At 71.1% G+C, this 56,339-nt stretch carries 53 protein-coding genes (2 of these 53 cut by a window edge); 31 read left to right on the top strand and 22 right to left on the bottom strand.

All coding sequences use genetic code 11. The features are described from left to right. The 6 genes from ACTWPT_RS05040 to ACTWPT_RS05015 form a co-directional block, all read left to right on the top strand. A protein-coding gene (locus ACTWPT_RS05040) for a hypothetical protein (protein WP_443176050.1) crosses the window boundary here: on the top strand, positions 1–1,221 show its 3' portion. It extends 273 nt beyond the left edge of the window; only the last 1,221 of its 1,494 coding nucleotides appear in the window; the start codon falls outside the window, past its left edge; it ends in the stop codon at positions 1,219–1,221. Positions 1,222–1,345: 124 nt separating this feature from the next. After that, entirely contained in the window at positions 1,346–1,477 is a 132-nt protein-coding gene (locus ACTWPT_RS05035; RefSeq protein WP_260477562.1) for a hypothetical protein, read from the top strand. Positions 1,478–1,563: 86 nt separating this feature from the next. Continuing rightward, entirely contained in the window at positions 1,564–2,778 is a 1,215-nt protein-coding gene (locus ACTWPT_RS05030; RefSeq protein ID WP_443176049.1) for a glycosyltransferase family 4 protein, read from the top strand. Continuing rightward, positions 2,775–6,926, top strand: a complete 4,152-nt coding sequence (locus ACTWPT_RS05025; RefSeq protein ID WP_443176048.1) for an alpha-(1->3)-arabinofuranosyltransferase domain-containing protein — start codon at positions 2,775–2,777, stop codon at positions 6,924–6,926. The genes ACTWPT_RS05030 and ACTWPT_RS05025 overlap by 4 nt, the downstream gene beginning before the upstream one ends. Beyond that, complete coding sequence (locus tag ACTWPT_RS05020; protein ID WP_443176047.1) at positions 6,923–8,776, top strand: hypothetical protein; 1,854 nt, start codon at positions 6,923–6,925, stop codon at positions 8,774–8,776. Before ACTWPT_RS05025 ends, ACTWPT_RS05020 begins: the two co-directional genes overlap by 4 nt. Before the next feature lie 5 nt (positions 8,777–8,781). Continuing rightward, on the top strand, positions 8,782–9,750 hold the full coding sequence (locus tag ACTWPT_RS05015; protein WP_443176046.1) for a DUF3068 domain-containing protein: 969 nt from the start codon (positions 8,782–8,784) through the stop codon (positions 9,748–9,750). Here the strand turns inward: ACTWPT_RS05015 and ACTWPT_RS05010 are convergent. From ACTWPT_RS05010 to ACTWPT_RS05000, 3 genes are all read right to left on the bottom strand, one after another. Then, on the bottom strand, positions 9,691–10,431 hold the full coding sequence (locus tag ACTWPT_RS05010) for a class I SAM-dependent methyltransferase (RefSeq protein WP_443176045.1): 741 nt from the start codon (positions 10,429–10,431) through the stop codon (positions 9,691–9,693). The two genes, ACTWPT_RS05015 and ACTWPT_RS05010, sit on opposite strands and share 60 nt — an antisense overlap. 510 nt (positions 10,432–10,941) lie before the next feature. Further along, positions 10,942–11,133 carry a hypothetical protein gene (locus ACTWPT_RS05005; RefSeq protein WP_443176044.1) on the bottom strand — a complete coding sequence of 64 codons (192 nt, stop codon included), beginning with the start codon at positions 11,131–11,133 and terminating at the stop codon, positions 10,942–10,944. Between the two features lie 30 nt (positions 11,134–11,163). Then, positions 11,164–11,487: a hypothetical protein gene (locus ACTWPT_RS05000; RefSeq protein WP_443176043.1), complete on the bottom strand. Its 324-nt coding sequence runs from the start codon at positions 11,485–11,487 to the stop codon at positions 11,164–11,166. A gap of 266 nt (positions 11,488–11,753) precedes the next feature. On the opposite strand from ACTWPT_RS05000, the gene ACTWPT_RS04995 reads away from it, so the two are divergent. Next, positions 11,754–12,374, top strand: coding sequence for a hypothetical protein (locus tag ACTWPT_RS04995; protein WP_443176042.1), 621 nt, complete (start codon positions 11,754–11,756; stop codon positions 12,372–12,374). Here the strand turns inward: ACTWPT_RS04995 and ACTWPT_RS04990 are convergent. Next, the gene (locus ACTWPT_RS04990) at positions 12,311–13,564 is read right to left on the bottom strand and encodes an acyltransferase family protein (RefSeq protein WP_443176041.1); all 1,254 of its coding nucleotides are present in this window, start codon (positions 13,562–13,564) and stop codon (positions 12,311–12,313) included. The genes ACTWPT_RS04995 and ACTWPT_RS04990 overlap by 64 nt on opposite strands. A 118-nt stretch (positions 13,565–13,682) precedes the next feature. On the opposite strand from ACTWPT_RS04990, the gene ACTWPT_RS04985 reads away from it, so the two are divergent. Genes ACTWPT_RS04985 through ACTWPT_RS04975 form a run of 3 tightly spaced genes read left to right on the top strand, consistent with a single transcriptional unit; the run spans position 13,683 to position 16,803 of the window. Beyond that, positions 13,683–14,603 (top strand): DUF3068 domain-containing protein, encoded by a 921-nt coding sequence (locus tag ACTWPT_RS04985; protein WP_443176040.1) that lies wholly within the window; start codon positions 13,683–13,685, stop codon positions 14,601–14,603. Next, entirely contained in the window at positions 14,600–15,487 is an 888-nt protein-coding gene (locus ACTWPT_RS04980; protein WP_443176039.1) for a decaprenyl-phosphate phosphoribosyltransferase, read from the top strand. The genes ACTWPT_RS04985 and ACTWPT_RS04980 overlap by 4 nt, the downstream gene beginning before the upstream one ends. Then, the gene (locus ACTWPT_RS04975) at positions 15,484–16,803 is read left to right on the top strand and encodes an FAD-binding protein (RefSeq protein WP_443176038.1); all 1,320 of its coding nucleotides are present in this window, start codon (positions 15,484–15,486) and stop codon (positions 16,801–16,803) included. The genes ACTWPT_RS04980 and ACTWPT_RS04975 overlap by 4 nt, the downstream gene beginning before the upstream one ends. Positions 16,804–16,837: 34 nt before the next feature. Here the strand turns inward: ACTWPT_RS04975 and ACTWPT_RS04970 are convergent, their stop codons facing one another. Both ACTWPT_RS04970 and ACTWPT_RS04965 read right to left on the bottom strand, forming a co-directional pair. Further along, a complete protein-coding gene (locus ACTWPT_RS04970) occupies positions 16,838–17,620 on the bottom strand; it encodes an RNA-guided endonuclease InsQ/TnpB family protein (protein ID WP_443176037.1) in 783 nt (260 codons plus the stop codon). A gap of 38 nt (positions 17,621–17,658) precedes the next feature. Further along, entirely contained in the window at positions 17,659–18,063 is a 405-nt protein-coding gene (locus tag ACTWPT_RS04965) for a hypothetical protein (RefSeq protein WP_443176036.1), read from the bottom strand. Positions 18,064–18,227: 164 nt separating this feature from the next. Here ACTWPT_RS04965 and ACTWPT_RS04960 point away from each other — a divergent pair, with 164 nt between their 5' ends. After that, entirely contained in the window at positions 18,228–18,965 is a 738-nt protein-coding gene (locus tag ACTWPT_RS04960) for an SDR family NAD(P)-dependent oxidoreductase (RefSeq protein WP_443176035.1), read from the top strand. A gap of 84 nt (positions 18,966–19,049) precedes the next feature. Continuing rightward, positions 19,050–20,156 (top strand): NAD(P)H-dependent flavin oxidoreductase, encoded by a 1,107-nt coding sequence (locus ACTWPT_RS04955; RefSeq protein ID WP_327585302.1) that lies wholly within the window; start codon positions 19,050–19,052, stop codon positions 20,154–20,156. A 41-nt stretch (positions 20,157–20,197) separates the two neighbouring features. Here ACTWPT_RS04955 and ACTWPT_RS04950 read toward each other — a convergent pair whose 3' ends face one another. Further along, positions 20,198–21,007, bottom strand: a complete 810-nt coding sequence (locus tag ACTWPT_RS04950; protein ID WP_443176034.1) for a crotonase/enoyl-CoA hydratase family protein — start codon at positions 21,005–21,007, stop codon at positions 20,198–20,200. A gap of 223 nt (positions 21,008–21,230) precedes the next feature. Here ACTWPT_RS04950 and ACTWPT_RS04945 point away from each other — a divergent pair, with 223 nt between their 5' ends. Genes ACTWPT_RS04945 through ACTWPT_RS04925 form a run of 5 tightly spaced genes read left to right on the top strand, consistent with a single transcriptional unit; the run spans position 21,231 to position 27,414 of the window. Beyond that, positions 21,231–22,775, top strand: coding sequence for an acyl-CoA synthetase (locus ACTWPT_RS04945; protein WP_443176033.1), 1,545 nt, complete (start codon positions 21,231–21,233; stop codon positions 22,773–22,775). After that, positions 22,765–23,664, top strand: a complete 900-nt coding sequence (locus ACTWPT_RS04940; RefSeq protein ID WP_443176032.1) for a Zn-ribbon domain-containing OB-fold protein — start codon at positions 22,765–22,767, stop codon at positions 23,662–23,664. Before ACTWPT_RS04945 ends, ACTWPT_RS04940 begins: the two co-directional genes overlap by 11 nt. Continuing rightward, the gene (locus ACTWPT_RS04935; protein WP_443176031.1) at positions 23,661–24,680 is read left to right on the top strand and encodes a thiolase domain-containing protein; all 1,020 of its coding nucleotides are present in this window, start codon (positions 23,661–23,663) and stop codon (positions 24,678–24,680) included. Before ACTWPT_RS04940 ends, ACTWPT_RS04935 begins: the two co-directional genes overlap by 4 nt. Then, positions 24,680–25,828: a thiolase domain-containing protein gene (locus tag ACTWPT_RS04930; protein ID WP_443176030.1), complete on the top strand. Its 1,149-nt coding sequence runs from the start codon at positions 24,680–24,682 to the stop codon at positions 25,826–25,828. Before ACTWPT_RS04935 ends, ACTWPT_RS04930 begins: the two co-directional genes overlap by 1 nt. After that, positions 25,828–27,414, top strand: a complete 1,587-nt coding sequence (locus ACTWPT_RS04925) for an acyl-CoA synthetase (protein ID WP_443176029.1) — start codon at positions 25,828–25,830, stop codon at positions 27,412–27,414. Before ACTWPT_RS04930 ends, ACTWPT_RS04925 begins: the two co-directional genes overlap by 1 nt. Here the strand turns inward: ACTWPT_RS04925 and ACTWPT_RS04920 are convergent. From ACTWPT_RS04920 to ACTWPT_RS04910, 3 genes are all read right to left on the bottom strand, one after another. Next, a complete protein-coding gene (locus tag ACTWPT_RS04920; protein WP_443176028.1) occupies positions 27,404–33,190 on the bottom strand; it encodes a tetratricopeptide repeat protein in 5,787 nt (1,928 codons plus the stop codon). The two genes, ACTWPT_RS04925 and ACTWPT_RS04920, sit on opposite strands and share 11 nt — an antisense overlap. 101 nt (positions 33,191–33,291) lie before the next feature. Continuing rightward, positions 33,292–33,918, bottom strand: coding sequence for a LysE family translocator (locus ACTWPT_RS04915; protein ID WP_443176027.1), 627 nt, complete (start codon positions 33,916–33,918; stop codon positions 33,292–33,294). A gap of 22 nt (positions 33,919–33,940) precedes the next feature. Continuing rightward, positions 33,941–34,816, bottom strand: coding sequence for a LysR family transcriptional regulator (locus ACTWPT_RS04910; protein WP_443176026.1), 876 nt, complete (start codon positions 34,814–34,816; stop codon positions 33,941–33,943). Positions 34,817–34,932: 116 nt separating this feature from the next. Between ACTWPT_RS04910 and ACTWPT_RS04905 the strand changes: the two genes are divergently transcribed. Continuing rightward, positions 34,933–35,457 (top strand): cysteine dioxygenase, encoded by a 525-nt coding sequence (locus ACTWPT_RS04905; protein ID WP_443176025.1) that lies wholly within the window; start codon positions 34,933–34,935, stop codon positions 35,455–35,457. On the opposite strand, the gene ACTWPT_RS04900 is transcribed toward ACTWPT_RS04905, so the two are convergent. Further along, on the bottom strand, positions 35,436–35,870 hold the full coding sequence (locus ACTWPT_RS04900) for an alpha/beta fold hydrolase (RefSeq protein WP_443176024.1): 435 nt from the start codon (positions 35,868–35,870) through the stop codon (positions 35,436–35,438). The genes ACTWPT_RS04905 and ACTWPT_RS04900 overlap by 22 nt on opposite strands. A 101-nt stretch (positions 35,871–35,971) precedes the next feature. Between ACTWPT_RS04900 and ACTWPT_RS04895 the strand changes: the two genes are divergently transcribed. Genes ACTWPT_RS04895 through ACTWPT_RS04885 form a run of 3 tightly spaced genes read left to right on the top strand, consistent with a single transcriptional unit; the run spans position 35,972 to position 37,323 of the window. Then, a complete protein-coding gene (locus ACTWPT_RS04895) occupies positions 35,972–36,478 on the top strand; it encodes a pyridoxamine 5'-phosphate oxidase family protein (RefSeq protein ID WP_443176023.1) in 507 nt (168 codons plus the stop codon). A 45-nt stretch (positions 36,479–36,523) separates the two neighbouring features. Next, on the top strand, positions 36,524–37,138 hold the full coding sequence (locus ACTWPT_RS04890; RefSeq protein WP_443176022.1) for a helix-turn-helix domain-containing protein: 615 nt from the start codon (positions 36,524–36,526) through the stop codon (positions 37,136–37,138). Beyond that, positions 37,138–37,323: a hypothetical protein gene (locus ACTWPT_RS04885; protein WP_443176021.1), complete on the top strand. Its 186-nt coding sequence runs from the start codon at positions 37,138–37,140 to the stop codon at positions 37,321–37,323. The genes ACTWPT_RS04890 and ACTWPT_RS04885 overlap by 1 nt, the downstream gene beginning before the upstream one ends. Here ACTWPT_RS04885 and ACTWPT_RS04880 read toward each other — a convergent pair. After that, positions 37,317–37,721 (bottom strand): ester cyclase, encoded by a 405-nt coding sequence (locus ACTWPT_RS04880; protein WP_443176020.1) that lies wholly within the window; start codon positions 37,719–37,721, stop codon positions 37,317–37,319. The genes ACTWPT_RS04885 and ACTWPT_RS04880 overlap by 7 nt on opposite strands. A 90-nt stretch (positions 37,722–37,811) precedes the next feature. Between ACTWPT_RS04880 and ACTWPT_RS04875 the strand changes: the two genes are divergently transcribed. Continuing rightward, complete coding sequence (locus ACTWPT_RS04875; RefSeq protein WP_443176019.1) at positions 37,812–38,390, top strand: TetR/AcrR family transcriptional regulator; 579 nt, start codon at positions 37,812–37,814, stop codon at positions 38,388–38,390. Between the two features lie 548 nt (positions 38,391–38,938). Here ACTWPT_RS04875 and ACTWPT_RS04870 read toward each other — a convergent pair. Beyond that, complete coding sequence (locus ACTWPT_RS04870; RefSeq protein ID WP_443176018.1) at positions 38,939–40,294, bottom strand: dipeptidase; 1,356 nt, start codon at positions 40,292–40,294, stop codon at positions 38,939–38,941. A gap of 235 nt (positions 40,295–40,529) precedes the next feature. Here ACTWPT_RS04870 and ACTWPT_RS04865 point away from each other — a divergent pair, with 235 nt between their 5' ends. Together ACTWPT_RS04865 and ald are read left to right on the top strand one after the other, a co-directional pair. Beyond that, on the top strand, positions 40,530–41,912 hold the full coding sequence (locus tag ACTWPT_RS04865) for an aspartate aminotransferase family protein (RefSeq protein WP_443176017.1): 1,383 nt from the start codon (positions 40,530–40,532) through the stop codon (positions 41,910–41,912). A 52-nt stretch (positions 41,913–41,964) separates the two neighbouring features. Continuing rightward, positions 41,965–43,074 carry an alanine dehydrogenase gene (ald, locus tag ACTWPT_RS04860; protein WP_443176016.1) on the top strand — a complete coding sequence of 370 codons (1,110 nt, stop codon included), beginning with the start codon at positions 41,965–41,967 and terminating at the stop codon, positions 43,072–43,074. 6 nt (positions 43,075–43,080) lie between these two features. On the opposite strand, the gene ACTWPT_RS04855 is transcribed toward ald, so the two are convergent. Further along, complete coding sequence (locus ACTWPT_RS04855) at positions 43,081–43,530, bottom strand: VOC family protein (RefSeq protein ID WP_443176015.1); 450 nt, start codon at positions 43,528–43,530, stop codon at positions 43,081–43,083. Further along, positions 43,527–43,844: a PadR family transcriptional regulator gene (locus ACTWPT_RS04850; RefSeq protein ID WP_443176014.1), complete on the bottom strand. Its 318-nt coding sequence runs from the start codon at positions 43,842–43,844 to the stop codon at positions 43,527–43,529. The genes ACTWPT_RS04855 and ACTWPT_RS04850 overlap by 4 nt, the downstream gene beginning before the upstream one ends. A 60-nt stretch (positions 43,845–43,904) precedes the next feature. Between ACTWPT_RS04850 and ACTWPT_RS04845 the strand changes: the two genes are divergently transcribed. Continuing rightward, positions 43,905–44,273: a VOC family protein gene (locus ACTWPT_RS04845; protein WP_443176013.1), complete on the top strand. Its 369-nt coding sequence runs from the start codon at positions 43,905–43,907 to the stop codon at positions 44,271–44,273. Here the strand turns inward: ACTWPT_RS04845 and ACTWPT_RS04840 are convergent. Then, on the bottom strand, positions 44,270–45,655 hold the full coding sequence (locus ACTWPT_RS04840) for a tetratricopeptide repeat protein (RefSeq protein ID WP_443176012.1): 1,386 nt from the start codon (positions 45,653–45,655) through the stop codon (positions 44,270–44,272). The two genes, ACTWPT_RS04845 and ACTWPT_RS04840, sit on opposite strands and share 4 nt — an antisense overlap. Before the next feature lie 76 nt (positions 45,656–45,731). Continuing rightward, positions 45,732–47,459: a gamma-glutamyltransferase gene (gene ggt, locus ACTWPT_RS04835; RefSeq protein WP_443176011.1), complete on the bottom strand. Its 1,728-nt coding sequence runs from the start codon at positions 47,457–47,459 to the stop codon at positions 45,732–45,734. A gap of 94 nt (positions 47,460–47,553) precedes the next feature. On the opposite strand from ggt, the gene ACTWPT_RS04830 reads away from it, so the two are divergent. After that, positions 47,554–48,663 (top strand): histidine kinase, encoded by a 1,110-nt coding sequence (locus ACTWPT_RS04830; protein WP_443176010.1) that lies wholly within the window; start codon positions 47,554–47,556, stop codon positions 48,661–48,663. Continuing rightward, on the top strand, positions 48,660–49,307 hold the full coding sequence (locus tag ACTWPT_RS04825) for a response regulator (RefSeq protein ID WP_443176009.1): 648 nt from the start codon (positions 48,660–48,662) through the stop codon (positions 49,305–49,307). Before ACTWPT_RS04830 ends, ACTWPT_RS04825 begins: the two co-directional genes overlap by 4 nt. On the opposite strand, the gene ACTWPT_RS04820 is transcribed toward ACTWPT_RS04825, so the two are convergent. Then, a complete protein-coding gene (locus tag ACTWPT_RS04820; protein ID WP_443176008.1) occupies positions 49,288–50,808 on the bottom strand; it encodes an FAD-dependent oxidoreductase in 1,521 nt (506 codons plus the stop codon). The genes ACTWPT_RS04825 and ACTWPT_RS04820 overlap by 20 nt on opposite strands. 51 nt (positions 50,809–50,859) lie before the next feature. Between ACTWPT_RS04820 and ACTWPT_RS04815 the strand changes: the two genes are divergently transcribed. From ACTWPT_RS04815 to ACTWPT_RS04800, 4 genes are read left to right on the top strand one after another with little or no spacing between them, the layout of a single operon-like run. Beyond that, on the top strand, positions 50,860–51,063 hold the full coding sequence (locus ACTWPT_RS04815) for a hypothetical protein (protein ID WP_443176007.1): 204 nt from the start codon (positions 50,860–50,862) through the stop codon (positions 51,061–51,063). A 9-nt stretch (positions 51,064–51,072) separates the two neighbouring features. Further along, positions 51,073–51,528: a Clp protease N-terminal domain-containing protein gene (locus ACTWPT_RS04810; protein ID WP_443176006.1), complete on the top strand. Its 456-nt coding sequence runs from the start codon at positions 51,073–51,075 to the stop codon at positions 51,526–51,528. A 46-nt stretch (positions 51,529–51,574) separates the two neighbouring features. After that, on the top strand, positions 51,575–52,339 hold the full coding sequence (locus tag ACTWPT_RS04805; protein WP_443176005.1) for a class I SAM-dependent methyltransferase: 765 nt from the start codon (positions 51,575–51,577) through the stop codon (positions 52,337–52,339). Further along, on the top strand, positions 52,323–52,703 hold the full coding sequence (locus ACTWPT_RS04800) for a VOC family protein (protein ID WP_443176004.1): 381 nt from the start codon (positions 52,323–52,325) through the stop codon (positions 52,701–52,703). Before ACTWPT_RS04805 ends, ACTWPT_RS04800 begins: the two co-directional genes overlap by 17 nt. Here ACTWPT_RS04800 and ACTWPT_RS04795 read toward each other — a convergent pair whose 3' ends face one another. The 4 genes in view from ACTWPT_RS04795 to ACTWPT_RS04780 are tightly spaced (at most 51 nt apart) and all read right to left on the bottom strand, a layout consistent with a single transcriptional unit that may run on beyond the window. Further along, positions 52,704–53,900, bottom strand: coding sequence for a hypothetical protein (locus ACTWPT_RS04795; protein ID WP_443176003.1), 1,197 nt, complete (start codon positions 53,898–53,900; stop codon positions 52,704–52,706). Positions 53,901–53,916: 16 nt separating this feature from the next. Then, a complete protein-coding gene (locus tag ACTWPT_RS04790; protein WP_443176002.1) occupies positions 53,917–54,297 on the bottom strand; it encodes a RidA family protein in 381 nt (126 codons plus the stop codon). Positions 54,298–54,306: 9 nt separating this feature from the next. Further along, complete coding sequence (locus tag ACTWPT_RS04785) at positions 54,307–55,398, bottom strand: alanine racemase (protein WP_443176001.1); 1,092 nt, start codon at positions 55,396–55,398, stop codon at positions 54,307–54,309. Positions 55,399–55,449: 51 nt separating this feature from the next. Continuing rightward, positions 55,450–56,339, bottom strand: partial view of an N-acyl-D-amino-acid deacylase family protein gene (locus ACTWPT_RS04780; RefSeq protein ID WP_443176000.1) — the 3' portion only. Its footprint extends 685 nt past the window's final position; the window shows 890 of its 1,575 coding nt (coding positions 686–1,575); its start codon lies beyond the right edge, outside the window — the gene reads right to left on this strand; its stop codon occupies positions 55,450–55,452.

Genomic DNA, 56,339 nt, shown 5'->3' with positions numbered 1-56,339 from the left:
GCGGCGGCGCTGGTGCCGCCGGAGCGCAGGCTGGCGCGGCTGGTCGCGGCCGCCTGCTACGCCTGGAACATCTATCTCGCGCAGCGGCTCATGCTCGGCCAGTGGGCGCTGCTGCTCGGCGTGGCCGGCCTGCCGTGGGCGGTGCGGGCCGTGGGCATGCGCTGGACCCGGCTCCTCCTGGCGCTGCTTCCCGCGGCGATCGGCGGGTTCCAGGCCATGCTGGTCTCGGCCCTCACCCTGATGCCGATCGCCGTCACGCGCCGCAAAGTGCCGGTGGTCGCCGTGATCCTGATCGTGTTCAGCTTGCCCTGGGCGGTTCCCGCGCTGCGCTCGGGCGCGGTGACGGACCCTGCGGGGGTCGACGCGTTCGCGGCGCGCGCCGACGGGCCCTTCGGCGTCGTGGGCAGCCTGCTCTCACTGGGCGGCATCTGGAGCGCCGACGCCGGGCTGCCCGGCCAGGAGTCGTGGTGGCTCGCCACCGCGCGCTTGCTCCTGGTCGCGGTGGGCGTCTTCGGCTACGTACGGCTCCGCACCGCCCCGGACCGGCCGGCATGGTGGGGTGGGCTGGCCGTGGCCGCAGGGGCCGGGCTCTGTGTCGCGGCGCTGGGGGCGTTCACGGCCGGCCGTGAGGCGCTCAAGTGGCTCATCGCCCTATGGCCGGGATTCGGGCCGCTCCGCGACGGACAGGTCTATCTCGCGCCGCTCGCCCTTCTGGTCGCGGTCGGCCTGGCCGCGGCCTTGCGGGAAGGGACGCCCGCGCTGGTCGGGATCGTGGCGCCGGTGCTGGTCCTGCCCACGCTCGCGTTCGGGGCGTTCGGGCGGCTGGCGGCGGTCACGTACCCGCCGGACTGGACGGCCGTGCAGCGGATCGTCAACGCCGACCCCGTCCCCGGAGCGCTGCTGTCGCTGCCCTGGGGCGCGCACCGTGCCTTCGCCTGGAACGGGGGCCGGATCGTGCTGGACCCGGCCACGAAGCTCTTCGAGCGCCGGGTCGTCTGGGACGACTCGCTGTACGTCGGGCTGCCGGACGGCGGCCGGCTGCGAGTGCGCGGCGAGGACCCGCTCAACCGGCGCGCAGGCGAGTTCCTGGCCGCCGGTGATCACGCTCGGCTGCCCGTCAGGTACGTCCTGGCGCCGGCAAGTCAGAACGGGTTCCTGCTTGAGGTGGCCGGCTTCAAGACCATTTTCCGCGGCCAAGAGCTCCACTTGCTGCGGCGTTGACCCGGCGTTTCGTGATATACCAGAGAGTAACTTGCTTTATCACGGTTTGACCAATCTTATGGATTCAAGCCGGAACACGTTCTAGTCTCGGCACACTGCGCCACCGATCGGAAGGAGTGCTCTGTTGTTGCGACTTCTCGTGGCCTTGGCCATCGGAGCTCTGCTGGCGGTCGGTGCTTCCGTTGCTGTGGTCAATGTGGCGTCACCTTCCCTGACCCCGCCGAACCAGCCGCTCTACAACTACGGCACCAGGTGATCCTCCCCGCTTGACGGGGCCATACCAGCTCAGCAGCACGGAGTGTGGCTCCGCCATGCCCGCACGCCCGCTGACGAGGAGTGACGGTGGTCTTTACCGGTGAACACCGGGCCGAGGCGGCAGGCCTGGCAGCGCTGACCTATTCATCGGGGGACGAGCAGCCGCTCGCGGGGGTTCGCGTCGCCATGCTGAATTTTCGCGAGCCCCGGCAGTCGACCGCCGGCGGCGCAGAGGAGTACGCCTGGCAGGTCAGCCGGTTCCTGCTGGCCCAAGGAGCCTCGGTCGTCTTCGTGACCGGCCGCCAGCGGGGGCAGCGCCCCGCCGAGGCCCTGGAAGGCATCCAGGTGCGGAGGATGGGCAACCCCTATCTCGTCTACCTGCTGGTGCCGCTCTGGCTGCTGTTCCACCGGCGCTCGGTCGACATCGTGATCGACACGATGAACGGCATCCCCTTCTTCTCACCGCTCGTAGTACGCCGCCGCACCCCCGTGCTCTGCCTCGTGCACCACGTCCACGACCGGCAGTTCCACGCCTTCCTCCCGCAGTGGCTGGCCAGGATCGGCTGCTTCATCGAGGGGCCCGTCGCCCGGCTGCTCTACCGCAACTGCCTGACGATCACGGTCTCGGAGTCGTCCAAGCAGGAGCTGGTCAAGAGGCTGCGCTGGCTCGCGGCGATCGCCATCGTGCCCAACGGCTGTGCCGCGCCCGAGGACGGGCCGCCAGAGTCCGGCCATGGCGACCCGGCGATCGTGTACGCCGGGCGCCTGGTCGGGCACAAGCGCATCGAGCGGGTCGTGGAGCTGGCCGCCGATTTGGACGCCGCCTGGCCGCGGCTGACCGTGCACGTCATCGGGCGCGGACCCGAGCAGGGCCCGCTGGCCAGGCAGGTCGCGGACAAGGGGCTGTGCGGGCGGGTCGTGCTGCACGGATTCCTGCCAGAGGAACGCAAGAACGCGCTGCTCGCCGCCGCGCGGCTCAATGTGACGGCCTCGGAGTTCGAGGGCTGGGGGCTGACCGTGATCGAGGCCGCCGCGCTCGGGGTGCCGACGGTGGCCTACGACGTGGCGGGGCTGCGCGACTCCGTACGCCACGGTGTCACCGGATGGCTCGTGCGTGAGGGGGAGACCCTGTCGGACGTCGTCGAACGCGCGCTCAAGGAGTTGTCGGACCCGGCCCGCCGGACGGAGGTGGCCGACGCCTGCCGCGCCTGGGCGCGGGAATTTACGTGGGCTCGAACGGGGGCTAGCATAACCGGACTTATCCTGGCAAAACTCCAAGATTGCGGCGGAGCCTATCAGTGACCCAAGCCTCGCCTGGACTCCGGGGGGAGCTCGCGGAGTCCACCGCCGAGAGCTACGAGACACGGATCAGACACAGGCTGCGACTGCTCGCGTCCTGCCTCCTGCTCGGCGCCATCGCGTTCAACACCTCGACCGAGAAGATCATCCCCGAGACCAAGCTCGACATGGCGGTCAACCCGCTGGGCTTCCTCGGCCGGGCCCTGCACCTCTGGGACGGCGCCTACTTCGGCCACCTGCAGAACCAGGCCTACGGCTACCTCTTTCCGATGGGCCCGTTCTACGCGCTCGGCCTCGAACTCGGCATGGAGGGCTGGACGGTCCAGCGGTTGTGGATGTCGCTGGTGTTGTGCACCGCGTTCCTCGGCGTGGTCCAGCTGGCCCGCGCGTTCGGCATCGGCGGCCCGCTCACCCGCGTGCTCGCCGGCTTCGTGTACGCGCTCGCGCCGCACGCCCAGGCGCTCATCGGCATCAACTCCTCGGAGTTCCTGCCCAGCGCCGTCCTGCCGTGGATCGTTCTCCCCCTGGTCAAAGGGGCCAGGCGGGAGTTGTCACCGCGCCGGGCGGCCGCGTTGTCCGCGCTCGCCTTCCTCTTCTGCGGCGGAGTCAACGCCGTGGCCGAGGCCGCCGTCCTCGTCGTCCCGCTGTTGTACCTGCTCACCAGGCGCGGCGGGCTGGAGAAGTGGCGGCTGACCGCATGGTGGCTGGCGCTCATCGCCTTGGCGTCGATGTGGTGGGCCGCCCCGCTGCTGACGCTGGGCGGCTACATCTTCTCCTTCCTGCCCTTCATCGAGACGGCCAGCGCGACGACCGGCGTCACGTCGCTGGTCAACGCGCTGCGCGGGACGTCGAGCTGGCTCAGCTTCCTGACGGTGGACGGGCAGACCTGGCTGCCCGACGCCAACCAGCAGTCCACGGTCCCGTGGCTGATCGTGGCCACCGCGGCCGTGGCGGCGCTCGGCTTCGCCGGCCTCACCCTCCGCAGGCTGCCCGAGCGGCCCTTTCTCCTGATCAGCCTGCTGTGCGGCGTCGCCGTCATCACGACGGGCCACCCGGGCACGCCCCACCACGAGCTCATGGTCGAGTTGCTGGACGGCCCGCTCGCCGTCTTCCGCAACCTGCACAAGTTCGACGCTCTGGTCAGGCTGCCCGTGGCGCTCGGCGTCGCCGGGCTGCTGTCCCTGGTCCGGCTGCGCTGGCGCACGCCGCTGACCGTCGCCGCTGCCGGGCTGATGGGGTTGTCGACCCTGCCCATCCTGTACGCGGGGCTCGCGCCGGTCGGCGGCTTCACCGCGATCCCCGACTACTGGAAGCAGACCGTCTCCTGGCTGGGGCGCAACGCCGGAGACGGGATGGTCCTGGCCGTGCCCGGCGCCAAACGTGGTGAGTACCTCTGGGGGCGGCCCCTGGACGAGCCGCTGCAGGCGCTCTCGCAGGGCCGTTGGGCCACGCACACCATCGTGCCGTGGGGGTCGGCCGGCATCTCGCGGCTCATGGCCGCCATCGACGAGCGCCTGTCCACCGGCGAGGGGTCGGCGGGGCTCACGGCCACGCTGCGCCGCATGGGAGTGACGTACCTGGTGGTGCGCAACGACCTGGACCGCGCCACGATCGGCACGGCCTGGCCGGTCCGCGTGCACCAGGCACTCGAGGACTCGCCCGGCATCTCGCTCGCCGCCCAGATGGGGCCCGGCGTCGGCATCGGCCAGTACGGGAAGGCGGCCGCCTGGGTGGACCAGCCCTACCACGCGGTCGAGATCTACAAGGTCGCGGACGCCGCACCGCTCGTCGGCACCGTCGAGGCCACCCGCCCGCTCCGCGTGGGAGGCGCCCCCGAGGCCCTGCTCGACCTGGCCGAGCAGGGCCTCCTGGACGACGACCGCCCAGTCCTGCTCAACGACGACCAGGGCCAGGTCGAGGTGCCCGCCGGCGACACGGTGCTGACCGACACCCTGCGCCGCCGCGAGCTCTCCTACCCCGACCTGCGCCGCAACGCCAGCGCCACGCTCACCGCCGACGAGCCGTTCCGCGGCGACCTGCCGTCGAACGACATCCTCGATCCCGGATGGGAGAAATACCTCGCCACGGCGACGCTCACCGGGATCGCGAAGGTCACGGCGTCCAGCTCCGAGGCCGATGTCACGGCGTCCCCACGCTCCAGGGAGCCCGGCCGTCAGCCCTTCGCCGCCCTCGACGGCGACCGGCGGACCAGTTGGCGGTCCACGGGCTGGAACGGCGCGGTCGGCGAGTGGCTTGAGGTCGCCTTCACCCAGCCTCTGACGGTCGCCACGATCAAGGTGGCCTTCGAGAACGCGCCCATCGGCCCCCCGCCCAGCGAAGTGGCGGTGGAGACCGACACCGGCTCGCTGCGCCAGCGGGTACGCGCCACCGCGGACCCGCAGGAGCTGGTGGTGCCGAGTGGCCCGACCAGCCGCTTGCGCGTGAAGGTCACCGCCACCGGCTACGAGCCGCAGAGCAGGCTCGGCAGCCGCGTCGGGATCACCGAGCTGACCATCCCCGGCGTCCAGGCCGGCCGGTCGATCACCGTGCCCGACCCGGGCGCAGCCTCGGGCGAGCCGGTCTCGGTCGCGGTCAGCAGGACCGGTGACGTCCCCGGATGCGTCAAGGGCTCCGTCGCCTGGAGCTGCGCCAAGGGCCACGAGGTCCTCGGCGACGACGGCAACGGCTTCGACCGTTCGTTCACCGTCAGGAAGGACGGCTCGTACGCCGTCTCCGGCCGTGCGGTGCTCACCGAGCGCACCGCCATCGAGCGGCTCAGCACGCTGCCCGGCGACGCCATAAAGGTGCAGGCGTCCTCGACCGCGGTCGAGCACGGCGCTGCCGCCGGCCGGTGGGCGTTCGACGGGGACCCGAAGACCGCCTGGTTCGCCGATCCGCTCGACCCGCGGCCCACGCTGAGCGTCGAGCTGGCCCGCAGGACGCGGCTGTCGCAGATCCGCGTCGTCACACCCGACTCCTACCTCGGCGCCCCGCCTATCCGGGTGACGATCCGGGCCGAGGGCGGGGTGCGGCAGAGCTGGGTGGGCAAGGACGGCCTGCTCCGTTTCCCCGCCATGGATGCCCAGAAGGTCAAGCTGGAGTTCGGCGCGTCCGGCGGCCGCTCCATCGAGATCAGCGACATCGCCTTCCCCGGGGTGCGCCCGCTCGGCGCGCTGACCGGCTTCCCGCTCAGGATGCCCTGCGGGTTCGGCCCGACGCTCACCATTGACGGCGACGCCGTGCACACCGAGGTCGTCGATGGCACGCTCAACGACGTGGTCATCGGAAAACCCATCACGTTCAGGAGTTGCGAGCCGCAGCGGCTCGCGGCCGGCCAGTCCCGCATGTCCGTACGCCCAGGAGAGTCCTACCGCATCGAGTCAGCCATCGTCCGCCCCCAGCCGGGCGTCCGCGCCGCCCCCATGGACATGAACCCCGTGGACATGAACGACGTCGCCGTGCAGTCGTGGGACGCCGCCGAGCGCGTGGTGAAGGTCGGCGTCACCGTCGACTCCTACTTGGTCGTCAACGAGAACTTCAACGCCGGGTGGCGGGCCAAGCTGGGAGCGGTCGAGTTGAAACCCGTCCGGCTCGACGGCTGGCGGCAGGCGTGGTTCCTGCCCGAGTACACCGTGGGCACCGTCACGCTCACCTACGAGCCCGACGGTGCCTACCGGGCCGGGCTGGCCGCGGGCGGCGCCCTGGCGCTGCTGGTGGCGCTCCTCGCCCTGGCGAGAACGGGCCTGCCCGCGCGGCACCTGGCGGCGATCCGGCCCGCTCGCCTGCGCCCAGCCCATGTCATGCTCTTCGCCGTCGCCCTGGGGTTCTGGGTCGGCGGACCGGCCGGCGCGGGCGTCGTCGGCGTGGTCTATGCGCTCGGAACCCGGTTGCGCCCGCTGCGCGAGGCCGAGCACGGGCGCCTGCGGATCCGCGGGCGCCTCCTGCTGGGCCCGCCGGCCGGTGTCGCCCTCTACCTGGCCGCCGCGGTGCTGGTCGCCGTGGGTGTGGGCGGTCTGTGGCCGCAGCTGCTCTGCCTGCCTCTGCTGGCGCAGCTGCTCGCCGAGGTCCCCGCCAGGCGGGCGGCGGCCAAGCGGATCGAGATCCCCGTACCCGTCGCCGCGGGCGGCCCGACCATGACGAGCGTGTCATGACCGAGACCACCAAGCCGCGTACCGGGTTCGTGCTCACCGTCCCTGCCCCGATGGCCCGCACCGCCGGGGCGGCGTCCCGGTGGGCGCGGCGCCACGGCGTCCTGCTGGCCGCCCTCGTGCTCATCGCCGCGGCCATGGCCTGGAAGACGGCCATCGTCCAGAGCTCCTACTTCAAAGAGGACGACTTCGAGTTCGTGGCCAGGGCGATGGAGAACGGTCTCTCCTTCGACTACCTGACCCGCATCCACTTCGGCCAGTTCATGCCGGGCGGATTCCTGCTGGCGTGGCTCACGTCCAGGCTGGAGCCCTTCGGCTGGGGGTACGCGGCCGGCGCGATCCTGGTGCTGCACGCCTGCGCCGCCCTCGCCGTCCTTCGCATGCTCCGGGTCGTTTTCGGCGAGCGGCCCGCGATCCTCGCGCCGCTCCTGGTCTTCCTCGTCGCGCCGATCACCGTGCCCGCGCTCGTGTGGTGGGCGGCGGCGCTCAACACCGTCTTCCTGCAGCTCGCCCTGCCCATGGCGATCGCCTCGCACTGGCACCACCTGCGTACCGGACGGCTCCGGCACGCCGTGGCCGCGGCGCTGTGGGTGCTGTTCGGGCTGCTCGGGTTCGTCAAGGGCTTCGCCCTGCCGCTCGTGCTGTTCGCGCTCACGGTGCTCTACCACGGCGGCCTGCGCACCGCGCTGCGCAAGTACATGGCCGCTTGGTCGATGTACCTGCTCGTGCTGGTGGGTTTTGGGGCGCTCTACGTATATCGGGCGCTCTCGTCGCCCAACACCGGAGCTCTGCCGATCTTCGACCAGGCCGCAGGGTTCCTGTGGGAGCTGCTCGGCAAGACGTTCGCCACCACCGTGCTCGGCGGACCCTGGCGGTGGTTCGCGGGCGGCGACTGGGGAGTGGCCTCGCCGCCGCTGCCGATGGTGATCGCCTCCCTCGTCACCCTCGTGGCCCTGGTGGCGGTCACCGCGTACTACCGCAGGCGGGCGGGTCTGGCCTGGGCGCTGTTGCTCGGGTACGTGCTCGTGGCCGACGCCCTGCCGGTGTTGTGGGGCCGGGTCCACCTGCTCGGCTCGTTCGCCGGCACGGACACGCGGTACGTCGCCGACGCCGTCCCGCTGATCGCGCTGGTCGTCGGGCTCGTGCTGCTGCCGCTTCCCGGAGAGGCGGAGCCGTACCGCAGGACGCTGCCCGGCAGGGAGCGGGTGAGCGGGATCTGCGGGGCGGCGCTCGGCCTGTTCGTGGGCGCGTCGCTGGTCACGGTCACGCTCTTCACCGGCTACCTGGGCGCGGACCGGCGTCACAGCTACATCGAGACCGCACGCGCGGACCTGGTCATGGCGGCGTGGGTCGGCACCGTGATCTACGACCGGCTCGTGCCGTCCGATGTGCTGCCGAGCAGCTACAAGGCCTACAGCCTGACCTCCAGAGTGCTGGGCGCAATGGCCACGCCTCAGCTCAGGGCCAGGATGCAGGCGCCGCCCGCGTCGCTCGACGGCATGGTGTTCGACGACCAGGGCCACCTGCGGCCCGCGGACGTCCAGGGAATCCCGCTCGTCCCGACGACGCGGGACCGGTGCTGGCCGGTCACCCAGGGGAGCGTGCAGGTGCCGCTGGACAACCGCGTCAGCCGCGTGGAGGGCACCCTGGTCAAGCTCGGGTACGCCGCCCGCGCGGACACGAAGATCACGTTCTGGATGGGCGAGCGCGCCGTTGACGTGGAACTGCGCTCCGGCCTGGGCAAGGTGTTCATGCTCGCCGAGCCGGGCGCCGACCGCATCGTCGTGCACGACATGCCGCCGGGCGTGTGCATCGGCGACGTGACGCCGGGACAGGCGGTGCCGCGACCGTGAACGTCATGAGCCGCAGGAACCTCGCGCTGGTGCTGGCCGGCGTGGGCGCCTTCCTGCTGACGCTCATCCCCCTGACCCGCCTGTACGTGTACGGCCAGCTGCTCAAGGCGCCGCTGGAGCAACAGAGCATGACCCGGTCGGTGGCGGAGTCTGCGACCTACCTGGACCCGGCCACGATGCGGCCGGCGGCGGGGGAGCTGGTGCAGACCCGGTGGCTGATCGGCGATGTGCTGGCCGGTGACGACGACCGCGCGGTGTGGGGCGAGTCGATCTCCATGGCCACACGGGATGGCGAGCGGCTGGACTACCACGAGCGGCGCCTTGCCTTCGACCGCCGCACCGGCGCCATTGTCAACTGCTGCGGCGAATACCTGGACGAGGACACCTCGATCGAGCAGTCGGGACAGGCGTTCCGCTGGCCCTTCAACGCCCAGCGCCGCGACTACACGCTGTTCGACCTGCGGCTGCGCCAGCCGGTCACGGCCGCGTTCGACGGGGTGGAGCGGGTGCGCGGCGTCGAGACCTACCGCTACGTCCAGCGCACGCCGCGCCGGCTCGTCCCCGGCGAGACCGCGCCGCTGCCGCGCCACCTTCTGGGGCTGCCGGGCAAGGGCGACGTCGGGCTGGGCCGGTACGCCGAGATCCGCCGCACGTACTGGGTGGAGCCGGTCAGCGGCCAGCCGATCAAGACACTGGACGAGGTGGAGGAGACGCTGGTCACGGCCGACGGGCGGGGCCGGCTGACCGCGCTGGAGGCGGCGTTCCGTACCACCGAGACCGACGTCGTGGCGGCGCTGAACACCGCGGCCGCCTACCGCCGCTGGATCCTGCTGCTGGGAACGGTCGCGCCGGTGGGCGGCGGCGCGCTCGGCGCCGGCTGTGTGGTGACCGCCATCTGGCTCATGCGGCGGCGCTCACCTGCGGCGCAGGACGAGGAGCAGGTTCCAGGTGACCAGCTCGCGGATGCCAGGTAGGTGGACGACATGCCGGGCCCAGCGGGGATGGTAGCGAGGGATCGCATCAAGGATCTCCGCGTCGCGGCACCGGCGGGCCCAGGCCAGCGGCTTGGCCACCCCGATGGCGTACATGCTCTCGCCGTAGACGTTCTTGGGCGGCTTGCCGTGTCTCCGCGCGTACCGCCGGGCGGCGTAGTGGCCGCCCAGGTAGTGCCAGGGAGAGGTCTCGTGGCCGCCCCACGGCCCGAGCCAGACGGTGTACGACAGGTAGACGATCCCGCCGGGACGGGTGACCCTGACCATCTCGTCCGCCATCTTGAGCGGGTCGGGGACGTGCTCAAGCACGTTCGACGAGAAGCACACATCCACCGAGCCCGTGGCGAGGGGCAGGTCCAGGGCGCTGCCCAGGATCGAGTCCCGCGGCGGCACCCCGTCGCGCAGGCGCATCTCCCCGGCGTCGCAGTCCACGCACAGGGGCCGGGCGCCGACGGCACGCAGCGCGTCGGCGAAGTAACCGGGGCCGCCCCCCACGTCGGCCACCGTGGCGCCGGCCAGTTCCGTGTAGGTCGCCAGCTGGGCGACCGTGTCACTGGCCAGGGTGCCGTAGAAGAAATCCGGATCGCTCTGCTCCAGGCGGAAGGCACGCAGCAACCGGACGGATCTGCCGAGATCCGCTCGGAACGGTTCGGGGGTGTCCACGGCGCGGAGCTTACTGCAGCGGAAGGAAACGACGATGCCTGAGGACGTCAAGCGCTCGAAAACGGAAACGACGCCGGCTGAGGACGTCGCGCGCGCCGAAACCGGAACGACGCCGGCTGAGGACGTCAAGCGCCCCGAACCCGTGCAGATCACGCTGCCCGCGATTCGCACCGGGCCGGTCATGGGTGCCGGCCTGCTGCTCATCCTGGTCTCGCTGGTCTTCAAGGCCGGCGTACTCAGCAAGGCGTACTTCGTCGAGGACGACTTCCTCTTCGTGGCCGGCGCCAGTGACAGCGGGCTGACCTGGGAGTACCTGACCCGGGTGCACAAGGGCCACCTCATGCCCGGCGCGCTGGCCCTGGTGTGGGTGCTCACGTCGGTGGCACCGTACAACTGGGCGCTGGTCTCGTTCGTCACCCTCGCGCTCCAGGCGGCGGCCTCGATCGTGTTCCTCGTGTTGTTGCGGCGGCTGTTCGGGGACCGAGCGGTCGTGCTCGCCGCGCTGACCGTCTACGTCTTCGCCCCGCTCACCGTGCCCGCGATGAGCTGGTGGTCGGCCGCGCTCAACGCGGTGCCGCTGCAACTCGCGCTGATCGCCGCGCTGGCCTCGCACATCAGATACGTCCGCGAGGGCAAGGGCCGCTGGCACGCCCTCATCTGGACCGCCGTCGGGATGGCCTTCTCCACGAAGGGAGTGTTCATCCCCTTCGTGGTGCTCGGGATCACCAGCGCCTACCTGGGCAAGGGGTTGTGGGCTCGCGCGCTGCTGACCGAGCTGCGCAGGCCCGTCTGGTGGGCGCACGGCCTGCTGCTGGCCGGGTACGGCGTGCTGTACTTGCTGCGCGGTGACAGCGCCGGCTCCGACGGGCTGACCGGCCCGAAGGCCGAGATCGTCCCCGGGCTGCTGCGTAGGCTGCTGGGGGAGACCTTCCCCACGGGCGCGGTCGGCGGCCCGCTGCGCTGGGGCGGGCTCACCGCCACCGGAGGGCTGGCCGACCCGGCCCAGGCCACCGTGATCGGCTCATGGGCCATGATCGTGTTACTCGTCGTGGTCACGTGCGTGTACCGCAGGCGGGCGTGGCGGGCGTGGGCGATTCTGGCCGCCTACGTCGTCGTGGCCGACGCGGTGCCCACCGTGATCGCGCGGGCCACCGCGTGGGACCTGGTGGGCGCGGAGACCAGGTACGTCGCCGACGCCGCGGTGCTGGTCCCTCTGCCTGGCGCTGGCCTGGCAGCCGGTCGAGGGCGAGCCCGACGACACCCGCCGCAGGCCGGTTCCGGGCACGCTGTCGCTGGCCGCGGGCGGGCTGACCGTCGCCTTCGTGGCCGTGTCACTGGTCTCGATCAACGCCTTCGGCGACACGCTCAGCGGGGGCAAGGTCAGGAGCTACCTGGACAACGCGCGGGCCTCGCTGGCCACCGCCGCGCCGGACGCCGACATCTACGCGCGTCCCGTGCCGCCGGAGATCGTCCTGCCCTGGAACGGGCCGCGCCGCCTGACGTCCTACGTGCTCGCGCCGCTGGCCGACCCCGAGATCAGAGAGCGCATGCGCGAGCCGCAGCCGTCGGCCGAGCCGTACGTCTTCGACGCCACGGGCAAGCTCGTCCTCGTGGGCCGGGTGGCGCCCTTCTTCGACGCGGTCAAGGGCAGGAAGTGTTACCCGGCGACCCAGGTCTTCCCCGTCGAGTCCTTCGGCGACCCCGGCATGGTGGTGGCCATGGCGTACGTCAGTCCCCAGCCGGTGCAGGTCGTGGTGGACCTCGGCGGCACCCAGCGGGCCGCCACGCTGCCCGCGACCGGCGTCATGGGAGCGCTGTTCTACGTTCCGCACGACGGGGCGGGCAAGGGCATGCGGATCAGCGCGGCCGGCGGCCAGGGTCAGGCGTTCTGCCTGAGGGCGGTGGCCTTCGGCGAGCCGGGACCGGCCCCTCCGGCGCTCTGAGGGATGAAGCGGATCAGCCGCCTGGCGGGCTCCTCCACGTAGCGGTAGGTGAGCCCGGAGAGCGCGACCGTGATGGCGCCGACGGCGGCCAGGTTGAGTAGCAGGTTGCCGGTCCACGGCTCTTGGCCGGTGAAGTCGTACCAGAGGTAGATGACCACGAACTGCCACAGGAAGACGCCGTAGGAGATCCGGCCGAGATAGCTCATGACCCGCCCGCCGAGCAGCGCGCGCACCGGCGTGGCGCGCTCCGGCTCCAGGGCCGCGGGCGCGACGAGACAGAAGGCGATGACCGTGTAGAGGGCCTGCTCGTAGAACGCGGTCCAGATGCCGCCCAGACCGACGAAGCGCGGCCCGGTCACCGGGGTGGCGGCGATCAGGTACGCCAGCCCCGCGATGAGCCACAACGTGCCCCACGAGGAGGCCAGGGCCGCGCACAGGCGGCGGATGCGGCCGTCATCCGCCCGGGCCCAGACGGTCAGTACCGCCAGCGCCATGCCCGGCACGAAGAACGTCCACGAGCGCGGCAGCCACACGTTCATCCACGGCCGGTACTCGGGGAAATACTCGAAGATCGTGTACACGTAGGAGAGGGCGGCCAAGGCCACCAGCCCGATCAGCAGGCGCCTGGCCCTGGCGCCCAGGTCCGGTCCCGCCCGCAGCGCGAACCCCCGCAGCGCGGCAGCCACCAGCGGGAGCGTGAGGTAGAACGTCAGCTCGACCGCCAGGCTCCACATCTGACCGAGCCCCTTGGGCCCGAGGCCGAACCACCACGGGTTCGTGTCGTAGATGTGCACCAGGAACAACATCTTCCCCCACGTCCACGGATCCGACCGGTGGACCTCGCCCCACAGCAGCAGGGCCACGGCCACCACCAGCCAGTAGGCGGGGATGATGCGCAGGAAACGCCTCCACAGGTAGCGGCGCGTGCTGGGAGCCGGGTCTCCGATCAGGACCTCGGCGGCCCAAGCGCGGTAGAGCAGCAGGCCGGACAGCGTGAAGAAGATCGGCACGCCGATCTCGCCCCTGGACAACACGCCACCCAGGAACCCCGGCTCCAGCGCCGTGCCCGCCTCCATCGCCACGTGGAAGACCAGGACGGCGAACGCGGCCACCGCACGTATGCCATCGAGAGACGCCTGGTGTCCGGAGACCGCGGGCACCCCCGCCGATGTAGAACCTGTTTCGGTCACGTTTCCGCATCCCTGGTGACGTCGGTCACTCACCGCAATAACATACCGGCGAGTAGGAACTAGTTTCAGTTACTTAATCACCCAGACAGGCGTCCGTGCACCTGCACATGGAGGGTCGATGAACCGGGTCGTCGTAGGCAGCGTCCTCATCGCCGTCGGGGCATTCCTCATCGTTCTGGCTCCGCTGATGCGCCTCCAGGTGGCGCCCGCGCTCATGGCCGCCGCGGGCGACCACTACGGGATCACCAAGCTCCAGGCGACCGGCGCGCAGTACTTCAGCATCCCCGACGGCAAGGTGCTCACCGCCGACCTCGACATCATCGTCACCACCCGTGGTGACGTGAAGGAGGCGTCCGGCGACCGGGTCGTGTGGGACGAGTTCACCGCCGTGAACGACGTCACCAACGGCAAGCCCGGCATCAACTTCACCGAGCGGCGCAGCGCCTTCGACAAGCGCTCGGGCGTCGGGCTCAACTGCTGCGGCGTCAGCATCGACAAGGCTCCGGTGCAGTTGCAGGGCCAGATCTACAAGTTCCCGTTCGACGTGGAGAAGAAGACCTACCTGGTCTTCAACTCCAGCGCGGGCAAGGCGTTCGAGGCCAAGTTCGTTGCCGAGGAGCAGGTCAACGGCCTGAACACCTACAAGTTCGAGCAGGTCGTCCCCGAGACCCAGACGCAGACCCTGAACGTGCCCGCCGCCTTGTTCGGCATGGGGGAGTCCGGTGACGTGCAGCTCAACCGCGTCTACTCCGGCACGGTCACCTACTGGATCGAGCCCACCACCGGCGCGCCCGTCCGTCAGGAGCAGCAGCGCAACGAAGTGCTCAAGAGCCAGGACGGCATCGAGCGCTCCAAGGCCTTCGTGGCCACGGCCAAGATGACCGACGAGACCGTCAACGAGCTCGTCACCAGCGCGCGCGAGGGCAAGAGCCAGATCACCCTGATCAGGACCACGTTGCCGATTGTGCTCGCGGTGGTCGGTATCGTGCTGTTCGTGGGAGGCGTTTTCCTGACCGTGCGCGGCCGCAGGACCTCATGAGCCAAGACGTGGTGTCGCGGCCCCGCACGGCCGCACCCGCGCTGGCGTTACTCAGAGCGGCCAGGCCGCGCCAATGGGTGAAGAACGTGCTGGTCCTGGCCGCGCCCATGGCCGCCGGAGTGCTGGGCGAGCCGCGCAGCCTGCTCGCGGCGTTATCGGTCTTCGCCGCGTTCTGCCTGGCCGCGAGCGGCGCGTATCTGCTCAACGACGCCTCCGACGTGGCGGCCGACCGGCTGCACCCGCGTAAGCGGCACCGGCCGATCGCGGCCGGTGAGGTGTCCGTGCGGACGGCTCGGGTGACCGGCGTCGCCCTGCTGATCGTGGCGCCGGCGGTCGCCGCGCTCACCGGGAGCTGGGAGTCGTCGGCCGTGGTCGCCGGGTACGTGGCGCTGACGCTGTCGTACACGGTGTGGCTCAAGCATCAGGAGGTCGTGGACCTGATCGCGGTCGCCGGGTGCCACGTGATCAGGGCCTACGCCGGTGCCGTCGCGGTGGACGTGCCCGTGACCGGATGGTTCCTGGTGGTCGTCTCGCTGGCGGCACTGCAACTGGTGGTGGGCAAGCGGGAGGCGGAGCTGCGGACCCAGGGCGTGACGGGGACCCGCGCGACGCTGGCCGCCTACTCTCCCGCTTACCTGGCCCAGGTCCGGATCATGTGCTCGGGCGCGATGATCGTGACGTACTGCCTGTGGGCGCTCAACGCGCACGAGGACCTCTTCTACGGGCTCAGCATCATCCCGTTCCTCCTGCTCGTGCTCAGGCATAATCTGCTGGTGGACCGGGGGAGGGGCGAGGAGCCCGAGGAGCTGGCCGCACGCGACCGGCCGACCCTGCTGTTCGCCGCCGGGCTGGTCGTGCTGGTGGCCTTGGGGATCTATATATGACGACGTTCCTGACCGGCTGGGGGCGTACGGCGCCCACGCCGGCCACGCTCGCGCGGCCCCGCTCCGTCGAGCACCTGAGCGAGCTGGTGGCCTCGGCGCCACGGCGGGGCGCGGTGGCGCGCGGCCTGGGCAGGTCGTACGGCGACGCCGCACAGAACGCCGGCGGCCTCGTCCTCGACTGCACCGGCCTGGACACGTGGACCTTCGACGAGGCGGCAGGACTGGTGACCGCCTCCGGCGGGGTCAGCCTGCACGACCTGATGACGGCGCTCGTCCCCCGGGGCTGGTTCGTCCCGGTCAGCCCGGGCACCCGGCACGTCACCGTCGGCGGCGCCATAGCGGCCGACGTGCACGGCAAGAACCACCACCGCGACTCCTCCTTCGGCACGCACGTCCGCTCGCTCACCCTGGTGACCGCCGGCGGGACGGTCCGCACGCTGCGCCCCGGCGATCCGCTCTTCTGGGCCACCGTCGGCGGCATGGGGCTGACCGGGGTGATCGCCGAGGCCACGTTCGCCTGCGTGCCCGTCGAGACCGCCCTCATGCGGGTGGACGTGCAGCGCACGGCCGACCTGGACGAGACGCTTGCGACCATGGCGGCCACCGACGACCGCTACCGCTACACGGTGGCCTGGATCGACCTGCTCGCCCGGGGCAGCAGGATGGGGCGCAGCGTGCTCACCAGAGGCGATCACCTGCCGCGTGCGGAGGGGAAGGAGCCGCCGGCCTTCGCGCCCGGCGCGTGGCTGCGGGCGCCCGCCCGGGTGCCCGGCGGGCTGCTCAACAAGCTGAGCGTGCGCGCGTTCAACGAGGTCTGGTACCGCAAGGCGCCGCGGCGCCGGACCATCGTGCAGGGCATCGCGCCGTTCTTCCACCCGCTCGACTTCGTCGAGGGCTGGAACCGCGTGTACGGCTCGCGAGGCTTCGTCCAGTACCAGTTCGTGGTGCCCTTCGGCGCGGAGGACACCCTGCGCGACATCGTCGGGTCGTTGTCGGCGCACGGGACGGTGTCGTTCCTGACCGTGCTCAAGAGGTTCGGGCCGGGCTCGGGCGGCCTGCTGTCCTTCCCTATGCCCGGCTGGACGCTGGCCCTGGACATCCCCGTCGGGCAGCGCGGGCTGGACGGCCTGCTGCGCGGCTTCGACCGGCGCGTGGCCGACGTCGGAGGCCGGGTCTACCTGGCCAAGGACTCACGGCTGCGCGCTGACATGATGGCGGCGATGTATCCCGAGCTGGATCGGTGGCGGCGAATCAAGGACGAGGCCGATCCAGCCGGGCTGTTCCGCTCCGACCTGGCCAGGAGGCTCCGGCTTTGACTGCTCCCCGCCTGAAGGCGGAGGGATTCCTGGCTCACGCTGCCTGACGGTCCTGCGGACTGCCGGGTCTTACGCGATCGGCACCAGCCGGGTTCAGACCAGCCCGGACCAGCATCACATGGGCAGAGTTCTTGTCCCGGGGCCGGGATGTTCCGCACGCGGTGCAGGTGTAGGTACGTTCGGAAAGAGGTAGTGCGTGCTTGGTTCTCGCTCCGCACGGTGCGCATTCGGTGGTGGTGTGCGCCGGGTACACGAGTCGGACGTCCCGGCCGTGCTTGCGGCCCATCTCGATCAGGGCGCGCTTGGTGGCGCCGATAGCCGCGTCGGCGGCCTTGCGGGCCATGGTGGACTTGGCCAGGAATTTGGGTTTGAAGTCCTCCACCGCGAGCACGTCATGGTCGCGGACGACGCGTTTGGCCCACTTGCGGCCGGTGTCCTCCCGCTGGCGGGCGACCTTCTTGTACTGTTTGGCGCGCAGCTTCTTCGCCTCGCGGTAGCCCTTGGAGCCTGGCTGCCCTTTGGCGGGCTTGCGGCGGGCCATCATCTTGTCGTACCGGCCCAGCCTGGCCTGGGCCTTCTTGCCGTACTCGGGATGCGGCAGGTCATGGTTGTCGCTGGTGGTGGTCGCGGTCTCTGTCACGCCCCAGTCGATGCCGATCGCCTGCCCCGTCTCCGGCAGCGGCTGCACCTGGGCGGGGACGACGAACGAGCAGTACCAGTGGCCGAGGCTGTCGCGGTACACCCGCACCGAGGACGGCTCGCCGGGCAGATCCCGTGACCACACCACGGTCAGCACGATCCCGCCCGCCAGGTGCAAGCGGCCGTCCTTGATGCCGAAGCCGCGCCGGGTGTAGTTCAGTGTCGGGTCGGCCAGGTCCTTCTTTTGAGGCGCGGCATCCCGGCCCGCTGCCGGATCGGCAGGCGTTCGGCGATGTCCTTCAGGGCTTTGGCACGGGATTTGCCGAAGTCCCGGATGGTCTGCTGCTGGGGAACGCAGGAGCCCTCACGCAGCCACGGCGTGATCCGGCGGGCCTCGGTCAGCATCTTGTCGAGCTGGGCCGGGCCGCAGGTCAGCTTGTCGCCCGGGTGGGCCCGGTTGTGCAGGTGCACCTGCTTGGACTTGGCCACGCACTCGTTCCAGATCCACGGGCACCGATCCCACTCGGCCAGCAGGGCGGCGCGGGCGGTGGACGACACGCGAAGCCGGTAGGTGTACCGGACATGCCCGGTATCCTCGGCAATCCGCGGTGGTGTCGTCATGATCGGCCAATCTATCGGGGAGGTACGACGAAATTGAGCGTTCGTCGCGGGGTTGAAGCCGGATCGCCTTGGCGGCGATCCGACTGTCCCTGTTCTGCTTCGCAGGAGGTCCGGATTCCTCCCGGCCCTAAAGTTAAAGGACCGGGCTTCCTCCGGAGGTTTCGGTGAAGAACGCTCTCGGCGCCGTCGACACCGTGCTGCTGCTCGGCGGGCGCAGCGAGATCGGCCTGGAGATCGTCCGGCTGCTGGTGGCCCAGGGCGCGAGCCGGGTGGTGCTGGCCGTGCGCGGCGAGTTCGTCCCGCCCGCGCTGGGCGCGGAGGTCCACGTCCTGCCGTTCGACGCGCTGGACGTCCACGGGCACGGCGCCGTCTTCGACAAGGCGGTGGAGCTGGTCGGCGATCTCGACGTGGTGATCTCGGGGTTCGGCGTGCTGGGGAGCCAGGCGGACTACGACGCCGACCCGGCGGCCGCCGCGCGGGACGTGGCGGTCAACTACGGCGCCCATGTGTCGGTGGGGCTGCACGCGGTCAGGGTGCTGCGCGAGCAACATCACGGCACGCTCGTGATGTTGTCGTCCGTGGCGGGCGCGCGGGTCCGCAAGGCCAACTTCGTGTACGGCTCGGCCAAGGCCGGGCTCGACGGGTTCGCTCAAGGGCTGGGCGACGCCCTGCACGGGTCGGGCGCCAGGGTGCTGATCGTGCGACCGGGCTTCGTGATCGGCCGGATGACGAAAGGGCTCACCCCTGCTCCACTGTCCTCCACACCCCGGCAGGTGGCGTCGGCCACGGTGCGGGCGCTGCGCGAGGGCGCGTCCTCCGTCTGGGTGCCGCGCGCGCTCGGGCCGATCTTCGCGGTCATGCGGCTGCTGCCCCGCGCCCTGTGGCGCAGGATGCCGCGTTAGAACCCGTTCCATCAGAGTGACCGACCAAAGGTTCTAGAGTAGAACGCGTTGCAGTTTAGTGGGTGCGCGACTTATCGTCGGCTCATGCGGACACGTGTCACGGACATGTTCGGAATAGAGCTCCCGATCTTCGCCTTCAGCCACTGCAGGGATGTGGTGGCCGCCGTCAGCCGCGCGGGCGGTATGGGGGTGCTCGGGGCTCTCTACTTCACGCCTGAAGAGCTCGAGATGGAGCTCAAATGGATCGACGACCACGTGGACGGCAAGCCGTACGGCGTGGACGTCGTCATGCCCGCCTCCTACGAGGGCGCCGAGTTCGCGCCCGAGGAGCTGGTGGGCCGCCTGCAGTCGATGATCCCCGACGGGCACCGCTCGTTCGTCGAGAACCTCCTGGCCAAGCACGGCGTGCCGCCGCTGTCCTCGGACGCCGACGCCGGCAAGGTCCTGCTGGGCTGGACGGACGCCACGGCCCGGCCGCAGGTCGAGGTGGCCCTGCGCCACCCGATCGCGCTCCTGGCCAACGCGCTCGGCCCGCCTCCCGCCGACGTCGTGGACCTGGCCCACGCGCACGGGGTGAAGGTCGCCGCCCTCGCCTCCACGCCCCGCCACGCGCTCAAGCAGGTGGAGGTCGGGGTGGACGTGGTGGTCGCCCAGGGCACGGAGGCCGGCGGCCACACCGGTGAGATCTCCACGATGGTCCTGATCCCCCAGGTGGTGGACGCTGTGGACGTCCCCGTCCTGGCCGCCGGTGGGATCGGGAACGGCCGCCAGATGGCGGCGGGGATGGCGCTGGGCGCGGAGGGCGTCTGGACGGGCTCGTTGTGGCTCACGGTCGAGGAGGCCGACACCCCGGAGATGGCCAAGCGCCGCATCCTGGAGGCCACCTCCCGGGACACCGTCCGCTCGCGCAGCTGGACCGGCAAGCCGGCGCGGCTGCTCAAGAACGAGTGGACGGAGGCGTGGGAGTCGGAGGAGTCGCCGGGCACGCTGCCGATGCCGCTGCAGTTCATGCTGGTCTCGGACGCGCTGCGGCGCATCGGCCGCTCGGACGCCAGCGAGCTGGCGACCTTCCCCGCAGGGCAGATCATCGGGGTGATGAACCAGGTCCGCTCCACGAAGGATGTGGTGTTCGGGCTGGTGGAGGAGTACGGCGAGGCTCTCGACCGGCTGTCCCGCATCACTGAGGACTGAGCGCGACGGTCCCCGGCCGAAGCCGGGGACCGTCGCTGGCCTCAACGGCCCTCGTAGCGCGGCGCGCGCTTCTCGCGGAAGGCGCGCGTGCCCTCCTTGGCGTCTTCCGAGCCGATGACCGGCCACCCCAGATCGTCGGAGACCTTCAGGGCCTCCGGCTCGGAAAGCCCCAACGTGTCCCGGTACGTGCGCAGGATCGCCTGGACCGCGAGCGGGCCGGAGGCGGCCACGTCGTCGGCCAGCTCGCGGGCCGCCGCCAGCGCCTGGCCGTCCGGGACCACGCGGTTGACCAGCCCCATCGACAGGGCCTCTGCTGCCGTGACCGCGCGGCCCGTGAGCAGCAGGTCCATGGCGTGGCAGTACGGGATCTGCCGGGGCAGCCGGACGGCGCTGCCGCCCATGGGGAACAGGGCGCGTTTGGCCTCGAACAACCCCAGCGTGGCCGACTCCGCCACCACTCGCAGATCCGTGCCCACTAGCAGCTCGGTCCCGCCGGCCACCGCGTAGCCCTCCACCGCGCTGATGATCGGCTTGGTGGGCATGTCCTCGCGCAGCAGGCCCTTCCAATGGAAGTTCGGTATCTGGGCTGCCCTGGCCTGGACCTGCGGGTCCGACGACGGCTGGCCCATGGCCTTGAGGTCGGCTCCCGCGCAGAACGTGCCCTCCGCGCCCGTCAGGATCGCCACCCTGATCTCTGGCTCCGCCGACGCGTACGCCCACGCCGAGGCCAGGCCGATCAGCATGTCCGAGGAGAGCGCGTTGCGGACCTCCGGCCGGTTCATGGTGACGATGAGGACGTGGCCGTCGCGTTCCACTCGGCAGTGGGGGGTGCTGATCGGCAGGAGCTCCACAGATGCCTCCGAAGTATCTAATCAAGCGCTTGCTACGCACTTCGGCCCCAGGATACGCTCCCACCAGCGAACGAGAACAGGTTCCTGTTTTTGCCGGCGCCGCCGCGAGGGAGTGCCGTCGCCTGGAGGAGCGGCGGGAGCGAAGCGACCAGAGCGGGGGAAGGCGGCGGCATATGGCGACCGAGCCCGCCTCACGGAGTGAGGCCATAGGTAGGGAGTGCATATGGGCACGCTCGGTTTCTGGAGGCTCGCGCAGGCGGATCCCGAGTGGATCGCGGCCGTGGATCCCGACGGTACGGAGCACCGCGCGGGCGACCTCCTGGCCCGATCGAACCGCCTCGTCCACGGTCTGCGCGAGCTCGGGCTCAAGCCCGGTGACGGCATCTGCGGCCTGGTGCCCAACGGTGCCGACGGTCTGGTGCTCTACCTGGCCGCGATGCAGGCCGGCTGGTACTACACGCCGGTCAACTGGCACCTCACCGGCTCGGAGATCGCCTACATCGTCTCCGACAGCGAGGCCAAGGCGTTCATCGTCCACCCCCGCTTCGCCGCGACCGGGGCCGAGGGCGCGCAGGCCATCGAGCCGGACCGCCGCTTCCTCCTGGGGGAAGGGCCGGGATTCCGGGCGGCGAGCGAGCTGACCGACGGACGGCCCGACAGCGCGCCTGCCGATCGCACCGCCGGCGCCACCATGCACTACACGTCGGGCACCACCGGCAAGCCCAAAGGCGTCAAACGCCCGCTGAGCGGCCTGGATCCGGACGACTCCGCCGAGCTCATGACGTTCCTGCTCGGGTTGTTCGGCATCACGCCGGGCCGGCCCAACGCCCATCTGGTCACCTCGCCCTGCTATCACACCGCCGTGACGCAGTTCGGCGGCACGGCCCTGCACATGGGGCACACGCTGGTCTACATGGACAAGTGGGACGCCGAGGAGCTGCTGCGGCTCTGCGAGCGGCATCGCGTCACCAACTCCCACCTCGTCCCGACGCATTTCAAGCGGCTCCTCGCGCTGCGCGAGCCGACCCGCAAGCAGTACGACCTGTCCTCGCTCACGTGGATGATCCACGCGGCCGCCCCCTGTCCGATCCCGGTGAAATGGGCGATGTTGGACTGGTGGGGAGACTGCGTCTACGAGTACTACGCGGCCACCGAGGGCGGCGGCACCCTGGCCACGCCCGAGGACTGGAAGGCGCACCCGGGCACGGTCGGCAAGGCCTGGCCCATCAGCGAGTTGCTCATCGTGGACGAGCAGGGCGAGCCGGTCCCGACCGGCACCCCGGGCACGATCTACATGAAGATGATGGGCGTCCAGTTCGAGTACAAGGGCGACCCGGCCAAGACCGCCGCGAGCCGGCTCAAGGACCACTTCACCGTCGGCGACATCGGATACCTGGACGAGGACGGCTTCCTCTACCTCTGCGACCGCAAGGCCGACATGATCATCTCTGGTGGCGCGAACATCTACCCGGCCGAGATCGAGAACGAGCTCATGATCCACCCGAAGGTGGCGGACGTGGCCGTGTTCGGCATCCCGGACGAGGAGTGGGGCGAGCAGATCAAGGCCGTGGTCGAGCCGGCGCCGGGCGTGGAGCCGGGCCCGGAGCTGGCCGCCGAGCTGCTGGCCTCGCTGGAGGGCCGGCTGGCCAGGATGAAGTGGCCCAAGAGCGTCGACTTCATCGCCGAGATGCCCCGCGAGCCGAACGGCAAGCTGCTCAAACGCAAACTTCGCGCCCCGTACTGGGAGGGACACGACCGTGCCATCTGATCCGCTGGTCGCTCAGCACGTCCTTGAGTTCCCCGGCGGTTACACGCGTTCGACCGGGCCCGTGGTCGGCCGGTTCCTGAGCGAGTTGCGCGCCCGCCGCATCGTGGGCGCGCGTACGGCGGAGGGCAGGGTGCTGGTGCCGCCCCTCGAGTACGACCCCGCCACCGGCGAGCCGGTCACCGGCGAGTACGTCGAGGTCGGCCCGGCCGGCACGGTCACCACGTGGACGTGGGTGCACGAGCCTCTCGACGGCCATCCGCTGGACCGGCCCTTCGCCTGGGCGCTGATCAAGCTCGACGGCGCGGACACGGCGCTGGTGCACGCGGTGTCTCCCGAGCACATGAAGGCGATGAAGACCGGGATGCGGGTCTGGCCGGTCTGGCGCGACCAGCCCTCCGGTCACATCACCGACATCGCACACTTCGTCCCCGAGGTCACGCAGATCATCTCCAATGTGCGTTCCGAGTACCGCCTCCAGGCAGGCGGCGCGCTCCGCGTCTTCCTCGAGGGCGTCAAACGGGGTGTCTTCCTCGGCGGTCGCTGCGACCACTGCGCCAAGGTGTACATCCCCTACCGCGCGGCCTGCCCGGAATGCGGCAACGCCATCCCCGACACGCTCGAACTTCCCGACACCGGCACGATCACCACGTTCGCCATCAACAACCTGCCCGACCCGCGTGCCCCCGAGGTGCCCTTCGTGTCGGCGTACATCTTGCTCGACGGAGCCGACATCCCCATGATCGCCTTGATCGGCGACGTGCCCGCGCACGAGGTACGCCATGGCATGCGGGTCAAGGCCGTGTGGGTGCCCGAGAGCGAGCGCACGGCGTCCATGGCGAACATCCGGTGGTTCGCCCCCACCGGCGAGCCCGACGTGGAGTTGTCATGAGAGAGGTCGCGATCGTCGCGTTCGCCCAGACGCGGCACACCCCCCACGACACCGGCCTGACCGAGCCCGAGCTGATCCTGCCGGTGATCAACGAGGTCAAGCAGCGTACCGGGCTGGAGCGGTTCGGCTTCACCTGCTCGGGCAGCTGCGACTATCTCGCGGGCGCGCCGTTCTCGTTCGTGTCGGCGCTCGACGCACTGGGCGCCTGGCCGCCCATCTCGGAGAGCCACGTGGAGATGGACGGCGCCTGGGCGCTGTACGAGGCGTGGGTCCGTCTCCAGCACGGCGACATCGACTCGGCACTGGTCTACGGGTTCGGCAAGTCGTCGCTCGGCGACCTGCGCACGATCATGACGCTCCAGCTGGATCCCTACTACCTGGCCCCGCTCGGCCTCGACCAGCTCTCCTACGCCGCACTCCAGGCCGCCGCGGTCGACGCGGACCGGAAGGAGCTGGACGAGATCGTACGCCGCAGCCGGGCAGACGGCCGCGCCAACCCGTACGCGCTCGACCTGCCCGAGCCGGAGGGCGAGGACTACGCGGTGCAGCCGCTGAAGCAGACGGACGTGCCACCGATCACCGACGGCGCGGCCGCGATCGTGCTCGCGGCCGGCGACCTGGTCGGGGAGCTGTCCGCGAACCCCGCCTACATCAGGGGCATCGCGCATCGGATCGAGCCTCACTACCTGGGCATGCGGGACCTGGCCAGGTCGGGCTCCGCGGCCGACGCCGCACGCGCGGCCGGGGTCGGCAAGGGGCCCGTCGAGGTGGCTGAGCTGCACGCCCAGTTCCCGCACGAGGAGATCATCCTGCGCGAGGCGCTGGAGCTGACCGGCGACACGGTGATCAACCCGTCGGGCGGGCCGCTGGCTGCGAACCCCGTCATGGCCACGGGACTCATCCGCATCGGCGAGGCGGCGCAACGCATACTCGACGGCCACGCCCGCCGCACCGTCGCCCACGCCGCCGGCGGGCCTTGCCTGCAGCACAATCTCGTCACTGTACTGGAGGCCTGATGGGTAACCGTTGCGCGGTCATCGGCGTCGGGCAGACGTACTACACGACCAGGCGCAGGGACGTGTCGATCGCCGGGCTGGTGCGCGAGGCGGCGCTGCGGGCGCTGCAGGACGCCGGGCTGACGTTCAAGGACATCGACGCCGTGGTCATCGGCAAGGCGCCGGACCTGTTCGAGGGTGTCATGATGCCCGAGGCGTACCTGGCCGACGCGCTCGGCGCGGCCGGCAAGCCCATGATGCGGGTGCACACCGCGGGCAGCGTCGGCGGCTCCACCGCGCTGGTCGGCGCCAGCCTCATCCAGGGCGGCGTGCACGACCGGGTGCTGGTCGTGGCGTTCGAGAAGCAGTCGGAGTCCAACGCCACCTGGGCACTGTCCACGCACCTGCCGTTCAGCTCGTCGCTGGTGGTGGGCGCGGGCGGCTACTTCGCGCCGCACATCCGCGAGTACATGCGCAGGTCCGGCGCTCCCGGCCACATCGGCACGCTGGTGGCGGTCAAGGACCGGCTCAACGCGCTCAAGAACCCGTACGCGCACCTCAAGATCCCCGGCATCGACCAGAAGATGGTCGAGTCCACGCCCATGCTCTGGGAGCCGATCCGCTACCTGGAGACCTGCCCGTCCAGCGACGGCGCCTGCGCGATGGTCCTGTCGTCGGAGTCCGCGGTCACCGGCACCCCGGCTTGGGTGCACGGCACGGCCATGCGCTCCGAGCCGATCTTCCGGGCGAGCCGCGACACGGTCAGCCCGCAGGCGGGCAAGGACTGTGCGGCCGATGTCTACCGCCAGGCCGGCATCGCCGACCCCCGCAGGCAGATCGACGTGGCGGAGACCTACGTGCCGTTCTCCTGGTATGAGCCGATGTGGCTGGAAAACCTGGGGTTCGCGGCGGAAGGGGAGGGATGGAAGCTCACCGAGTCGGGCGCGACCGCGCTCGACGGTGACACTCCGTGGAACGCCTCGGGCGGGGTGCTGTCCAGCAACCCGATCGGGGCGTCCGGGCTGATCAGGTTCGCCGAGGCCGCGCTGCAGGTGCGCGGGATGGCCGGTGAGCACCAGGTGGACGGCGCCCGCACGGCGCTCGGTCACGCCTATGGCGGGGGAGCCCAGTTCTTCGCGATGTGGATCGTCGGACGGGAGAAGCCCTAATGGAGTTCAATCACGCGGACTTGTACGAGGGGTTAGCGGACGCGATCGGGGACCGGACCGCCGTCATCTGCGGCGATGATCGCCGCACCTACGCAGAGCTGGACACCGAGGCCAACCGGCTCGCCCACTACCTCATGGATCTGGGTATCCAGCCGGGCCAGCACGTCGGCATCCAGCTCTACAACGGCATCCCGTACATCGCCGGCATGCTGGCCGCGCTGAAGATCCGGGCGGTGCCGATCAACGTCAACTTCCGGTACGTCGAGGCCGAGCTGCTCTACCTGTACAGGGACTCCGACATCCGGGCGCTGATCTACGACGTCGAGTTCGACGCGCGCGTGGCCGCCGTCGCCGGCGAGGCGCCGCTGCTACAGCACCTGGTGTCGGTGGGCGGCGAGTCGGCGATCGGCTCCGCGGTGCCGTACGAGATCGCGCTGGAGCAGGGCAAGCCTGAGCGGGGCTTCCCGCCGCGCTCCGGGCAGGACGTGTACATCATCTACACCGGCGGCACCACCGGCATGCCCAAAGGCGCGATGTGGCACGTCGAGGACCTGTTCATGGGCTTCGGCGGCGGCAACCCGTACGGCGAGCCGCGCGCCACCCCGCAGGAGGTGATCGACGCCGCGGTCGCGTCAGGACCCTTGCTGATGTTCCCCGTCGCGCCGCTGATGCACGGCGCCGCGCAGATGGCCACGTTCATCACTTGGTGGATGGGCGGGAGCGTCGCGTACATCCGCAAGTTCGACAGCGCCGAGGTGTGGCGGACGGTCGAGCGCGAGCGAGTGAACACCATCAACATCACCGGTGACGCCATGGCCAGGCCCATGGCCGAGGCGCTGGCGCAGGGCTCCTACGACGTCTCGTCGCTGATCGTGATCAGCTCGACCGGCGCCATCCTGTCCGGCGCGGTCCGCGACCGCCTGCAGGAGCTGCTCCCGAACGTCATGATCCTGGACAACTTCGGCTCGACCGAGTCCGGCTACACGGCGTCGGGCACGGCCGGGTCGTCGCCGGAGACCGGGCTGCGCTACCAGCCGAACTCCGTGGTCAACCTGGCCGTCCTCGACGAGAAGGGCCGGCCTGTCGAGCCTGGGTCCGGGCAGCTCGGGACGGTGGCGCGGTCGGGGCGGGTCGCGTTCGGCTACTACAACGACCCGGACAAGACCGCCCGCACGTTCGTCACCGACGAGCAGGGCGCGCGCTGGTTGCTGACCGGAGACCTGGCGACCGTTGACACCGACGGGACCGTGAACGTCTTCGGCCGGGGCTCGCAGTGCATCAACACCGGCGGTGAGAAGGTGTTCCCCGAAGAGGTCGAAGCGGTGCTCAAGGGGCATTCTGCGGTGTTCGACGCGGTGGTGACCGGGGTACCGGACGAGCGCTGGGGGAACAAGGTGGCGGCCGTGATCGAGCCGCGGCCCGGTGTCGAGGTCACGGCCGAGGAACTGGACGCGCATTGCAGGAAGCTGCTGTCGGGCTACAAGGTTCCGCGAACGTACGCGTTCGTCGAGCAGATGGTGCGCTCGCCGGCAGGCAAGGCCGACTACCGGTGGGCGCGGGAGACGGTGCAGGGCATCACGTCCTGAGTGCGCGCAGGTCGTCCTCGACCTGCCGCGCCTCGTCGCCCTTGCCGGCCTTCTCCAGGAGCGTCAGCCTGCTGCGCAGCACGTCGCGCAGCAGGTTCGCCAGGCCCTCGTCGCGCTCGCCGGCGAGCAGTTCGCGCAGCAGCCCCGCCGCGACGCGCAGCGCGGCGTCGGCCGCGTCGTCCCTGCCCAGCTCCTGCTGGCAGAAGCCGAGCCGGGCGTGCGCGACGGCCCTGGAGAGCACGTCGCGCGTCACCTGCGTGCCCCGGTGGAAGACCAGGCCGGCCTCCAGCGGCCGGCCCGCCTCCATGAGCGCGTCGCCCAGCATGAGCATCGCCCTGGCCAGCAGCCCGGACAGCGGCGGGTTGCCCGGCGCGTACCGCTCCAGCGCCGCCACCGCCTCGCGCAGCGGCCGCACCGCGTCCGCGGCCAGGTCGCGCATCCGCAGGGCGGCGGCCAGCGTGAGGCTGGCCCCCGCCCGGCTGGTGTGCAGGGCCTCGGCGCTCATGCCCGTGGTCATCAGGTCATCGTAGATCGCGATGGCCTCACGGGCTCTGGCCTCGGCCTCGGTACCGCCGTCCAGCCGCAGCAGCGGCAGCAGCTCCGAGCTCTGGGCCAGCGAGTCGGCCAGGATCGCGCGGTACGTGAGATCGTCCGGCGACCGCCTGGCCTCCGCGATCAGCTGCTCCACCAGCGCGTTGGCCTCGGTCAGCTCGCCCAGCATCATGTGGCACCTGGCCAGCCGCTGCAGGGCGAGCGCGTGTTTGACCGTGCCCGGCTCATGCCCGGTCGTGGCGGTCCTGGCGTACTCGGCGGCCTCCTCCGCGCGGCCGCCCGCCAGCAGATCGTCGGCGATCATCGCGGCGACCTCGGCGGCGGCCGGCCGGCGCGGCAGCCGCGTGTAGATCTGCAGCGCCTCCACCAGGTGCGCGAGCGCCTCCTGCCTTCTCCCCGAGGCCCGCAGCACCCGGCCCCGTACCGCGATCGCCTGGGCGCGCACGTGCGGCAGCTGCTGGCCCCGCTGCCTGGCTGCCTCCAGCTCGGCCAGCGACCAGGTGGCCGCCTCCAGCGCGGCGTCCGGGCGGTCCAGGGCGGCCAGGCTGTCGCCCAGATGGGCGTAGACGGTGGCGGCGACGGCCGGATCGTCCAGTTCGTCGCACAGGTCCGCGGCCCGTTCGCAGTGGGCCAGGGCCTCCACAGGGCGGCCGCGCTCGAGCAGCTCGGCCGCGTACCGGCCGAGGGCGGCCGTCAGGTCCCTGCCGTGCTCCGCGTCGTCGAGCAGCGCGATCGCCTGCTCGGCGGCGGCCAGATCGGTGCTGTCGAGCCTGGCGAGGGCGGCGAGCGCCAGGCCCAGCCGGCCCCGGTAGGCGCTGGAGATGGTGGCCAGCCCCCGGTGCACGCGAACGGCCAGCCTGGCGGCCAGGACGGCGCTTTCGGCGTCGTTCGCCTGCTCGGCGGCGCTGCTCAGGCGGGACAGGCAGCGGGCGTGCCTGTCGTGCAGGTCGTCGTCGGCGCTCAGCGGCACCTCGCGTTCGAGTGCTTCGGTGAACGCCGTGAGCGACGGCAGCAGCGCGGCCGGATCCGCGTCCCCCGGCAGGTCGGTCACGCACGCGGAGAGGTCGTCGATGAGGGTCCTGAGCACGTCGGCCTCGCGCAGCGGGCGCAGCTCCAGGATCCGGGCGTACATGACGATCCCTGCGGCCGGGCCTTCCTCGCGGGCACGCAGCCTGGCCAGGCGTACGAGGGCCAGCAGGTGGACGTCCGCAAGATCGGCAGGCGCGGCGCCATGGTCGGCCAGCAGCGCGGTGCCTTCGGCCAGCTTCTCCCTGGCCGAGTCGTCGTCGTGCAGCTCGGCCAGGCACAGGCCGCTCAGCTCCAGGCAGGCGGCGGTGACCAGCCGCTTGTCCTTCGATAGCTCTGGCGCGAGGACGTCGAGCGCCCGGGTGGCCGACTTGAGCGCGCCCTCCATGTCCTGCCGAGCGAAGCGGATGCCGCCCTGGAGGCGCAGCGCCCCGGCCAGGGCCACGGGGGATTCGATGCCTTCGGAGACGAGTGCGGCGTACAGCCTGACCAGCCGATCCGCCGCCGCCTCCGCGTCCGCCGCGCAGGCGGCGTGGGACAGCGCGACGGTCTCCAGAATGAGCAGCTCGGCCAGCTCCCTCCCCGACGCCGGACTCGCCCCGGCCTGCCCGTGGGACTCGATGGCGGTGCGCAGGTGGGGCACGGCCTCCTTGTGCCGCCCGAGGCCCACGAGCGTGCGCCCGAGTGCCGCCGCGACCTGGCCGACCGCGAGCACGTGCGGCTTGTCGGATCCCGCGTGCCGCTGGAGCAGCTCAGCGGCCTGCATGGCCAAAGCGAACCCGTCCGCCGCGCGGCCCGCGTCCGCCCAGGCGCGGGCCAGCATGGCCTGGGCGGACAGGTACGCGTGGATCTCCTCGAGCTTCGGCTCGCCGGCGCCTTCGACGGACTCCCGGCGCTCGGCCACCAGCTGCTCCGCCCGTGCCACTGCCTCGCCCGGCCGGGCGGTGACCAGCGCCAGCATCCAGTGCCGCGGCCCACCCGGCGCCGGGGCCGCTCGCCTACGGCCCAGCCTGGCCCGTACCTCGGCGAGATGGCGCTGGTAGGCGGCGTCATCGGCGCTCAGAACGTCATACAGCTCGGCCGCGATCTCCAGCTGCGCCACGGCGTCCGCGGGCCGTCCCAACTCGTCCAGGCACAGGCCGAGCAGCTGTCTGGCCCTGGCCTGCGGGTGCCGCTCGGCCGCCACGCCCATGGCCTCCTGCAGCGGGTCGAGAGCCTCCTCGGGGCGGTCGTCAAGCAGCAGGAGCTCGCCCAGGTCGAGCAGCTGCTCGGCCAGCGCCGGGCGATAGTCGCCGGGATCGAGCACGGCCAGCGCACGCAGGTTGCGCCCGGCCTCGGCGGCGGACCGCGCGGCGGCGTCCAGGTCGTCCAGAGCGCCGTGCAGCCTGGACAGCAGGCCGGCGGCCGTGGCCAGCAGGAACCGCAGCCCGGGCTCTTCGGCCGCCAGGCCGCGCAGCCTCGCCACCGCCTCGGCGGCAGGGACGAGGGCGTCGGTGGTCCTGCCGCGGTCGTGGAGCCAGGCGGCGAGCAGGTGGAGGCGGTGGGCCAGATCGCGGTCCGTGGGAGCGATGGTCTTGACGGCCGTCGTGGCGGCGATGGTGAGACAGGCGGCCAGCTCCGGAAGCGCGGCAGTGGGCGGCCCGTCCTCGACACCCTCGAACGGCGCCAGCGGTGCGGCGGAAACGAGCTCCTCGAACGAGGTCAGCGGCTCGGCGGCGGACAGGACGCCTGCCACGTTCACCGCGACCTCGGGATTGCCGCCTGCCGCCGAGAAGGCCTCGACGGCCTCGTCCGTCCGCCCGACGCCCAGCAGCGCACACGCCAGGTTGTAGTGCGCCCGCGCGGCGCGGCCCGCATACCGGGCCCCGTGCTCCTCTTCGGCGAGGATGCGGAACCTGGCCGCCGCCTCCTGTACGGGCTTGAGCGCACTGCCGGGCTCGCCCGCCAGCAACAAGCAGGCACCCAGGTTGTACAGAGCCTCCGCCCGCGCGCCCGCCGCCTCGTACGGGGGAGCGGCGGTGAAGATGTCGACGGCCTCGGCGGCTGCGGCTACCGCCTCACCCACCCGGCCCGCGGCCGCCAGCCGTTCCGACAACACCGACAGCGCACCGGCCAGCACGAGGGGCCGGTCCTCCGCTCGCAGGTGCCGCACGGCCAGCTCACCGATCGTCACGTGGAGGGCCCGCAACCCCAGCCGCGCGTCCCGCCGTACCGGCAGCCCGGCCGCAACGCGCGCGATCTCCCGATCACCGGCGAACAATCCCAGCACCGCATTGAGCGCGTCCCCCAGCCGCGTCCCCGGCACCGTCGCGGCCTCCGCCACCATGCTGTCGATCCTGACCGCCACGAGCCCTCGCAGCGCCAACCTGACCCGCGCCGAGCCCGCCGACCTCCGGAGGGCGTCGAGCATCCGCACGAGGTGGTGCGCCGTACGGCCCTCGTGATCGTGCAGGGCGCGCACGAGCCGGTCCAGGCCCTCCGTCTCGGCCAGGAACCGCTCCACCAGCACATCCGGCCCCAGCGGCCGGCCCTCGCCGAAGATCCGGCCGAGCCACTGCACCGCGGCGCCGATATGGAGATCCGGCACGGCTGTCAGCAGGCCGGGCAGCTCGGCGAAGGCTGGGGCGGTCAGAGTGACCACCGCCACGGCGTGCCGCGCCGCCAAGTCGTTCACCCGCTCGCCCGGCCATACGTGCGCCCACTGCTCGTATTCGCCTTCCAAGAACCGGTCGACCAGCCCGCCCACCGCGTCACTCATGGCGTCGCCGCGAGCTGCGTCGCGCAGCCGCATCAGGGCGGCCAGGTGGACATGCAGCGGCAAACCGTAGTCAGGGTCGTCGAGAGGAGGTGGCCAGGGAAGGGCGGCCCTGCTGGGCGCGAACGCCTTCATGGCCGCGTGCGCGTGCTCCGTCCGCTCGGCCAGGGTGAGCGGACGGGCGTTGAGCTGGACGGTCGCGGTGTTGAGCCGCCGCAGCCAGCCGCCCGCGGCCGTGTCGAGCCGCCGCCACCATTCGGCCTCGCCCGGCTCGCGGACCAGCAGCAGGATCCGTACGGGCGGATTGTGCTCGTGCTTGGCCAGCCGCCGCACCAGCTCTCCGACCAGCGGCGAGGACGGTTCGGGGTGGTCGACCACCAGCAGCGTCGGCCGCACCACGTCCAACGTGACAGCCCGGCCCGCCGCCTCACCGGACAGGGCGCCGCAGACGGAGCCGAGCGGCAGGAACCCGGCGTCCCACCCCGCTCGCGCGAGCACCTCGCACAACTCGCCCGCCAACCTGGTCCGCCCCGTGCCGCGGCGCCCGCTCAGTACGGCGATCGACAGCGCTCCAGGCTCGTCGGCCCACTCCCGCAGCCGGGCCAGCTCCTCCGCCCTGCCCAGGAACGGCACCACCGCGTGCCGCGGCATCAGCAGTCTCCAGTCGGGGCAGTCAGCCGGCCGGTCCTCGCGGGCGGGCGAGAGCAGAGCGGGCAGGATCACCGACGGGTCGCCCTCGGCCACGGTTTCGAGCCGCCCGGGCGGCACGCTCGCCAGCTCGCGGAACCGTTCGTCACTCAGCAACGCGGTCACCGGGATGACGTCGAGGCGCCGCCGGGCGTACCCGTCGCGGCCGGTGACGATCACGCCGATGACCTGCCCGGCGGGCTCGGCCAGGAGCGCGGCGCCCGACATGCCTTCCCAGAGAGAGATCGGCATGGACTCCGGCACGCTGACCGCCAGCGCCTTCGACACCGCGCCCGTAGGCGGGTCCACCAGGCCCGACAGCGTCTGCGCGATCCTGGCCTCTGGCCGCTGCCCGGCCCTGGGATAACCCCCGGCCACGCCGCGCAGCCGACCCCGGCCGCCCGTGCCGGCGACCCGGGCCCAGCGCACATGGCCGATGCCAGGCACACCACGCCAGGGCGAGTCGTCGATCTCAGGTGACGCACCCGCTGCCCGGCCCGACGTGGCTTGGACCACCCGCAGCAGCACGGCGCCCGTACCGCCGCGTCCCCGCCACACCTCCTCGGCCCGTACCCACCGCGCCGACCACGCCGCCCGCACCTGGCACGGCGCCTCGGGATCGACCACGTCGCCGGAGGTCAGCACGAGATCGGCGCCGATCGCATAGCCCGAGCCGGTCACGCCGACGAGGTCATCGTGACCGGAATACACCTCGACGGCCCGCTCGAGCCCGAGGCGGTGCGGTGGCGTGTCCATGGGGTCCGCCTATAGGCCTATTAGGTACGTCCGGACGTGCCGTCCCCTCGATCAGCGTTTGATCTCACTATCGCACTATGGGCCAGAAATTTCCTGGCTTGTCAGGCCTTCTCGGTTGTGAGCCAGGCCGCCAGCCCGAGGTACACGAGCCCACTGCCCACATCGAGCCGCCGCCGTGCGCGGGCCGAGCGGCGTACCTTATCGCCGAGCGCCGAGGCGAGCATCGCGTACGTGCCGTCGGAGGCCATGCCGAGCACGATCCACAGCAGCCCGAGCAGCAACATCTGCGGCCCGACGGGCCCGGCTTGCGGATCGACAAACTGCGGCAGGAACGCCAAGAAGAAGATCGCCGTCTTGGGGTTGAGCACGTTCACCACGAACCCCTCCCAGAACAGCCGCTGCTTCGACTGCACGCGCAGCTCGATCGCCTGCTCGCCCTCGGACCGCCGCATCAGCTTGCGGACCCCGAGCCAGACCAGGTAGGCGACGCCGACGTACTTGACCACGGTGAACGCCGTGGCGGAAGCGGCCAGCAGCGCGCTGACGCCCAGGGCCGCCGCGGCCACGTGCACGACCGAGCCCGCGTGCACGCCCAGCACGGAGATCAGGCCGGCGGCGCGGCCTTGGGCGACGCTCCGGGTGACGATGTACAGGACCGCCGGCCCCGGGACGATGAGCAGTCCGAGGGTGAGTACACAGAAGAGGGCGAGCGTTGAAATATCCGGCATGGGGCCATCGTAGGAGGCGGCGTCAAAGGGTTTCTTTGAGCGCCTCTCGCAGGGCCTCCAGCAGCGCATCGGTGGCCGGAGGGCGGGGCGGGTCACCGTAGACGGCGGCGAACACATGCCTGGTCGAGCCGGGCACCTCCGCCACCTCCACGTCCGGATGCCGGTGGGCGAGCAACGCCAGTCCTGGCAGCATCGTCAGCCCCAGCCCCGCCGCCACCAGCGCCTGCACGGCCACGATGTCGTCGCTGGTGAACGAGATCCGCGGCTCGAACCCCGCCTTCTCGCAGATGTCCAGCAAGTGGCTGCGGCACCGGTCGCAGCCCGCGATCCAGGACGCCTGCGCATGCCCGGCCAGCTCCCCATCCGTGGGCGTGCGGGAGACCAGGTAACTGGGGTCGTCGAGGAGATGGATCATGGTGATGCCGCTGTCCTCGGGCGCGGTGTCGTCGTACCTGAACACCACCGCCACGTCCACCCGCCCTGCCCGCAGCAGCCTGAGGGCCTCAGGCGGCTCGGTCTCTGTGAGGTGCAGGCGCAGGCCGGGATGCGCGTCGCCCAGCACCGTCGCCGCCTTCGGGATGAAGGTGCCGAGCGCGGAGGGAAAGGCGGCCAGCCGTACGCGGCCGGAACGCAGCCCCACGTGCGCGGCCAGCTCCTCGGCGGTGGCGTCGAGCCGGCCGATGATCTCCGCGGCCCGCTCGGCGAGCAGTCTGCCCGCGTCCGTGAGCCTGATGCCGCGGCCCACGCGCTGGACGAGCCGGGCGCCGGTCTCGGCCTCCAGTCGGGCGAGGTGGTGGCTGATGGACGGCTGCGAGTAGTGCAGCTCCTTGGCGGCCGCGGTCAGCGAGCCCTTGCGGGCGACCGCGAGGAGGACGCGAAGGCGGACGACATCCAGCATTCATCAATCATATCTATCGATGAGTCATAAGACTTCTGTTGGACTTATCGGTCGGGGCGTAGGACCGTAGAAGGGGAAGGACGATTATCCGATTTCCCTAGGGGGATACCATGAATATGGGTGCCACCACTCTGACCCGGCCGGGCCTCGAACCGCTCGTGACCGGCATCTCCGCCATCGTGGCCCGGCGGCTCGAGCCCCACCGGACCGCGTACACCGTCGCCGACCTGCTCCGCGACCGCCTGCCCTGTCTCGACATCCTCACGCCGCAAGAGCGCGAGGGCTCACCGGACGGGTACGTCTCCAGCCCGCTCTACGCCCAGGAGGACTTCTCCATCGTGTCGGTGGTGTGGCGCCCCGGCCAGGAGACGGTGATCCACGACCACGTGGCATGGTGCACGTTCGGCATCATCAGCGGCATCGAGCACGAGACCCTCTACCAGGACATGGGCGACCATCTGCTGGAGATCGGGCGCACCGACAACCGGCCTGGGGAGGTCAGCGGGTTCGCCCCGCCCGGGGACATCCACAAGGTCCGAAACACCAGCGGCGAGGTGGGGGTGTCCATCCACGTGTACGGGGCCGACGTGAGCAGGCTCGGCAGCAGCGTGCGCCGTGTCTACGACTTGCCGATCAGGTAATCCGCCAGTTCCTTGGGGCGCGCCAGCATCGGGGCATGGCCGCCGTCGATCTCGTCGGGTGTGATGCCGAGCCGGTCGCGGACGACGCCGCGCATGAACTCCGGTGTGAAGAACCGATCGTCGCGGCACAGCAGGAACCTGGTCGGCACGTCCGGCCACGCCTCCAGCGGCCACGGCTCCCGCAGCGACCTGCCCACGTGCGCGCGCCCTCTCCCGGCCGCCTCCTCCGCAAGCTCCCTGGGCACGTCGTGCAGGAACAACGCGATCGGATCGCTGATGTCCTTGTGCCCGAACCCGGTGTTCTCCCACCAGTCGTTCGGCGGCTCGCCCGGCAGGCACCGCCACGACCTCGTGGCCGTGCCCGCGTAGCTCCTCCGCCACCAGATGCCATTCCCAGGCGGACCCGCCGCCACCGTGAATCAGCGCGAACGTCGCCATCGCTTCACCTTCCGCCGATGAGTTCCTGAGCTCGGGTAGGTCTGTCCAAACGTAGGCGCCCGGCTTAGGAGATGCCATGGAACCGACCACGAAACTGGATGCCCGCTTCAGTGATCCGAACGCCACGGCCACCCCCTGGGAGCAGGCCCGCGACCAGCTGGAACGCGCGGAGACGTACTGGCTGACCACCGTACGCACCGACGGCCGCCCGCATGTCACCACGCTGCTGGCCGTCTGGCAGGACGACGCGATCTACTTCTGCACCGGAGCCGAGGAGCAGAAGGCCAGAAACCTGGAGTCCAACCGCAACTGCGCGCTCACGACCGGCGCCAGCGCCCTGCACGAAGGGCTCGACGTGGTGGTCGAGGGCTCTGCCGAGCGTGTCACCGACCCCGGCAAGCTCAAGGGCCTCGCCGCCGCCTGGGAGTCGAAGTACGGCAGCGCGTGGCACTTCGACGTGGGGGACGGCGTGTTCACCCACCCGCAGGGCGGGGAGGCGCTGGTATTCGAGGTGCGGCCGGCCAAAGTGCTGGGCTTCCGCAAGGGCGAGTACAGCCAGACCAGCTGGCGCTTTTCAAGATAGAAAAGAAAAGTTGCGCAAATTTTCTTCTGTATCTACGATGGTGGCATGTCCGCCTCTGAAGAGACCCGTCGCGTCAAGGACCTGGAAACGCTCAAGGCGCTGGCCCACCCACTGCGCATGAAGCTCTACCGCGCCCTTTACGTGGCGGGCACGGCGACTGCTTCACACCTCGCCGACCAGGTGGACGAGGCCGTCTCCCTGGTCAGCTATCACCTGCGCAAGCTGGCCGCACACGGCCTCATCGAGGAGGCGGAGGCGGCCAGCGGCGACGCCCGTGAGCGATGGTGGCAGCCGGCTGCCGCCAGCATTTCCACCCGCGACGAAGACTTCCGCGACGCTCCGGAGCGGGCCGCCGCCCATTCCGCCGTGAGTCGGATGCACGCCCGCCAGCAGCACGAGCTGTACGAGACCTATCTCGACACTCAGTCGACGTGGGACGAGACCTGGCGCGACGCGGCGTTCAGTGCCGAGTACCTGGTGTCGCTCACGCCCGACGAGCTGAGCCGTCTCGCCGAAGAGCTCAACGAGCTGGCCGCGAAGTGGCGGGCTCGCGGACGGGCGGCCCGCGAGGCAGGCGACACGGAAGGCCGCGAGAACGTCGCCATCCACCTGTACGGCTTCCCGTTCCGATCGTGGAGCCCCGGCGGTAAGGAGAGCTGATGGATCCCGACCTTTACCTGTACGTCGAGCGAGTGCGGGCCCGCGAGCTCCGCGCCGAAGCCGCCCGCCACCGCCTGGCGGCCCCAGCGTCCGAACCGGTGACGCGTACCTTACGCACTCGCTTGGGGTGGGCCCTGGTGGAAACGGGCCTCCGCCTGCTCCACCGCCGCGCCGCGCATTACTGATCCAGCTGGAGTTGGTGCCGCATCGCCACCGCGTCCCGTATCGCCCAGTGCTCGACGATCCTTTCGTCCCGCACCCGGATCATGTCCATCCCCCGCACCTCGTAGCGCCGCCCCGACGCCGTGTGTGTACCCCGGCTGAGATAGACATTGGCCGACAGATCATCCGTCGCGACGTTCTGCTCGACGACGACGGACACGTCGTGAAAGCCGCTCTCCCCGGAGAGCACCTGCTCCCACTTCTCCCGCCACGCGTCGATCCCGTAGTGGTCGCCGTCCGAGCCGCCCCGATGGTCGATCACCTCGGGATCGATGAGCGCCAAGGCCTCGTCCATGTGCCCGCTCGCGATCATCTCCGGGTAGAGCTCGACGATCCGCCGATGCACCTCGCCAGCCGTCATTGCTCGCCCTCCACGTAAGTGGGGAACTCCCCAGTTATAGCCATACCGATACACTAACCAGGGAGCTCCCCACTTAGCAAGGAGGCGACTGTGGCAACGCGCCCCCGCCGCGCGGACGCGCAACGCAACTACGATCTGCTGCTGGCGGCAGCCGCCCAGGTCTTCAGCGAGCGCGGCACCGAGGCCCCACTCGATGAGGTGGCCCGCCGAGCCGGGGTCGGCAACGCCACCATGTACCGGCATTTCCCGACCCGATCAGACCTCCTGGTGGCCGCCTACGCCGACGAGGTCGCGCGGCTGTGCGCACGTGGCCAGGCACTCCTGGCCACCGACTCCCCGGCGGAAGCGCTCCACGAGTGGCTCCGCCTGTTCATGGCGCACATCACCGCCAAACGCGACCTGGCCCTCGCCGCCACCGACGGTCAGAGCACTGACCTGGTCGCGGAGTGGCACCAGTCCATGCTCACCACCGCCTCCGCGCTGCTGGACGCGGCCAAGCAGGCGCATGCCGTTCGCGCCGATCTCGACGTACGGGACCTGCTGGCCCTCATCAAGGGCATCGCCCTCACCGCAGCGGACGTGGCTCAGGCGGAACGGCTCCTCACCCTCATCGACTGGCGAAGCGGAACATCTGCTCACCCACCGCCAGGGGCCGGGGCCGGCCGGTGAAACGATGAACGCCCACACCGAAGCCCGCGTCCGGATCCGACACCCATTCCCGCTCGAAACCGAGCTCTTCGAACCAGGCGCAGATCGCCGGAACGAGGTCGGGCGCCCCGCGATGGCGGGTCCAGATCACCGTGCCGCCGTCGGCGCACAGCTGCGGGGAGAACCCAACGGCGCGCTTGACGGCCCTGTCCCGCGCACAAGCTGATCACCTTCACCGGCCCTGGGGACGCGGCATCCAACGCCAGACGGATACGGCTCTGGACGACGCGCAGCCGCTGGGATAGGCGTGAGTCCGGACGATCGTATTCTTCATGCCATTCCTGCCAGTCCATGACCCAGACTCTAGGGAACGATCACGTCGAAGGGGGCACAGTGCTACGGCTGCTCACCCGGGTGTGCTGGTCTCTGGGCGGCCGCCTGCAATGGCGGCACGCGCAAGATCGACCCCCTGGAGATCCTGGAGGCGAAGTGGTGCCTGCCCGACCGGCTGCCGGAGGGCACGCAAGGCTCCCACCGGCAGCTTCTCGAGCTGTGTTCACATCTCTGACCTAGATGCCCAGCGCTGAGGGCAGGCTTAGCTCCTGGAGGAACAGGGCCTCGGTCGTGGCCACCTTGCGGAGCTCCTCCAGATCCACCCGCTCGTTCGGCGCGTGGATCGCCGCGTCCTCGTCCTCCGCCCCGAACAGCAGGATCTCCGCCGCGGGGAACTGCTTCAGCAGCGTGTTCACCAGCGGGATCGAGCCGCCCGCGCCCACGTCGCGCGGCGGCCGGCCGAAGGCGCGCTCCATCGCCCGGTTCAGGGCCGCGCGCGCCTTTCCGCCCGAGTCCGCCTGGAAGCCAGAGCCCACCGTGAAGTCGCCGAACGACACCTGCACGCCCCACGGGGCCACCTGGCGCAGGAACTCCACTACCGCGTTCACGGTCGTCTTCGGGTCTCCGGCCGGGGGCACGCGTACCGTGACGCGGGCGCGCGCGACCGGCTGCACGGCGTTCACGGCGCCGGACACCGTCGGCACGTCCAGGCCGGTGACGGTGATCGCATAGGAGGCCCAGAGCCGATCCGCCAGCGACCCCGAGCCCACCAGCGACACGCCGTCCACAACGCCCGCCGTCTTCCTGAACTCCTCCTCCGACGGCCCCCGCCCGAGGAAGGATCCGCGCGGCAACCCGGGCACGCGGATGTCGCCGTTGTCGTCGTGCAGCGAGGTCAGCATGCGCATCAGGGCGGCCAGCGCGTCGGGGGCGGCGCCGCCGAAGGAGCCGCTGTGCACGGCCTCCTTCAGGCTGCGCACCTCGATGGTGAAGGCGGCCATGCCGCGCAGCGACGTGGTGACGGCCGGGTCGCCGACGCGCGGGTTGCCGGTGTCGGCCACCACGATGGCGTCGGCCCGCAGCAGGTCGGGGTTGCGCTCGACGAACGCCTCCAGGCGCTCGCCCGCGTACTCCTCCTGGCCCTCGATGATGACCTTGATGCCCACGGGGAACCGGCCCTGGAAAGCGCGCAGGGCGGTGATGTGGGAAATGATGCCCGACTTGTCGTCTGCGCAGCCGCGGCCGTACAGGCGGCCGTCGATCAGGGTCGGCTCGAAGGGCGGCGTGCGCCAGGCGGCCGGGTCGCCGGCGGGCTGCACGTCGTAGTGCGCGTACAGCAGGACCGTCGGCGTGCCGGGAGGCGCGGGGGCCTCGCCGTAGATCGCGGGGAAGCTGCCCTCGACGGCCACCTGCTGGACGTGCGGCAGGCCGACGGAACGCAGGAGCTCTTCCGTCACCGCGGCGGCGGCGAACACCGGCTCTTCCGGGTGCCCGGGGAAGGCCACGGAGGGGATGGCGGCCAGCCGCTTGAGCTCCTCGACGGCCTGGGGCATCGAGCCGGCGACGGCGCTCTCAATCTGATCAGGAGTCACGGACGGGTCCCCCGGTAAGCAAAATCTGGACAGTTTGCGTCTCATTGGACCACACAAGGCCCCCTGGTGTGGGGACACGCATGAGCCGCTGGCCAATCTACATGCGGATTTCGTTGCTGTTACATAGTGGTTCTGCGGATCCCGACTTTCATGCACAATGCCGCGACCGATTCGCTTGGCAAACCGCAGGTGAGCATGCAGACTGTGGGAAGTTCAGAGACAAGGGAAGATATCCATGACGCAGCCGGAACACGACGTCCTGAAGGCCGCGCAAGACCACCTGTGGTTGCACTTCACCAGGCACAGCGCCTACGAGCAGTCCGAGATCCCGACCATCGTGCGTGGTGAGGGATCGTACGTCTACGACATCCACGGCAAGCGCTACCTCGACGGCCTGGCCGGGCTCTTCGTGGTCCAGGTCGGCCACGGACGCCAGGAGCTGGCCGAGGCCGCCGCCAAGCAGGCCCAGGAGCTGGCGTTCTTCCCGTTGTGGTCCTACGCGCACCCAAAGGCCGCCGAGCTGGCCCAGCGCCTGGCCGCCCTCGCTCCCGGCGACCTGAACCGGGTCTTCTTCACCACCGGCGGCGGCGAGGCCGTCGAGACCGCGTGGAAGCTGGCCAAGCAGTACTACAAGCTGATCGGCAAGCCGCTCAAGCACAAGGTCATCAGCCGCCAGATCGCCTACCACGGCACCCCGCAGGGCGCACTGTCGATCACCGGCATCCCGGCGTTCAAGCAGATGTTCGAGCCTCTGGTGCCGGGGTCCGTGCGCGTTCCCAACACCAACCACTACCGCGCAGATGAGATCACCGGCGTCAAGGGCATGACGCCCGAGGAGTACGGCATCTGGGCCGCCGACCGCGTGGCCCGCGCCATCGAGATGGAGGGCCCCGACACGGTGGCCGCCGTCTTCGCCGAGCCCGTGCAGAACGCCGGCGGCTGCTTCCCGCCGCCCCCCGGCTACTGGCAGCGCCTGCGCGAGATCTGCGACGAGTACGACGTGCTGCTGGTCTCCGACGAGGTCATCTGCGCCTTCGGCCGGCTGGGCACCATGTTCGGCGGGCAGAAGTTCGACTACGTGCCGGACATCATCACCTGCGCCAAGGGCATGACCAGTGGCTACTCGCCCATCGGCGCCATGATCGCGCACGAGCGGCTGTTCGAGCCGTTCAAGAACGGCGACGAAATGTTCGCGCACGGCTACACCTTCGGCGGGCATCCCGTGTCCGCGGCCGTGGCCCTGGCCAACCTCGACATCTTCGAACGCGAGGACCTGCTCGGGCACGTGACGAGGAACGAGCCGCTGTTCAAGCAGACCCTCGACGATCTGAGCGACCTGCCGATCGTCGGCGACGTGCGCGGCGCCGGCTACTTCTGGGGCATCGAGCTGGTCAAGGACAAGGCCACCAAGGAGACGTTCACCGCGGACGAATCCGAGCGGCTCCTGCGCGGCTTCCTGTCGAAGGCACTGTTCGACGCCGGGCTCTACTGCCGCGCCGACGACCGCGGCGACCCCGTCATCCAGCTCGCGCCCCCGCTGATCGCCGGTCCCGAGGAGTTCAAGGAGATCGGCTCGGTCCTCCGCGGCGTGCTGACCGAGGCCTGGACTCGGCTCTGATACCCCTCCATCCGGCACGACGGTGTGCCGGTTCCCGAAAGGAACCACCACAATGAAGATCGGCGTCCCTGCCGAGGTCAAGAACCATGAGTACCGTGTCGCCGCCACGCCCGCGGGCGTTCACGAACTGGTGCGCAACGGCCACGACGTCCTCGTTCAGCGAGGCGCGGGCCTGGGCTCGCACATCACGGACGAGGAGTACCTCGCCGCGGGCGCGAAGATCCTCGACGGCGCCGACGCCGTGTGGGGCGAGGCGGACATGGTGCTCAAGGTCAAGGAGCCGATCGCCGAGGAGTACCACCGGCTGCGCGAAGGGCTGGTGCTGTTCACGTACCTGCACCTGGCCGCCTCCCGCCCCTGCACGGACGCGCTGCTGACCGCCAGGACGACCGGCATCGCGTACGAGACCGTCCAGGTCGGCAACGCGCTGCCGCTGCTCGCCCCGATGTCCGAGGTCGCGGGCCGCCTGGCGCCGCAGGTGGGGGCGTACAACCTGATGCGCTTCAACGGCGGCCGCGGCATCCTGCCGGGCGGTGTGCCGGGCGTGGCGCCGGCGAAGATCGTCGTGATCGGCGGGGGCGTCTCCGGGCTGAACGCGGCGCAGATCGCCGTCGGCATGGGCGCCGAGGTCACCGTGCTCGACACCAACATCGACCGCCTGCGCTCCATCGACGCCATCTACCAGGGCCGGCTCAAGACCCTGGTCTCCACGCGGTACGCGATCGAGCAGGAGGTCCTGCAGGCCGACCTGGTCATCGGCGCGGTGCTGATCCCCGGCGCGAAGGCCCCGACGCTGGTCTCCAACGACCTGGTGGCGCGGATGAAGCCGGGCTCGGTGCTCGTCGACATCGCCATCGACCAGGGCGGCTGCTTCGAGGACTCGCGCCCGACCACGCACGCCGAGCCGACGTACAAGGTGCACGAGTCGGTCTTCTACTGCGTGGCCAACATGCCGGGCTCGGTGGCCAACACCTCCACGTACGCCCTGACCAACGCGACTCTCCCGTACGCGGTCAAGCTGGCCAACCAGGGCTGGCGGGACGCGGTCAAGGCCGACACCGGCCTGGCGGGCGGCCTCAACACGCACGGCGGTCTGCTGACGAACCGTCCGGTCGCCGAGGCGCTCGGCCTGCCGTTCACGCCGGTCGCCGAGGTCGTTTAGTCCCGTCTAGTCCTCTGGGCGGTACGTCGTGCCCCGCACGATCTCGTCGGGTGTCAGCTGCTCCCTGGCCGTGGTCACCGCCCACCGGTGGCCGAAGGGATCGCGCAGCACGCCGTACCGCTCGCCCCAGAACGTCTCCCGCACCGGCTGCTCCACCTGGGCCCCGGCGTCGATCGCCTGCTCGGCCACGGCGTCGGGGTCCGCCACTTCCAGCAGGATCAGCACCGGACTGCCGCCCAGCGTCGGCGGCGCCAGCGCGCCCAGGCCGGGCATCTCCTCGCTCACCAGCAGCCGCCCGGCCCCGAGCTGCAGCTCCACGAAGAGGACCACCCCGTCGGACAGCGTGTTGCGGAACACTTCCACGGCGCCCAGGCCCTCGCGGTAAAAGGCGATCGCCGCCTCCGCGTCGCGCACGAACAGGTGCGGGCACAGCCCCTGTGGACGTAGCGATGTCATGCGATCAATCCTGCCACTCGCGCCGCGCTCACCACGCGGGCCATCAGCTCGGCCTCCGCCCGCGCGGCCTGCTCGCCCTCCTGCGTCAGCTTGTAGTAGCGCCGCCGCGCGTCGTGCGGCGCCGCGGGGTCCGCGTCGTCGGACTCCTCGACCAGGCCGTCCGCCACCAGGCGGCTGATCGTCCGGTAGAGCGTGCCAGGGCCCAGCCGGACCGCGCCGCCGCTGACCTCCTCGACGAATCGCATCACCGCATAGCCGTGCCCGGCACCGCTGGCCAGGGCGAGCAGCACGTGGAACCCGGCGGCGGTGAGCATGATTGACACGATAGCACCACGATGGTTATATCCAATACGGATACAATCAGAGGAGGAGCAATGGCGCTCGGCATCAGCCAGGTCACCATCTACGTCGAGGACCAGCAGCGAGCCGTCGACTTCTGGAGCGGCAAGGTGGGCTGCACGGTCACCAGGGACATGCCGTACGGCGAGGACCGCTGGATCGAGGTCGAACCGCCCGCCGGCGGCACCCGGCTGGTCATCATGAGGGCCGACCCCAAGTGGCCCGCGATGGTCAAGGACATGCCCAACTACGTGTTGTTCCAGGCCGACGACATCGTCAAGACGCATGAGGAGCTCGCCGCCCGCGGCGTGGAGTTCACGCAGGCGCCGAAACAGGAGCCGTGGGGCTGGTCGGCCGTCTTCAAGGACGACGACGGCCACCTGTTCCACCTCGGCCAGCGTTAACGCACGCCGAGCCGCCTGCGCAGGTCTCTGGCCGTGGCCAGGACGTGCTGGATCTCGCCTGGGCTCGGCCACGGCGCGCCGCCCGGGCGCAGCAACGTGCCGCGTACCGACGCCAGGTGCTCGATGGCGCTCACGTGCACCCCGCTGCGCCGCACCAGCCACCCCACCACGTCCGAATGGTCGTGCAGCGGCCTGGTCACCACATCCCAGGTGCCCAGGACCTCGGTGAGCGCCGCCACGTCCAGCGGGACCCCGCCCCTGCGGCCGGTGGCGGCCGCGGCCAGCTCGGCCCGCGCGGCCAGCTCGGGTTCCGCGGGCCCGGCCCACGCAGGCGGCGGCGGGTCGGACAACCACTCCCGCGCCTCGCCCAGCTCGCCGGCCACCGACAGCAGCCCCGCCAGCTCGAGCGCCGCTCCGTGGTGCCCGGCCTGCGCGGCCTGGCGGAACCAGTGCCGGCCGCCGGCCAGGTCGTCGAACTCGGCGATGAGCAGCAGGCCGTAGTTGAAGGCCGACTCGGCGTCCCCGCCGGCCGCCGCCCGCCCGAACCAGTGGCTGGCCGCCCCGCAGTCGCCTAGCTCCACGCACACGAACCCGGCCATCCGCTGGTCCTCGACCCGGCCGGCGTTCGCGGCCTGCTCGAACCAGGCCCGTGCGGTCCGCAGGTCGCCCCTGGACAGGGCGATCCCGCCGAGCCAGGAGGCGGCGCCCGGATGCTCACTCTTGGCGGCCAGCCGGAAGTACGCCTCGGCGCCCTCGGGGTCGCGGCCGGCGTTCAGGTAAAGGCCCATGCAGTATGCGGACTCGGCGTGGCCGGCCCTGGCCGCGTACTCCCACCAGCGCACGGTCTCCTCGTCCTCGCCTGCCACGTAGGCCAGGAAGCCGAGGTCGTGCGCCGAGGCCGAGTCGCCGACGATCGCCGCCCGGCGGTGCCACTCGCGGGCCGCCCCGAGCTCGCCCGCGTCCTCGCACACCAGCGCCAGCCTGCGGGCCGCGATCCTGGACCCGGCACAGGCCGCGCTCTCGAACCACCTCCTGGCCGTCGCCACGTCGCCGCACTGCTCAAGCAGAAGCGTCGCCAGATTGGTCGCGGCCTCGGTGTCTCCCATCGCGGCGGCCGTTTCGTACCAGGTGACCGCCGCCTCCAGGCTGCCGTGCTTCTCGTGCCAGATGCCCAGGTTGAAGGCGCTGTCGACGTTGCCGCCCGCGGCGGCACGCTCCCACCAGTGTTTGGCGGCCGCGCGGTCGCCGTGCTGCGCGTAGAGCTTGCCGAGCCGGTGCGCCGCCTGCGGGTCGCCTGCTTGCGCGGCGGCCAGCAACTCGGGCTCGTCTCCCACGCGGGGCGCCGGTATGGCAGGCGCCGCCACCTCTCCTTGCCAGACCATGGCGACAGAGTGGCACGTGATCACACGATCGCGGACTGTAATCGCCGACAAGTGGGGAACTACGAGAAGTTGATGTTTATCTGGTTGGCACGACCACCATCGCGCTGCCGCCGCCTCGCCGCGTCGGCTCCGCCACGGCCTGGATGCGGCCCCCGCCCAGGAGCTCCAGCGCCGTGGCGGCGCCGATCTCCGGGTTCAGGGCGAATCTGTGCCCGCGGGCCTCCAACTCGTCCCGGTACTGGGCCAGGAACGCCTCCTCGGCCTGCGTCAGCTCGGTGTTGCGCTGCGTGGCACGCGGCGCGGCCAGCGCCTTCGGCAGGCTCATGCCGAAGTCGTACCGGTTGAGGAGGATCTGCAGCACGGTCGTGATGATGGTCGAGCCGCCGGGGGATCCGGCCGCCAGAACCGGCCTGCCGTCGTCGAACACCAGCGTGGGCGCCATCGACGAGCGCGGACGCTTGCCCGGGGCGGGCAGGTTCGGGTCGCCGGGGGCCGGGCCGGGCGTGAAGTCGGTCAGCTCGTTGTTGAGCATCACGCCGCGGCCGGGCACCACGATGCCGTTGCCGCCGGTGGACTCGATGGTCAGGTTGTAGGCGATCACGTTGCCCCAGCGGTCGGCCACGACCAGGTGGGTGGTCTCGGGGCCCTCGTCCGCGACCGGGGTGGCGCTACCGGTGGGCTGGGCGCAGGGCTCGTACGAGCCGTCAGGGCTGCCCGGCGTGGCCGGGTGGGCCATCGCCCGCTCGCCGATCAGGCACGCCCGCTCCTTGGCGAAGCCGTCGGACAGCAGTTCCTTCAGCGGGACGCCGGGGATGTCACCGACGTACTTGCCGCGGTCGGCGAAGGCCAGCCTGGAAGCCTCCAAGTACTCGTGCAGGCCCACGTCCGGCAAGGACTCCAGGATGTTGAGCGCCTCGCCCACGGTGGATCCGCCGGAGGACGGGGGCGCCATGCCGTACACGTCCAGGCCCTTGTAAGAGATCTTGGTGGGCTCCCGCATGAGGGCGCGGTACGCACGCAGGTCCGACAGCTCCATCAGGCCGGGACGCACGTTGCGGGTGCTTCCCGGGGTGACCGGGGGCCGCTTGACGGTGGCCACGATCTCCTCGCCGAGCCGGCCGCCGTACAGCCAGCCGGGGCCGCGCTTGGCCAGTTCCCGGTACGTGTCCGCGAGCGCCGGGTTCCTGAAGACCGAGCCGACGGGCGGCGGGGCGCCGTTCGGCAGGTACAACGCGGCCGTGGAGGTGAAGTCCTTGAAGCGGGTGGCGTTGGCGGCCGTTTGGTCGTAGAACGTCTTGTCCACGACGAAGCCCTTGGAGGCCACGTCGATGGCCGGCTGGAGCGCCTGCTTGAGCGAGATCGTGCCGAACCTCCGCAGGGCCACGTCCCAGTTCGCGACCGTGCCCGGCACGCCGGCCGACAGCCCGCTGGTGACGGCCTCGTCGAACGGGATGCCCTCCAACGAGGTCGAGGTCATGGCCTGCGGCGCGGTCTCGCGGCCGTCGATCGTGAAGACCTTACGCTGCCTGGCGTCGTAATAGACCATGAAGCCGCCGCCGGCCAGCCCGGCCGAGTACGGCTCGGTGACCCCGAGCACCGCACCGGCCGCGACCGCGGCGTCCACGGCGTTGCCGCCCTTTCTCAGCACGGAGATGGCGGCCTTGCTCGCGTCCAGGTCGACGGTGGAGACGGCGCCGCCGTACCCCTCGGCGACCGGGACCTTCTGCTGGGGCTCGGCCGCCACGGGAGCGGCGGACACGAGCGTGATGAGGACTGCTGCTGCGGGTACGATCACACGGCGCATGATTCCCACGATGTACCAGGTACGCCGATCGTGGTAGCCCCCCCTGCGACATGAGGGTGATGCGCTGGTCAGGGTGGTGACTTAGCGTTGAGGCGTGCGTTCTAAGTCCGGCTTCGCCCCTTACCTCGCCCTGATCGCCGCCGTGTTCCAGGTGGGGCTGTCCCAGGGTGCCCAGCGCGGGCAGACGTGGAGGGAGCCGCTCGACCCGTTCGCCTACGGGCTGCTGCTGGTCGGGCCGCTGATGATCGTCCTGCACCGGAAGTTCCCGATCAGCACGGCGGTCGTCATTTTCCTGGCGACCTACGTCTACGTCTGGGGCGGCTACCCCTACGGCGGCGTGTTCGTCTCGCCGATCGCCATGTTGTTCCTGCTGGTTCTGCGGCGCCATCGGCTGGTGGCGTGGATCCTGGCCGTGGTCACGATCGTGGTCTTCATCGTCTACCCCTGGGCCACCACCCAGCCGCAGCGCGGGCTCTTCCACGACCTGGCGGTGTCCTCGTTCGTCCTCCTCGTCATGGTCGCGGCCGAGCTGGTCAGGATCGCCCGTGAGCGCCGCGCACAGCAGCAACGCGCCGTCGAGGAGGAGACCAGGCGGCAGGCCAGCGAGGAGCGGCTGACCATGGCGCAGGAGTTGCACGACGTGCTCGCGCACAACATCTCGCTCATCCACGTCCAGGCCTCGACCGCGCTGCACCTCATCGACGACAACCCCGAGCAGGCCAGGACGGCCCTGGCCACCATCAAGACAGCGTCCAAGGAGGTGCTGGGCGAGATGCGCTCGGTGCTGAACGTGCTGCGCGAGGGCGCACCGCGCTCGCCCACGGCCGGGCTCGACCGGCTCGACGAGCTGATCGAGCGCTCAGGGCTGGAGGTGATGTGCAAGCGGATCGGCTCGCGCCCGCTGCCGCCCTCGGTGGAGCGGGCCGCGTACCGGATCGTGCAGGAGTCGCTCACCAACGCCGCCCGCCACGCCCCCGGTTCGGCGGTGAGCGTGCGACTGGAGTACGGCGAACGTGAGTTCGTCGTGCGCGTGACCGACACCGGCGCGACCAAGCCTGCTGTACTGTCCGAGTCCGGCAGCGGCAACGGCATCCCCGGCATGCGCGAGCGGGCCGCCGCGCTGGGCGGGACGCTGGTCGCCGGCCCGTCAGGCGCGGGCTTCCAGGTCGAGGCCCGGCTGCCCCTACCCGAGGAGACCTCATGATCAATGTGCTGCTGGCCGATGACCAGGCGCTGGTCCGGGCGGGATTCAAGGCGCTGCTCGACGCCCAGGCCGACATGACCGTGGTGGCCGAGGCCTCCGACGGCGCGGAGGCGGTGCGGCTGGCGGCCCAGCACCGGCCGGACGTGGTGCTCATGGACATCCGCATGCCGGGCACCGACGGCCTCACCGCCACCCGCCAGATGCCCGAGGGGCCGCGCATCATCATCCTGACCACCTTCGAGCTGGACGAATACGTCTTCGAGGCGCTGCGCGGCGGCGCCAGCGGCTTCCTGGTCAAAGACACCGAGCCGGCCGAGCTGATCCAGGCCGTCCGGGTGGTCGCGGCCGGTGAGGCGCTGCTGTCGCCGAGCGTGACCCGCCGCCTGATCGCCGAGTACGCCTCCCGCGCCAAGGAGCCGGTCGTCGCCGACGGCCTGGACCAGCTCACCGAGCGCGAACGCGAGGTGCTCGCGCTGGTCGGCACCGGCATGACCAACGACGAGATCGCCGCCAAGCTCTTCATGTCGCCCGCCACCGCCAAGACCCACGTGAGCCGGACCATGATGAAGCTGCACGCCCGCGACCGGGCCCAGCTCGTCGTGATCGCCTACGAGTCGGGGCTGGTCAAGCCGGGCTGGGTGTGAACCAGGCGGAGACCGCTTCGGAAAGGCCCGGCGTTCCTGCCCACGCCACGTAGCCGTCGGGGCGGATCAGCAGCGTGTCGGCGGGCGGGTCGTCGGCACGTGCCCTGACCACGTCGATCCAGTCATGGAGCGGCGAGCCTGGGGCGGAGAGCGGCAGCTCGCGTGACCAGCGGAGCCCCGTGCGAGCGCGACCATAGACATCGTCGAGGTCGGCGCCGCCGCCGAGGTCGAGCAGCACCGGCCTGCCTTCGCGCATCAGCTCGGCGACCCGGCGGCCGTCCGCCAGCGCCAGGTCGGGGACGAAGTGGCCGACCAGCGGATGCGGGTCGGAGCCGTAACGGACGTCGGAGCCGTGCAGCAGCGTGGCCAGGTGGCGGGCCGGCTGCTCGAAGGCGAACACCTCGGCGAGCAGCTCACGCAGGGCGGCGCCGTCCTCGTCGTCCAGGCGGTCCAGGGCCGCCTGCGCGCGGGTCTGGACGAGGGCCCGCTCGGCGGCCGGGCGGCGCTCGGCCTCGTACGTGCCGAGCAGCCCTGCTGGGGCGCGTCCGCGGAGCGTGGCGGCCAGCTTCCAGCCGAGGTTGGCCGCGTCGGTCATGCCGACGTTGAGCGCCGAGCCGCCGGCGGGGAACAGGTGCGCGGCGTCCCCGGCCAGGAACACCCGCCCGGCCTGGTACCGCTCGGCCACCCGTGCCTGCGCGACCGTGCTCGACAGCCAGATCGGCCGAGCTCCGTCGCCCAAAGGCAGGTCCCTGCCCAGCACGCGGCGCACGGCGGCGTGGAAGTCCTCGAGCGTCACGGGGCCCTCTTGAGGCCGAGCTCCGTCCCCCTTCTCCCGGACGCCGGCGATCAGCACGCCGTGTTGCAGTGAGGTGAGCAGCACGCGGCCGTGCGGGGTCCGGTTCCAGCCCGATTCCAGCCCGGCCAGCTCCAGGGGTTTGAAGGGGTCGGCGACGCCGTCCAGTTTGAAGTGGCCGAGCCGCAGCACATAGTCGTCGGTGGTGCCGGGGAAGCCGATCCCGGCCCGCTCGCGTACGAGGCTGTGCCCGCCGTCGCAGCCCACGACGTAGCGGGCGCGTACGTGGCCGTCCGCCAGGCCGAGTGTCACGCCGTCGGCGTCCTGGTCGAGGGAGACCACCTCGCATCCTCGCCTGATCTCGACGCCGAGCTCGACCGCTCGTTCGGTCAGCAGCCGCTCGATGCGCGGCTGCTGGATCAGCACCAGCCGCAGGGGGATGTCGTCCAGCCCGTCGAACCTCAGCGGCACGGACCCGAACGGGAACCCCGGAGCCCGGCCGGCGAACGGGCTGCCCTCGCTGAAACGCTCCAGGAGGCCGCGGTGGTCGAGCAGCTCGATGATCTGCCCGCCCAGGCCGTTGGCCTTGGGCAGCTCGCTCGGCTCGGCCCTCTTCTCCAGCACGATCGGGCGGACTCCGGACAGGCTCAGCTCGCACGCGAGCATGAGTCCGACGGGTCCCGCCCCTACGATCAAGATATCGTCCATGGCTGTCAGGCTAGATTGACAATTTCGCTGCTGTCAAGCTAGCCTGACAGCGTGGACGTAACGGAACTCTCCGAGCGGATCAGGTCCAGCGACCCCGCCATGGGCCTGCGGGCGGTGGGCGCGCTGCACCGGCTGGCCGAGCAGGTCGAGGCGGTGTCGGTGGCGCTCGCCAGGGAGCAGGGCTGGACCTGGGAGCAGATAGGCGACGCGCTCGGCATGTCACGGCAGTCGGTGCACGCCAAGTACGGGAAGTGAGGATTCGCGATGTTCGGCAGGCAGAAGACCCCGTTCCATGTGGTCGTCATGGCCGCGTTCGAGGAGGCCAGGCTGCGGGGCGACCGGCGGCTGGGCACCGAGCACCTGCTGCTCGGCCTCCTGCACCGCCCGGACGTGGCGCGGGCACTGGGCGTGGACCTGGAGGGCGCCCGGGCCGCGCTCGACGACCTCGACAAGGCGGCGCTGCGCGTGCTCGGCCTCGAGGTCGGCGACCTGCCGGCGGCGCCGCGCAAGCACCCGCGGGTCCCCTCGACGGCGCTCACCTCCAGCGCCCGTGCGGCCATCAACCAGGCCATCAAGGCCACGACGGCGCGGACCAGGGCCGAGGATGCGCCCCGGCAGCTCGCGCTCACCCTGCTGGCGCAGCGGCGGCCCGACCCCGTCGCCCAGCTCGTCGACCAGCTCCGGATCGACCGCGCGGCCGTACGCAGCCGCATCACATGACGAAATTTGGTTGAACGGCGGGCCGGGCCGCTGACAAGGTCAAAACATGCGGCACACGTACGAAGACCTCGTCCGGGAGGCGAGCACCGTCTCCGTGGACGGCTGGGACTTCTCCTGGCTCGCCGGCCGGGCCAGCGAGGAGCGGCCCTCGTGGGGCTACGCGCGGCTGCTCGCCGGGCGGATGGCCGAGGCGCGGGCCGCGCTCGACGTCCAGACCGGCGGCGGTGAGATCCTGGCGGGCCTGCCCGCTCTGCCGCCGGTGACCGTGGCCACCGAGTCGTGGCCGCCCAACCTCAAGCTGGCCGCCTCCCGGCTGCGCCCGCGCGGGGCGTGGGTGGTGGCCGACGACGAGGAGCCGCGCCTGCCGTTCCGCGACGGGGTCTTCGACCTGGTGAGCAGCCGCCACCCGGTGACGACGTGGTGGGCGGAGATCGCCAGGGTGCTGCGGCCCGGCGGATCCTACTTCTCCCAGCAGGTCGGGCCGTGGAGCGTGACCGAGCTCACCGACTACTTCCTCGGGCCGCACGACGGCTCGGGCCGCGACCCCGAGAGGGCGAGGGCGGCGGCCGAGTCCGCCGGGCTGGAGGTCGTGGACCTGCGCTACGAGCGGCTGCGGATGGAGTTCCGCGACGTCGGCGCGGTGATCTACTTCCTGCGCAAGGTGATCTGGATCGTGCCGGGGTTCTCCGTGGAGCGGCACCAGGACAAGCTGCGGGCGTTGCACGAGCGCATCGAGGCCGAAGGGCCGTTCGTCGCGCACTCCAGCCGATTCCTCATCGAGGCGAGGAGGCCCGGTGGCCCGGCTGCGTGACGTCGTGGTCGACTGCCGGCACCCGGCCTCGCTGGCTCGGTTCTGGGCCGCCGTGCTGGACGGCTACGCGGTGGCCCCCTACGACGAGGCCGAGCTGGCGCGGCTGCGGGCCGAAGGGGTCGACGACCCGGAGGATGATCCGACGGTGCTGGTCGAGGGCGGGCCGCCGCGGTTGTGGTTCCAGCGGGTGCCGGAACGCAAGATCGTCAAGAACCGTCTTCACCTGGATCTGGAGAGCGCCGACCCCGACGCCGAGCTCGCCCGGCTGACCGCGCTGGGCGCCACCGTGCAGGAGACGTACGACGACTGGGTGGTGCTGGTCGACCCGGAGGGCAATGAGTTCTGCCTGTTCGAGAGAGCCTAGTCACAGAGCTTCTGACAGCGCCGCCGGGATGCGATCGAGCACCGGATGTGGCACCAGGCCGTACGCGTAGAAGTCCACCGCCAGCGCCCCGGCCGCCTTCGCGCCGCGGGCCTTGGCGACCAGCCGGTCGGCGGAGTCGCTGTCGGGATGGCCCGGCCGCAACACCGCCCGCACCTCCCGATCCTTGCCAACGGACCGCAGGTAGGCGCCCACGTCGTCGGCCACCCGTGCCGCGTCCCGTGCGTACGCCAGCACCCCGAACGCCGGCACGAGGTCTCCCAGAGCCACGAGGTCCACCCCGAACTGCCAGGAGTCGTGCGCCGCGAGGCCGGGCGTGGGCAACCCGTCGGCGTACCCCTTGACCGCGCCCGTGGAGTCCACGAACACCAGCTTGGAGCCCTCCTCGGCCACCGCCGACGCCACCTCGGACACCAACGTCGTGACGGTCTCCGAGCGGGCCCTGGCGTAGGCCACCACGTCGGGCCCCGCGTACGCGGTCAGCGCCGCCCTGGTCACCTCGCCCTGCGCGGGCGGGTCGCCGTCGAACACCCGCCCCACGATCCCGGCGCACTCCTCCCGCGCCACCTCGGCCTGCACACCCAGGTCGGTGGCCCGCCGCATGCAGTAGTCGCAGAAGCAGAGCCCGAACAGGTAAGCGTCCATCGGCCCGAGCGGCACGAACGACCGCTGCACCTTGAGCGGCCGGAAGTGCAGCGACTCGGCCACCACGCTGTCGACCCCCAGCCTGGCCACCGACCTGGCCAGCGCGACGGCGTAGTCGCGCACGTCCGGATGGGCCGGGCACAGGTCGGCGGGAGAGCCGCGGTCGCCGAAGCAGTCGCGTACCGTCACGTCCGGATGTTCCAGGCCGATCGTGGCGTTGCGCAGGAACACCGTCCATCCGTGGAGCTTCATCGACCTTTTCGCACAGGCCTCCCGAAGCCCGTCGAACGCCTCCAGATAGCCGGGCACCGGGGACAACCGCAGCCCGGCGAACAGCTCGGCCGGCGGGGCGAAGTGCGCCCCGTCGTGCCGGACGGTCAGCCTGGACAGCCCGTGCGGGGTGACGTCGCGGGAGGCGTGGTGCACGGCTCCGACGGTGATGCCGGCCACGCCGTACCCGCTGATCCTGTCGAGCACCCGCTCGACGCCCTCGCCGCGCAGGTCCTCGACGAAGACGTAAACCGAACTGTCCACGAGCCGTCCCTATGCCCTATACGCGCTTGTAGGCGACGAAGTCGATCTCCACGAGGATGTCCAGCAGCTCGGACCCCACAGTGGTGCGTACGGGGTAGGGATGGTTGAAGTACGACTTGTACACCTCGTTGTAGGCGGCGAAGTCGCGCTTGAGGTGCTGCAGGTGGACCGTGGACTTGACCACATCGTCGAAGCCGAGGCCGTGCGCGGCGAGGATGGCGCCGAGGTTGCGCATGACCTGGTGCGTCTGGGCGGCGACGTCGTCGCCGACGATCTCGCCGGTCTGCGGGTCGAGCGGCCCCATGCCGGAGGTGTAGACGAAATCGCCCACCACGAGGCCCTGCGAGTACGCGCCGATGGGGGCGGCGCCCTCGCTCGTCCGGAGCTCCTTCTTCACGCGATCTCCCTAGAAGTTGGTCTCTATCGTGCCAACGACACGGTAGTCCGGGTCCACCAGGGGCAGCACGCGCCATTTGTCGAACGCGGTGCAGGGGTGGGAGATGCCGAAAGCCAGCAGGTCACCGGGCTTGAGCCCGTCGGCTCGCACGATCGTGTGCTGGTCCTGCATCTTCACGACGGTGACGCCGTCGCGGCGCGGGATCGGCAACCCCTCGTCGAAGGGCGCGTCCCGCTTGCCCATGCCCACGATCGCCAGCCCGGGCTCGGGGGTGGACAACACGTGCGCCCACACCTCCAGCGCCGGGCGCAGCTCGCCGTCGATGCGGTTGAACGGGGTGCGCTCGCGGTAGTAGCCGTCGTCGTGGCTGACGTACGCGCCGCTGCGCAGCAGGATCCTGGCCTGGGCGGCGACGAGCTCCCGCCCGATCACGTCGAACCACTGGCTGCCGCCCACGCTGAGGATCGGGCTCTTGACGCGGACGTACTCGACGGCTTCCTGCAGCGAGTCCAGATATTTCCGGACTTCAGCGGCGGTCTTCAGCGCGCCCTCGTATCCGGCCACCCCGGCCAGCTCCACCCCGGGCGTCTCCTGCACGTGCCCGGCCACCCGCAGCAGCTCGCTGAGGGTGCGGCAGCCGGCCCGCCCGCCCTCGTGCCCGACCTCCACCAGCACCCGGAACGGCCGCGCCCCGGCGTGCCCGGCGAGGATGTCGACCCCGGCCTCGGAGTCCGCGAAGCTCAGGAACTCGAAGGCCGGATCCCGCTCCAGCTCCCTGGCCGCCCAGGCGAGCCCGGCCGGATCGACGACCTGGTTGGCCACCATGATCCGATCCACCCCGAAGCCCCGGACCACCTGCGCCTGCCGCGGCGTCGCCACGGTCAGCCCCCAGGCGCCCGCCGCGAGCTGCAGGGCGGCGATCTCGGCCGACATGTGCGTCTTGGCGTGCGGGGCCAGCTCCAGCCCGTGGCCGCGGACGAAGGCCGCCATCGTCGCGACGTTGTGCTCCAGCGCGTCCCGATGCACCACCATCAGCGGGAAGCCGAGCCCGCCGTCGAAGATCGACAGTCTCCGGTCGGCGTGTTCGAGGACGGACTGCACAGCACCCCCTTCATCCGGGTCCGACCCTATCCCAATGACCAGGAACGACGTTCAGGAGCGGAGCGCGCGTCCGGGGGTGGCGCCGGTGAGCTCGCCCCCTGCCAGCACGCGCGCGCCCGACACGAGCACGTCGTCAATGCCGGTCGCGAGCGTGCGCGGCGCCGCGTACGTCGCCCGGTCCTCAACCGCGGCCGGGTCGAACACCACCACGTCGGCCGCGAACCCCGCCCGCACCAGCCCCCGGTCCGCCAGCCCGAACCGCCGGGCCGGATGCGACGCCAGGTGCACGACGGCCTGCTCCCACGTCCAGTCCTCGAGCTCCCTGACATGCCGCACGAGGAACCTGGCGAACGCCCCGTAACCCCTCGGATGCGGATGCCCGCCCACGTAGATGCCGTCGGAGCCGCCGGTGTGCGAGGGATGGCGCAGCATCCGGCGTACGGACTCCTCGCCCTCAGGCCCCTCGTCAGGGCGGGCGAACACTACCCCCGCCTCCAGGCGCGTCTCCGTCAGGAGGCGGCTGCAGAGCTCGCCCGGCTCGACTCCGGCCCGCTCGGCCGCCGCCACCATGGTCAGACCCTCGGTCCACTCCATGCCGGGGGCATGCGAGACGGTCAGCCGGGGCCACGCGTCGGCCAGCGTCGCCCACCAGCCGTCCAACTCCCCGGAGGCGATCATCTCCAGTGCGCGGTCGGGCTCGGCACCCGGCACGGACGGCGGCAGCGCGTACATGGCCAGGATCGTGTTGCCCCGCAGGTAGGGGTAGGTGTCGAAGGTCAGGTCGACGTCCTTGGCCAGCGCGTCCTCGACCAGCGGCAGCAGCACGTCGGCAGGCCCGTGCAGGTGGGAGACGTGCGCGGCGGCGCCGGAGCGGCCGGCGATCTCGACGACCTCGGCCATGCCCAGACCGGCCATGGCGCCGTAGGCCCGCATGTGGGTGA

It is taken from the genome of Nonomuraea sp. 3N208 (assembly GCF_052245935.1).
Lineage (GTDB): Bacteria > Actinomycetota > Actinomycetes > Streptosporangiales > Streptosporangiaceae > Nonomuraea.
This window is presented reverse-complemented; position numbering and strand designations above follow the sequence as displayed.

Coding starts and splice junctions, on each gene's coding strand:
- ACTWPT_RS05020 (WP_443176047.1), top strand. CDS start 6,923: ATGACCGAGACCACCAAGCCGCGTACCGGGTTCGTGCTCACCGTCCCT.
- ACTWPT_RS05015 (WP_443176046.1), top strand. CDS start 8,782: ATGAGCCGCAGGAACCTCGCGCTGGTGCTGGCCGGCGTGGGCGCCTTC.
- ACTWPT_RS05005 (WP_443176044.1), bottom strand. CDS start 11,133: ATGAACACTCCCTTCGTGGAGAAGGCCATCCCGACGGCGGTCCAGATG.
- ACTWPT_RS04985 (WP_443176040.1), top strand. CDS start 13,683: ATGAACCGGGTCGTCGTAGGCAGCGTCCTCATCGCCGTCGGGGCATTC.
- ACTWPT_RS04980 (WP_443176039.1), top strand. CDS start 14,600: ATGAGCCAAGACGTGGTGTCGCGGCCCCGCACGGCCGCACCCGCGCTG.
- ACTWPT_RS04975 (WP_443176038.1), top strand. CDS start 15,484: ATGACGACGTTCCTGACCGGCTGGGGGCGTACGGCGCCCACGCCGGCC.
- ACTWPT_RS04965 (WP_443176036.1), bottom strand. CDS start 18,063: ATGACGACACCACCGCGGATTGCCGAGGATACCGGGCATGTCCGGTAC.
- ACTWPT_RS04955 (WP_327585302.1), top strand. CDS start 19,050: ATGCGGACACGTGTCACGGACATGTTCGGAATAGAGCTCCCGATCTTC.
- ACTWPT_RS04945 (WP_443176033.1), top strand. CDS start 21,231: ATGGGCACGCTCGGTTTCTGGAGGCTCGCGCAGGCGGATCCCGAGTGG.
- ACTWPT_RS04935 (WP_443176031.1), top strand. CDS start 23,661: ATGAGAGAGGTCGCGATCGTCGCGTTCGCCCAGACGCGGCACACCCCC.
- ACTWPT_RS04930 (WP_443176030.1), top strand. CDS start 24,680: ATGGGTAACCGTTGCGCGGTCATCGGCGTCGGGCAGACGTACTACACG.
- ACTWPT_RS04925 (WP_443176029.1), top strand. CDS start 25,828: ATGGAGTTCAATCACGCGGACTTGTACGAGGGGTTAGCGGACGCGATC.
- ACTWPT_RS04920 (WP_443176028.1), bottom strand. CDS start 33,190: ATGGACACGCCACCGCACCGCCTCGGGCTCGAGCGGGCCGTCGAGGTG.
- ACTWPT_RS04915 (WP_443176027.1), bottom strand. CDS start 33,918: ATGCCGGATATTTCAACGCTCGCCCTCTTCTGTGTACTCACCCTCGGA.
- ACTWPT_RS04910 (WP_443176026.1), bottom strand. CDS start 34,816: ATGCTGGATGTCGTCCGCCTTCGCGTCCTCCTCGCGGTCGCCCGCAAG.
- ACTWPT_RS04905 (WP_443176025.1), top strand. CDS start 34,933: ATGGGTGCCACCACTCTGACCCGGCCGGGCCTCGAACCGCTCGTGACC.
- ACTWPT_RS04895 (WP_443176023.1), top strand. CDS start 35,972: ATGGAACCGACCACGAAACTGGATGCCCGCTTCAGTGATCCGAACGCC.
- ACTWPT_RS04890 (WP_443176022.1), top strand. CDS start 36,524: ATGTCCGCCTCTGAAGAGACCCGTCGCGTCAAGGACCTGGAAACGCTC.
- ACTWPT_RS04885 (WP_443176021.1), top strand. CDS start 37,138: ATGGATCCCGACCTTTACCTGTACGTCGAGCGAGTGCGGGCCCGCGAG.
- ACTWPT_RS04880 (WP_443176020.1), bottom strand. CDS start 37,721: ATGACGGCTGGCGAGGTGCATCGGCGGATCGTCGAGCTCTACCCGGAG.
- ACTWPT_RS04865 (WP_443176017.1), top strand. CDS start 40,530: ATGACGCAGCCGGAACACGACGTCCTGAAGGCCGCGCAAGACCACCTG.
- ald (WP_443176016.1), top strand. CDS start 41,965: ATGAAGATCGGCGTCCCTGCCGAGGTCAAGAACCATGAGTACCGTGTC.
- ACTWPT_RS04855 (WP_443176015.1), bottom strand. CDS start 43,530: ATGACATCGCTACGTCCACAGGGGCTGTGCCCGCACCTGTTCGTGCGC.
- ACTWPT_RS04850 (WP_443176014.1), bottom strand. CDS start 43,844: ATGCTCACCGCCGCCGGGTTCCACGTGCTGCTCGCCCTGGCCAGCGGT.
- ACTWPT_RS04845 (WP_443176013.1), top strand. CDS start 43,905: ATGGCGCTCGGCATCAGCCAGGTCACCATCTACGTCGAGGACCAGCAG.
- ACTWPT_RS04840 (WP_443176012.1), bottom strand. CDS start 45,655: ATGGTCTGGCAAGGAGAGGTGGCGGCGCCTGCCATACCGGCGCCCCGC.
- ggt (WP_443176011.1), bottom strand. CDS start 47,459: ATGCGCCGTGTGATCGTACCCGCAGCAGCAGTCCTCATCACGCTCGTG.
- ACTWPT_RS04825 (WP_443176009.1), top strand. CDS start 48,660: ATGATCAATGTGCTGCTGGCCGATGACCAGGCGCTGGTCCGGGCGGGA.
- ACTWPT_RS04820 (WP_443176008.1), bottom strand. CDS start 50,808: ATGGACGATATCTTGATCGTAGGGGCGGGACCCGTCGGACTCATGCTC.
- ACTWPT_RS04810 (WP_443176006.1), top strand. CDS start 51,073: ATGTTCGGCAGGCAGAAGACCCCGTTCCATGTGGTCGTCATGGCCGCG.
- ACTWPT_RS04805 (WP_443176005.1), top strand. CDS start 51,575: ATGCGGCACACGTACGAAGACCTCGTCCGGGAGGCGAGCACCGTCTCC.